Here is a 57,671-nt window from a genome sequence, read left to right as displayed (position 1 = left end):
GCCACGGCCACCCGCGATTCCACCATGGGCAAGTCGCTTGCCGAAAGGGAAGCGACGATCACCTCTTCCAAGGCTGTCGAAGACGCTCGATTGGCACAGATCAATGCGGACGTCGCCGTCGCCAAGGCGGAGAAGGACAAGAGCATTCAGCTCGAACGGTTCAACGCCGAGGTTGCCCTGGAGCAGGCGCAAAAGGACCTGGCCTATGACCTTCAGAAGGCCAAGACCCAGCAGGCCCTGACCGAAGAGGCGATGGGGGTGAGCCTCATCGAGAAGCGCAAGCTGATCGAGCTTGAGCAATCGGAAATCGAGCGCCGAGAGCTGGAGCTGATGCACACCGTGCGCAAGCCGGCGGAGGCCGAAGCCAAGAAGATTCAGATGCTCGCCGATGCCGAGCGGGAGCGAAGAATGGCCATGGCGGAAGCCGAGGCGCAGGCCACGCGCAAGATGGGTCTTGCCGACGCGGAGGTGATCCGGGCCAAGGGCGAAGCCGAAGCGGAAGCTATCCGCCAGAAGGCGCTCGCCGAGGCCGAGGGCCAGCGCGCCAAGTTCCTCGCCGAAGCCGAAGGCATGCAGCAGAAAGCCAAAGCCTGGCAGGAGTACAACGAGGCGGCGCTCTCCCAGCTCCTCATCGAGAAGCTCCCGGAGATCGCCGGCGCGGTGGCCCAGCCGCTGTCGAAGATCGACCGGATTACGATGGTCCAGAACGGCGGCTCCAGCGATGGTACGGGGATCGAGAAAGTGACCAAGGGCGTTTCGGAAGTGCTGATGCAGCTTCCGGGCGTCGTGGAGACCATGAGCGGCCTCAACCTTCCGGAGATGCTCGCCAAGGTGCCCGCGCTTTCGGGCAAGACGGCCAAGAACGGCGCCGCCGCGAAACCGGCCAAGGCAGTGACAAGCGCCAAAGAGTAGCCGGCATTCAGGCTTGGCCCGGAGAGTGCCCAGCCTCCCTGCACCCCATGTTGCGGCGCAGGGAGGCTGGGCTTTGGTTCAGGGTCTTGTGGGCTTGCCGAAAAGTGTCCAGGCAACGACGTCAATCTATAAGGGCTACAGATTCCCAGTTGCCATCCGTTGGCGTCTTTGCGGGGAGTCCTAAGGAGCCTCCGGGCGCAGTTGCTGAGCCTTGACGGCGATCAAGGTCACCTTGGGTAGCTTGAACGTGATCGTGTTCCCTTTGATCCGGATAGCCAGCGCCGTTTTGAGCGCTTCATCGGCGCCCTCGAACCGCTCTCGCAACTCATCTGCCTCTTTTTCCGGTGTCCCGATCCTCTTGCACCAGTCTTCGAGTTCGATCTCAACGGCGTGCTTGGGGTTCTGAACCTCTTCCCACAGGAGTTTGAGGCCGGCTTTGCTGAACTGGCTTCGAAGCTCCGCAAGCGTCCAGGTTCGGTGGTGCGTCCAATCCCTCAGCCTTTCGATCTCCTCAATCTGGCGTGCGGTTTCAGCGGGCTCAGGGCCGTAGTTGTCCACGAACGCCAGCTTTCCTCCCAGCTTGAGCACCCTCGCCGCCTCCCGAAAAAACCGGGGCTGGTCGGGGAAGTGGTGTGCCGCGATCCGGCAGGTGACGACTTCGAAGGACCCGTCCTCGAAAGGAAGCGCCTCGGCATCGCCCAACTGGGCTGAAACGTTCGTCAGCCCTCGCTTCGATGCCGTCTTCAGCGTCTGATCCAGCATCCCCTGGCTCAAGTCGAAGGCGATCACCTCGCGGACGTGGGGAGCAAACGCCAGCGCCGTGTGGCCGGCGCCTGTGGCGACGTCGAGCAAGCGGTCGGAAGGAGAGGGGCCAACCCAGTGGACCAGTTCTTCCAGAGACCGGGCGTCGGAGTGGCCCCTGCTGACGGCATACTTGGCTGCGTTTTCGCCGAATCGGTCTGCTGTGCTTTCTTTGACGCCCTTTTGCCTCTGCATCAAGCTCTGCCCATTTTGATGCCAAGGGAGTTCGCAACTTTGCGCAAATCGCTCATCATTTCACCGAACCGATCCGGCGTCAGAGCTTGCGAACCATCGCTCAGCGCCTTTTTGGGGTTCGGGTGCATTTCCACCATGATGCCTTCGGCCCCGATGGCCAACGCCGCACGCGACATCATCGGCACATAGCGCGCCACGCCCGTGCCATGCGAGGGGTCCACGACCACCGGCAGGTGGCTATGCTCTTTGAGCACCATCACCGCTGCGAGGTCGAGCGTGTTTCGAGTGTAAGAGCGATCCAAAGGAACGATTCCCCGCTCGCACAGCACCACATTCGGGTTGTCCTGGTTCAAAACGTATTCGGCGGCGAGCAGAAACTCGTCAATGGTAGCGGAGGGACCCCGCTTCAAGAAAACCGGTTTGCCGCTTTTTCCCGCTTCGATGAGCAGGGGAAAGTTCTGCATCGAGCGCGCGCCGATCTGGAGCATGTCGACATGCTCGGCGACGACGCCCACCATGTCGGCGGACATCACTTCGGTGATCGTGGGAAGGCCCGTTTCCTGGCCCACCTGCTTCATGATCTTCAGGCCTTCGACTGCGAGGCCCTGGAACGCATAAGGCGAGGTCCTGGGCTTGAACGCGCCCCCGCGCAGCATCTCGGCTCCCGCGTCCTTCACGATCTTCGCGGATTCCAGGAGCTGCTCGTACGATTCGATGGAGCATGGCCCGCCGATGACCGCAAACCGGCCGGGTCCAAACGTTGCGGAGCCCACCTTGACGACCGTCGACTCTTTCTGCCACTCGCGGCTGGCCCTCTTGAATGGGCGGCTGACGTCGGCGACCTTGCTGACTCCGACGAGGCCGCCAAGCTCGCCGTGGAGCGTGTCCCTAAGTTCCGGCGGGATGGCGCTGGGGATTCCAATGGCGGTGAGAGCGCCGGGCATGACGAGGGATTTCAGCTCGGGGTGGGCTTCGATGGCCTCGCACACCGCGCGAATCTGCTCCTCCGTCGCTCCCTGCTGCATCAAGATGATCATGAGTTCGGGTGAGAGGATACCTTTTGGGGGCGAAGGGCGAAGGGCGAAGGGCGAGAGGCGAGAGGCGAATCACGCATCGCGGCCTCAAGGAGAGGGGCATAATCGCGGGATGGGTACAGAGTTCGAGATCGTCGAGGTGCCGGAGCGGCCTTGCGTGTTCATTCGGCGAACGGTAAAGAGAAGCGGAACCGGCGAAGCCTACATGGAGGGCCTGCCGAAGGTGTTCGACTATGTCGGCAAACACGGGAAGCACGTCAACGGCCCCCTCGGGAGGTACACCGCATGCAGCCCGGACGAGCTAACGGTTGAGATCGGCGTCATGACCGAGACTCCTCTTGACGGCGAAGGCGAGATCGAGTCCGGCACGTTTGGCGGATTTCGCGGGCTCAAGGGCGTGCACGTTGGGTCCTATGACCGGCTCCACGAACCCTCTTTGCAAACGAACGAATATCTGGAGACGCAGGGAAACGTCCTCGCCCAAGCACTATCCCCGAACTCCTACATATTCAGGACCCACTTGATAGCTAAGGGCCAAAATCATCTGCCCACATCTCTTGAACCGCCACCTTGCCGTTCGCAACGTCATCAATTCTGGAAGCAGTCAGCACTGTCCGTGTACTGATATCTCCGATCCTGCTGACTCCAGTCGCTCTCATGGTTGAAGACAAAAACCTCAACTGTTCAGAAGGTTCTCCCGGTGTCATCCATGCCAGCGCGACCGGCCAACTTCCAAGGTCAAAGCGCCACTTACCTTCTTCTCGCCTAGCAAAAAGGAACGGGTAAGTCCGCTTGACTTCTGGCGACGAAACTGCCTTCGAGTCGTGCATTTCTATCCGAAATGCAACGCGGCTTTCTTGCTCGGAACCAGGCGAGCAGCAGACAATTTCAATCCTGCGAGCGTCCGGCCCAATCCTCGCAGCCAACGCCGCCATCAACTGGCAAAACTCCCTTTCCGACATGCATGAGCGGCGCTGTTGAGTTAATGAAGCCATACGGAAAACGCGCACCCACTCTCCTTGTCGGGCGAAAGACTGCAATTCGAGTGCGCGGTCGTCAGGCGGCGGCAAGCCTCCACCAAAGAGCAGCCATCCCGCTCCGCAGGTGAAAGTAACCGACACTGCTACCCAATACTGAAATTTCATATTGGCTACCCGAAGCCATCCTGATGACCGTGCTTCGCTTATGGGGGAGAAAAGCCTAGACAATAGCCGTTCGCCTGGCAAGTGGATGTGTTGTACTCGTAGATAAAGTATCTATCAAGGACATAATCTGGACAGCCTCCACCTGAACACAGCCACTTGTAATAGTGGTATTGGCAGCATTTGCCGCTATGAATGGAGCAGGCGTAAAAGTCCACGTCGATGATGGGAAGGCAACCGCCAGGGCAGTCGTTTTCTTCATTGCCCGGGCATGCTGCAAACACTTGCGAGAATAGCACTAAGCACACTCAAAGTGCTGCTAGATTCAGCAGACGAAACGGAGTGATAAGTCTTGTTAGCTTCATAGTAGTTGTCTCCTGTGTTCTGCGTACTTAGCGATTTGCGGCCTTTCTCCTCAATACACTAATCAACTCCAATCTCCTATAGGGCATCCGTCCCTTGTAAACTGAACCATTAGCTCGCAATTCGATAACAAGTGGATTTGCCAATTCAGGGTCGACGGCAGGTTGGCTAGGCATGAAAAAGAGCTCGTCATGCGTATGACAGATGAGAAGTGCGTAGCTGCCTGCGAGGCGTGCGTATTCCGCCTCGCGAGCAGCGTCCTGCCTCTCAATGAACCTGTCAAGTTCCTTATATTCTGGGTTTGGCTTCGTTGTCCAAACGAACCGCCACTGATAGTTGGAAGCCACCATCGACCTAAGGGCAACCGGAAAATCTGGGCAAAAGAAGATGTCGGCACCTTTGCAATAGGGCACCAACGATCCAGGCGTTGCTCGTACCCTCGCAATGTCGGTTTCGTCGCTATCGGTCGCGTATTGTGAGATCGCAGCGTATAGCTGCCTAAGGTTCGACATGCAAGCTACCTGCCTCCCTCCTTCCTTCGAGCGAACAAAGGTGGGAAAGACCAATGCAGCGACGATTGCGATGATTAGTATGACGACTATTGTCTCGAGTAGACTGAATCCTCGGGTTTTGTGCAACAAGGCGCACCTCCAGGAGCGGAGCGCTGGCTCGCGGCAGAGCGTGATGGGTGAAAAAGCATCCAAGTGCGGTAGGACACGTCTTCTTGTATGACGGGATCCGAGAGAATGGCTCTAGTCCAGCAGATGAGAGCTAGCCAGGCGAGCACGGTGACACCCATTCGAGAGGATGTGCCCTTCCAGATTATGCTTGCAACGGCCATGTTTCTCATTGAAACTACACTACAGGAGCACGATAGCGCGATTCGTACCCACATTGCCTCGTCCTTTGTCAAGTCTCGTCAAAGAACAAGTAAAAATACTGTCCCAAGCGATTGCGGTCTGAAATCGAAAGTGCTGCTTGCTGCCTACCATCGCGTATGACTTGCGCTCGGATAGAATCCAAACACCGATGACGGCGATGTCCAAAGCGCTTCGCTTCCTGCTCGCAGGCCTCTGCTTGAACGTGGTCCCCTGCGCCTTCGCCCAAACCAAGACCTCCCAACCCTTGGAGCTCACCGTCTGGGGCATATCCTATGGCCCCGACTCCAAAGGGATCGAGGCGGTGGTTCGCGAGTTCGAGCGGCGAAACCCCGACATCCGCGTCCGGGTCTTCAGCATGGGCGCGGGCGCCATGGATCCCCAGAAGCTCATGACGAGCATCGTCGGCAACGTTGCGCCGGACGTCATCAACCAGGACCGCTTCACGATCGGCGATTGGGCCTCGCGCGGCGCCTTTCTGCCGCTCGACGACTTCATCACGAGGGACAAAGCCAAAGACCCTCTCTGCCCGGTCAAAGAGCAGTACTACCCTGCCACCTGGCAGGAGGCGATGTTCGATGGGAAGCTCTATGCGATCCCGACCGGCGCGGACGACCGCGTGCTCTACTGGAACCGGGCCATCTTCAGGCGCCATGCCGAGGGACTGCGCAAAGCGGGGCTCGACCCGGAACGTGCCCCGCGTAATTGGACCGAACTCCTGGCCTACTCGAAGGTGTTGACGGAGCGGGACAAGGCCGGCAACCTCAAGGTCGCGGGCTTCCTGCCGAACTTCGGCAACTCATGGCTCTATATGTACGCGTTCATGACCGGTGCGAGCTTCCTGAGCGCCGACGGACGCACCTGCACGCTCGACACCCCCGAGGCCGAAGAAGCGCTGCAATTCATGGTCGACGGCTACGAGATCGTCGGCGGCTACGAGAAGGCGATGGCCTTCCAATCAGGCTTCCTGCAAAACCTGAACGACCCGTTCATCGTGGGCAAGGTCGCCATGAAGATCGACGGCGACTGGATCCTGAACGCCCTCTCACGCTACGGCCCCGACCTGGAATTCGACACCGCCCCGGCCCCGATCCCCGACGCGCGCCTGGCGAAGACCGGCCGCTACGCGAAGGAAAAGGACACTTTCATCACTTGGACCGGAGGCTTCTCGTACGCGATCCCGCGCGGCGCGAAGCACCCCGAGGCAGCCTGGAAGTTCATCAAGTGGGCGACCAGCGTCGAGGGCCGCCTCACCGAAGTCCGCGCCCAGGCCGACTGGGAGCGAAAGCGGGGCCGCGAATTCATCCCCAGGCTCTCGGCGCATAAGGTTGCGCTCGAGGAGATCTACCGTGCCTTCAAGCCCGCCGACCCCAAGTTTGCCAAGGCTCTGCGCCAGCACGTCGACCTGATGCCCGTCGGACGTTTTCGGCCGGTCACCTTCATCGGGCAGCCCCTCTGGGATGAGCATGTAAGGGCCTTGGAGCGCGCCTGCCTGAAAACGATGACCCCAAAGGAGTCGCTGCTCTCCAGCCAGCGGGTCGTTCAGGTCGAGCTGGACAACTACTTCCGGACGGACCAGTACCCCATCGTCGACCTTCGCTATCCGGCCGCCATCGGCTTGGCGGGGTTGGGCGGGCTGGCGGTGTACCTGTGGGTTCGGTACCGCCGCCTCAGGTTAGGGGCGCTGGGGAGACACGAGGCGCGGTGGGGGTTCTTCTTGGTCTCCCCTTGGGTGGCGGGGTTCCTGGTGTTCACCCTCGGCCCGATGCTGGCCTCGATCTTCTTCAGCTTCACGCAGTACAACGTGTTGAGTCCGGCGCGGTGGGTGGGGTTGCGAAACTATCAGGACCTCGCCGGCGCCGACTCGACGAACGTCACCAAAGCGCTCGCCAACGCCGCCTATCTTGCCGGAATCGGCGTTCCCTTGTCACTCTTCACGGGCTTGGCGGTGGCGTTGCTGCTCAACGCAGCGGTGCGGGGGATGCGCTACTACCGCACCTTCTTCTATATGCCGGCGATTGTGCCGACGACGGCTTCGGCGGTGCTCTGGGCGTGGCTGCTCTCCGGCGACCCCAACAAGGGCCTAATCAACGCCGGATGGAACGCCACGATCACGCAGTGGGTCTCCGTCGCGCCCCCTGGATGGCTCGCGGCAGAAGCTTGGTCCAAGCCCGGGCTCGTCCTGATGGGGGTGTGGGGCGCCGGCAGCGGCATGATCCTGTGGCTCGCAGGGCTCAAGGGTGTTCCGACGACGCTCTACGAGGCGGCCTCGATCGACGGTGCGACGCCGACACGCCAGTTCTGGTCGATCACCTTCCCTCAGCTCACGCCGATCCTCTTCTTCAACTCGGTCATGGGGTTCATCGGGGCGATCCAGGAGTTCGATCGCGTCTACATGATGCGCACGCCCGAGGGCAACCCCGGCCCGGCGGATTCGCTCCTGATGCCGGTCTATCACCTTTTCCGCAACGGCTTCAACTACTTCAAGATGGGCTACGCCAGCGCCCTGGCCTGGCTGATTTTCGCGATCATCCTGGCGCTCACTTTGGCTCAGCTCAAGCTCAGTCCCAAGTGGGTTCATTACGACAACTGAGCTGCGGTAACGCTCGCTGTTGGGTTGTCAGTTCTCAAGACCGATAATCACGGCAGTGGATCGAGCCATTTCAATCGAAATGCTGGGCCGGCCACGCATTCTCAGGCACGGCACGGAGCTGCAGTTTCGCACGCAGAGAGCTCGGGACATCGTGCTTTACATCGCTCTTGAGGGGCCAGTATCACGCGCGGCCATTGGGCAGGAATTCTGGACAGACCTTGCGCCTGAGACACAGCGTAAGCGGGTCCGGCAGGAGCTTGTCTATGCCCGCAAGAGCCTGAAGACGGCGATCACGGAAGCAGGTGGCCGCTTGTCCGTCGTCGGCGCGCGTATAAGCGGCGGATGGGATCAAATCGAGCCTGCAAAGATGCCGGAGGCCATCGACCATGGCTTTCTGGCTGGGCTGGACTATCCGTGGGCCAGAGCGCTCCGACAGCAATGGGAACAGAAGCTGATGGAGCGTGGAATTCAGTTGGCGGTTCGTCTGGTTAAGGAATCCCCTGGGCAGGCGCTTACGTTTCTCGAAGCACTGGGGCGCCTGGATCCGTATCTGGAGCGGATTCCATTGCTAAAGGCTGAAGCCTGGAAGGCCCAGTGTTCGCCCGTCCGAGCGAGGGCAGCCATCGTCCAATATGCGGACTTCATCAAGAAGGAACTGAACCTCGATGTCGCGTGCGAGCTCCTCGAGCTGTGTGGGTGGACTTCCGATACGAAGTCCGATGAATCCGATTACGATTACGGGGCGCTGAGCCCTGTCCAGCGCGCCAAACTTGTGCTGGCCGAAGCGCCGGGGTGGCTCTCGAGGTCTCAGTCCCAAGTGGGACGCACGAGGCTGAGGCTGACCCTCGATCAGCCGCACCTGACCCCATTCCTCAGGTCCGAACTGCTGTACTGGCTCAGCAGGCTCGCTTCGGAAGCCGGCGACCTTTCCGATGCCCTTGAGCATGCCCAGGCGCTCACCAAGGCTGCCCGCAACCGGCGTCATGTTGCTCTGAGCCGACTCGCAATGGCTCGCGCCTTGTTCGGCGGAGTGCCGTTCGGCGAGATTCGGGCGCACTGCCTCGCTGTGTTTGCAATGGGCCGGCTTCTCGAACCTGAGTTCGTCGCCGAAGCGCACGCCTTGCTGGGGTCTGCCCTCTACTTTGAGAACGCGCTCGAAGATGCGGGCCGGGAGGCCAAACTGGCCCTTCGTATCAGCGTCCATGCCTGCCTGCCCTTCCAAGAGCTGCTTGCCGTGTCTCTGCAGGGAAGCATATTGTTCAAAGCTGGGAAGTTCGAGCGCGCCCAATCGTGTTTCGAGAGAGCTTGTGACTTGGGAAAGAAACACGGCATCGGTGTTCGCACTGGGCTTGCGCTGGCAAACCTCGGCAGAGCCCACGAGGCCACAGGCAATGCGCGGGAAGCAGAGCGATGCTATCTGGACGCACAGACGTTCTTTGAGGGCCGAGAAGCACGGGCGATGAAACCGATCGTGCTGACCTATCTGGGAGATCTTCGGTTCGGGGCAGGGAACGCACAAGCGGCCCTGCTTGCGCACTCTCAGGCCCTGGCTGAGCGAAGACTGTGCGGCGACTCGCGCGGGATCGCGACCTCCGCGCGCTGCCTGGCGCGGTGCCACATTGCCCTGGGCCGGTACCCCGATGCAGAGCGAAGGCTGCAACAAAGCCTCGCATTGGCTGCCGCGTGCGCCGACGAGTTCGGCATCGTCATGAACGAAGCGGTCATGGCACACCTTCGGCGGGCACAAGGCCGAATCCCTGAGGCGGCGGCGTACGCAAATCGGGCCCTCGCGACACTGGCGGCCAAGCCCGAGATGGCGCCAATTCCAGGAACGGAGAACCCCATCTACACGCTCAACGGTATTCGGACGCTCGCGCGAGACCTGGAGGGTCTGCTGAAAACGGGGTCCTCGGGGCGATCCCGGAACCAATGATGAACCTGGCCGGCGCAGACAAGACGCCAGAACTCCTGCTTCCGCCGCGGCTCTTTGTCCTCTAGCAGGAATTCCTGCCTTTTGCCCCCGTGACGTGCATTTCGGGCTAGCGCTAGCTGTTTGCTAGCGCCGCCTCTGATATCGTGTGTCGCCGTAAGCCTCCGAAGGGAGAGCCAAGGAGACCACTATGAAACCTATGATTCGTTTGGCAGCCGTGCTGGCCGGCATTGGCTGTGCGTTGAGCGCCTATGCGTCACTTTACGACTATCAAGCCGACTTTTCGATCGCCGGCGGAAACCCGAACGGGGCCTGGACCTACGGGTGGCAGGGTTCGCTCGGCGGCGCACTGACCAACTTCACAACCAGTGCCGACACCGGCGCGCATCTCGTTTGGTACACGCCCGGCATGGGCGCCGACACGCCGGCCGCGTTCCTGAACCACTCTGGTTCGACCATCAATGGCATTCTGAGCGGGGAGGCGGCACTCCATAGCGGCCTCAACGGTGAGCTTGGCGTTGCCCGCCTGACGGTGGCAAACGCAGGTACCGCGACCGTCAATGGCGCCTTTGGCGCGGGCGACATCGGAGCGGTGGACGTCCATGTAATGCACAACGGCGCGAGCTTGATGTCAGCCTATGGCACCTACTCTCAAGAGAGCTTCGCCCTCAGCTTTGCGGTTGCAGCAGGCGACACCATCGACTTCGTCGTCGGCCCAAACAACGGCTTCCACTACGACTCCACGCCCCTGGCCGCCACCATCGAGGTGGTGCCCGAACCCGCTACGCTCGCGGTGATTGGCCTTGGGCTTGCGGCGCTGCTTCGTCGGCGCGTCTCGGGCTGAGCCCAACCAGCCCTCGACCTGGCTGCTCGGGCCAAAACACCTTGCCCATGGCCCGGCAGCCGGTACACTTCGCCCTCGCTTATGCTGAGAGCAGCGTTCACCACGCTTGGATGCAAGGTTAACCAGTATGAGACCCAACGCATCCTGGAGAGCTTTGAAGGGGCCGGATTTCAGGTTGTTCCCTTTGAAGGGCAGGCCGACGTGTACGTCATCAACTCGTGCAGCGTGACCTCGGTCGCGGAATCCAAGAGCCGCTACACGGTGCGCAGGGCGACACGGTACAACCCGGCGGCAAAAGTGGTGGTTACGGGTTGCGCGGCACAGATGTCGGTGAACAAGGGCGAGGCATTCGCAGGCGCCGACGTGCTGGTTCCCAACCCCGAAAAGCTGGAGACTCTGAGCTGGCTGTTCCGAGCGTTTCCGGAGCTGGAGCGCGAATTGGCTCTTGGAGTGCGCGGGCAAGCCCGCGCTTTGGCCCCTCTCGACTCGATGGCCAGCGGAGCTCCCATTTCGGAGCACACGGAAAGCGCGGGCAAGCCCGCGCACTCCCAAAAGGCCTCCCAAAGCGTTCATGCCGCGCCTCAGGGGCGCAGCCGGGCGACCGTCAAGATTCAGGACGGTTGCAGCGTGTTCTGCAGCTACTGCTCGATCCCGTTCACCCGCCCGGGCATGCGCTCAAGGCCCGCTATGGAAGTCCTCGATGAAGTCGCTCGCCTGGCGGAATTGGGCTATCGGGAGGTGGTCCTGACGGGCGTGCTGATCGGTTCCTACGGACCGGAATCGGGCAGTGACGGACCCGCTTTCGAGGACCTCGTCGAGAAGATCGCCAGGATCGAGGGGATGAGTCGCGTTCGAATCAGCAGCATCGAGGCGCCCCAGGTTTCCGATCGGCTCGTCGCCTTGATGCAGGGCGGCCTGGCCGTCCCGCACCTGCACATCCCCCTGCAAAGCGGCGACACGGGAGTCCTGAAGGACATGAACCGCCGCTACGCGCAGGACGACTATATTCGGCTCTGCCACAAGCTCTACGAGGCAGTGCCGGACCTGTCGATCACCACCGACATCATGGTCGGCTTCCCGACCGAAGACGAGGAGCGGTTCGCCTCGACCCTGCATGTTTGCGAGGAGGTTCGCTACCTCAAGGGACATGTGTTTCGGTTTAGCCCGAGGTGGGGCACGCCCGCCGACCAATGGGGCGATCCCGTATCGCCCGAGGAGAAGCAGCGCCGGAGCGTGCTCGTGCAGCAAGCGACCCAGCGCACCGGCGAAGCGCATGCGAGGCGGTTCCTGGGACGGACCATGCGCGTGCTCGCCGAGGGCAAGGAGAACCGCGACGGCCTGATGCACGGTTTGACGGACAACTACCTCGAGGTCGCTTTCGCAGCGCCGCCATCGATCGCCCGAACGTGCGTCTGGGTTCGGCTCGACGAAGCGCGAAACGGGACCCTTTACGGCGAACTCGCGCCGGAGCCAACCCAAGCCAACGGACGCCTTGTCCTAAGGCAGTAGCGGTGACATCCGCCGAAAAGGGAAAGCCAAGGGCAACGTCGAAGGGTGATAGAGCACGCTTCAAGGGGCACTGCAGCCATGGCGACTCTCTTCACCCGAATCATCGAGCGGGACATCCCGGCAGACATCGTCTATGAGGACGAGCACTGCGTCGCCTTCCGCGACATCAACCCGCAGGCCCCGGTCCACGTCCTCATCGTCCCGCGACAAGAGATCTCGGGTGTTGCCGAGGTACCGGAGGAAGGCGACCATTGCCGGCTCTTGAATGCCGCCCGGAAGGTCGCCGAGAAACTGGGCTGTAGCGCGAGCTATCGGCTTGTGATCAACCAGGGCCCCGAGGCCGGCCAGACGGTGGACCACCTTCACATCCACTTGCTGGCTGGGCGGCCGTTCGATTGGCCTCCGGGATAGGAAGCCCCATCCCCTTGGAGCGAAGTCGAAGACCCCGCGCCTTACGGGGCGAGAGGGGGAACGGGTTGGGGATGGAGATTTCCCCACCTCGCCCCCTTTGGGGGAGAGGCCGGTGAGCTCCGGCGAACCGGGTGAGGGGGCTTGGGACGCTAACCAGGTATGGCGAACGGGTTGGGGATGGAGGTTCACCAAGGGCCGGCGGGGTTCGCTGCCCCATTCCCCGGGTACAACTCTGCTCCATGAGCCAGCCGTACGATCGCGTCTTCAACTTCTCCGCGGGCCCCTGCACGCTGCCCGTTTCCGTTCTCGAAGAGGTCCGAGACGACCTTCTGAACTGGAAGGGTTCGGGCATGAGCGTCATGGAGATGAGCCATCGCGGAAAGCACTTCGAGGGAATTGTCGCCGCTGCCGAAGCGCGTCTGCGCGCGCTGATGGGCATCCCGAACGCCTACAAGGTGCTGTTTTTGCAGGGCGGCGCGAGCCTCCAGAACACGATGGCGCCGATGAACCTATTGGCGGGCGGCAGCGCCGACTACGTTGTGACGGGCGCATGGAGCAAGAAGAGCTTCGAGATGGGGAGCCTGGTCGGCGGGGCGAAGTGCGTGTGGGACGGCAAGGCAAACAACTACTCAAGCCTGCCGGACCTTGGCAGCCTTGAGTATTCAGCAGGAGCGGCGTACGTCCACTTCACGACCAACGAGACCATCCACGGCGTCCAATTCCACGGCGACCCTAAACTCAGGGCGACTGTGGTCTGTGACATGTCGTCGGACATCGTGTCTCGGCCGGTGGATGTGTCCAGATACGCGATGATCTATGCCGGCGCACAGAAAAACATGGGGCCCGCCGGCGCGACGGTGGTGATCATCCACGAAGACTTGCTTGCCCGCACGCCGGAGAAGTTCCACCCGATGCTGGATTACCGGCTTCAGGCGGAGAACGGCTCGCTCTACAACACGCCGCCGTGCTTCTCAATCTATGTGTGCGGCCTGGTCTACAAGTGGATCCAGGACCTGGGAGGGCTCTCGGCGATCCAGGCCATCAATGAACGAAAAGCCAAGGCGATTTATGATGCCGTCGACGCGAACTCGGGCTTCTATCAGGCCCACGCCCAGCCCGAGGCGCGCTCCCAAATGAACGTGACGTTCCGCCTCCCGAGCGACGAACTCACTGACGCCTTCGTGAAGGAAGCCAAGGCCTTGAAGCTGGACGGCCTCAAAGGACACCGGTCGGTGGGCGGGATCCGCGCCAGTATCTACAACGCCTTTCCTGAGGAAGGCTGCAAGGTTCTGGCCGCGTTCATGAAGGAGTTCGCGGCGAAGAACGGGTAGCTCCAATCAAGCATCGGACCTATAGGTCGTATTTGTCTTATAGGTCCTAGCGGCCCCATAGGCCCCCTCATTCCGGCACTTCGGTATCCATAAGACGCCACATGTAGAAGGCGGCCACCGACCGGTACGGCCGCCAAACCTCGCCCATCGCCAGCGCTTCCTTGGGCTTGGGGTTCTTCTCGAGGCCGTGGAGTCGCCGTAGCCCTGCACGCACGCCGAGATCGTCGATCGGCCACACATCCATCCTCCCCAGTCGGAACATCAGGAGCATTTCGACGGTCCACCGCCCGATGCCTTTGACCTTCGTGAGCTCGGCGACGACGGATTCATCGTCCATTGCGCTCAGCTCTTCGATCGATGCGAGGCCTTCGACGCAGAGTTCCGCGAGGCCCTGGATATAACTCGCCTTTTGGCGCGAGAGCCCCGCCGAGCGCAGCGTATCGAGGTCCGTTCCTGCCACTTCATTGGGCTCCGGATGGCGAAGTCCCCACCCGTGCTTCTGAGGATCAGGCTCGGCGCCGGGGTTGTAAAGAAGCAGGAACCGTCTGTGGATGGCGGAGGCCACCCTTCCCGAAAGCTGCTGAAACACGATGACCCGAGTCAGGTACTGAAAGGTGTCCTCGGGCCTTTCCTCCGGCTTCAGATCACAGGGCCCAAGCCGAGCAATGACCTCAGCCAACTTCGGATCGGCCTGGCAAAGGTGGTCGGTGGCTTTGGCATAAGGCATGGATTCGGATCTTCCTGAGATTTTTGGAATTCAGAAAATGAAGTCGGAACGGAACCCGTGGCGAGCGCCGACCGGTTGTAGCGAACAGGTGTACCGCATTTCGCGCCGCCGGAGGTGACCATGTCCGCGCCCGCCCTCGAACTTCCCGCAAAGCCCATCGCCAACATCCGCGCCTTAAGCATCCTGGGGGCTTCCATCGGCCTTGGGATCGCCGCCGATCTATTGCTTCGCGGCGTCACTTGGGGTCTCGGGTTTCCGGTTTGGGTCGGCCTATGCCTGCTTGCCGGCTGGCGGCTCTGGCGAAAACCCGTCCAGGCGCAAGAGAGCTCGGTGGCCTGGCTGGCGGTACCTTTGCTCGTGTTTTCGGCCTGCCTCGCGCTGCGCGATTCCGGGGCCATGCGGGCGATGAACCTGTTCGCTTTCTTCATGGCGCTGGCGATCCTTTCCAGCCGGATTCGAATCGGAGGCGTCGGCAAAATCAGCGTCGGGGACCTGGTGGGCGGTTGGCTGGCCCATTGGGCGCTCATGCTGGCGGACGCTTGGAACCTCGTCTTCGCCGACATCTCCTGGAGGGGCTTCGGCACGGCCCACGGCCGAGAGCGCATGGCAGTTGTGGGCCGGGGAATGCTCATCGCCGTGCCCATCTTGATCGTGTTTGGCGCGCTTCTGACCTCCGCCGACCCCGTGTTTTCGAGCTACCTTGCCAATCTCACCGATTGGAACCTGGAGGCAGCTGTCGGGCACACGTTCGGCATTTTCCTGGGCACTTGGGCGGTGGCGTCGCTGTTCCGGCGTCTCTTTCTTGCTCCCGAGGCCGTCGCCGACCCCAGAATCTGGCACTCCGCGCTTGGCGCTCCACCCAATGGCCAGGTTCCGCTGCTCGTGGGGCAGCCACCCGCCTTCCAAATCGGCGAGCCCGCGGGGCCGCCGAAACCCAAGGCGCAACCCGGCATAGGCAACGCCGAGGCGGGCATCGCCCTGGGTTCGCTCATCCTTCTTCTCGGCGCCTTTTCCGCAGTGCAGATTCGCTTCCTCTTCGGCGGCGCCGCGGCGCTGCCCGAGGGCATGAACTGGTCCCAATACGCCCGAGGCGGCTTCTTTCAGTTGCTCGCGGTGCTGATGCTGGCGGTGCCGGTGCTCCGGCTGGTCCACCATGGCCTGAAGCTCCGAGGCGCGAACGGCCCCACCTATCCGACTCTGGTCGGCATCACCGTGGGCCTGCTCGGGATCGTGGTCGCTTCGGCGATGCGGCGGCTGGACCTTTGCGTCGAGCAGTACAACTGGAGCGAGCTTCGGCTCTATGGCGGGGCGGCGATGGTCTGGATCGCCGGGTGCCTGGTTTGGCTGCTCGCGACGGTGGTGGCGCGAAAATCGAACCACTTCGTCATTGGCGCAGTCACTCTGGGCTTTCTTGCCATCTTTGGCCTCAACCTGATCAACCCGGACGCCATGATCGCGCGCTCGATGCTTCTGTCGGCGGTACAGAAGGGCCGCATGGATTCGGCCTACCTTTCTCGCCTCAGTTTGGATTCCCTGCCGGAGGTCGCCGCCGCAATGGAAGGACTGCCTCTGCACGTTCAGACTGATTTGCGGGACCGTCTCACCGAGCGCTGGTCGGAGCTAGAGCCTGCCGACTGGCGTTCTTGGAGTCTGGGAGATCAGGAGGGGCGGAAGGCGCTGGGCGAGTTGAAGCTGTACGAATTGCAGCGGTAGTTCGAGGCAACACGAAGCCAAACCTGCCTCGTTCAGGGACTCGGAGGTTCCACCTTTTCGCCGCGAGCTACCTTCGCCACGTACTCCATGAAGTCCGCCTGCTCCCGCTCCCTTTCAGCTTGCTCAACCCTCATCCGGTCGGCTTCCCTGCTCTTCTCGTTCAAGTGCCGTTGGCCCCTGATCTCGGAGTTCTGAAGGCTGTCGGCCCATCCCCGAATCTGCCTCGATATTCCCTCCGCCATTGATTTGAGATTTGAAATGTCAGATTTGAAATTCCGGAAGGAGGGCAGGCGTTCCATCAGGCATAGCATGGAACGGACTTCCCCAGCAGAGCCACGGGCGATGTAGAGGAAGGAGAGCCGCTCGTTCGTCGTGCCTCGCTCAAACCCCTCGGCGATGTTGTTGGACACGGAGAGGCCGCTCGCTCGAGTTGGGACTTGAGGGAGGAACGCTTTCGAAAGCCAGCCTCATTTGCGTCGATGAAGTCGAATAAGGCGAGTGCCAGGTCCACTGCTTGGTTCCAGACCGGAAGGTCTTCGAAGCGTTTGTAGGTCATGAGTGCTCTCCTCCACTCTGCCGCATCACCCGGAATCTCAAATCTGAAATCTCAAATCTCAAATCAAGAAACCGGTTGATATGTAGGTTGATGTCGAGGATTCTGGATGCGGAAAAGGACCTCCTCCTGTAGATCAACGTCCACAAGCCTTCACGTCCCTCTGTCCTTTCGTCCCTCCCCCCTACTTCCCCAACACCCACCCCGCCAGCGAGTAGTCGAACTCGTCGGTGTGTTTGGTCGTGATCCAGAGGTTTTTCTCAGCCTTCAGCAGACCATAGGCCGAGCGCGTGAACCAGAATGGCTCGCGAGCGCCGTTGATCCAGAGCTTCCTCGGAGCGGCGAGCGCCGCGATCTGGGGCAGGTCGGCATAGCGGAGAAGGCCAGGGAGGTCCGGAGTCTCGCGTCCGGCGGTGTAGGTGAGGCCAATGTCGTCCACGGCTGCGCCCACTCCATACGAGTCAATCGCATTGGCAAAGAGGGCCGCGACCCCAAGATCCCCCAAACCGATGATGTAGACCTTGCCGTGGCCGAGTTCCGGCAGGGCGGTCATGTCGAAGCGCACAATTTGCATGTCCTCGGCGGCCGTGCCAGCTTCCGAGGATCCCCAAATCATGCTGTTCCAGCGCCAGTCTCGCTTGATCTCTCCTCGGTAATGGACGTCAATCGCCATGACGCCGATCCCCTTTTCCAGCAGACTCCTGACTAGCCAAGGCCGCTCGACGAGAAGGGCGCGTTTTCCCTGCGGGTGGGCGATGACGACGCCAGGCCCGTTTCTCTTGCGGCCCTTTGGCGGGAAGTACCAACAGGGAATGTGGTCGTCCGAGTGGGTCCACATGAGCCACTTTTCAGCCTTGAGACCCGCAATCTCAAACTCGCCGACTCTTCTGGATTTTCCCTGGTAGCCCATGTGAAGGCCAAAGACCCAGGAGAGGCTTTGTTGTCGATCCCTGACACCGAAAAAGACGTCCTGGCGCCAGGATTCAAGCTCGACGGCGCTCTTTAGCACCGGCTCTTTGAACCTGGTCGTCTTCCGGTAATACACCACAGCCCCCTCATGCCCTGAGGCTCCTGAAGGCGGACCGCCGAGAGCCCTTAACGTGTTCGGGTCCTCGGTCTTCAGCTTCGGCTCTTTCGCGTGAGCCGAATCGTCGTCGCCCTTCAGGTACTTGTTGAACCAGGCGTACATCTGCTCGCGGCTGTCCTGATCGAAGTTGTGCGGCTTGTCGAACTGAACGACTTTCGTGTCGCCGCCGGTGAGGTCCCAGATGTGCTTCATATCGGGGAACTCCTCCTTCGGCACGGTGAGCGTCCAGTCGCCGGTCGCACAGATGAACAGGGTGGGCCGTGGCGCGAACATCGCCGCCATCTCGGTCTGGTCGGCCAGCGCCGCGATGCCGGGCACGTGGTTGCAGAAATGGTGCGCGTCTTCGGTCTCGAAGAGGATGCGCTTGAAGTAGCACACCATCACCGCCGGCACGAGCACCTTCACGCGGTCGTCCACCGCGCCCAGATACATCGTCTGCTGCCCTCCGCCCGAGGCGCCCGTGCAACCGAGCTTGTTCCTGTCCACGTAGGGCAGCGACTCCAGGTAGTCCAGCCCGCGGATGTTGTCCCAGGTCATCTGCCCGACCGGGTTCAGCCCCGTGGGGAAATCGAACACGTGCGTGGAGTCCGGGCACAGCGACACGTAGCCCATCTTGGCCATCGCGATGCAGCGCGCCTGCACCACGGGGTCGGCCGCGCCCTCGGGCCAGTGGCCGTGCGGGTGCAGGATCGCGGGGAGCTTCGCGCCGGGCTGTTTGGCCGCATCGGGGATGTAGAGGTAGGCGCTCGCATACACCTTCGGGAACACCTGGTACCAGACCCGCTCGACCGTGTAGCCGTCCCTAACGAGCTTCTTGGAGTTGTGCGGATCGAGCGCGACCTTCTTTGGCAGCGGCCATAGCCCCAATGCGTTCAGGATCTTGGGGCGCAGGGCCCTGGCATGAGCCTCCCATTCCGCCTTGGTCTTGAAGCGATCGAGCGGCTTGACGGCGGTCATGCGCTCGTAGATGGCGTGAAAGAAGTCGTTGCGCTCCTTGGCGGTGAGCAGGTCGCCGCCATCATCGTTGTTCGTGTTCACGTTTCCCTCCTGTTTCGCCACGACCAGCCGCGCGACCTTCGCGCCCTCCTCTCTGTTGCGGAGGATGAGCGTGTGCTTTCCGGCTTTCAGGTCGAAGGCAGGCGAGACCACCCAGTGCCAGTTCCCGAAGCTGTCGTCGTTGCCGAGCACGGGCGGGAGCGGCGTCGGGCGGTAGGGTTGGTCGAACTCGATGAAGAACGAGTTGCCGGCGGTGTCGGGCCAGTTGACGTAGGCGTGGACGACGTACTTGCCGGCGTCCTTAATCTCGACGGGGAACTCGGCGCGCCCGTTGTCCTTCAGCTTGTTGGTGGCGAGGTCGAGGCCCCGCCCGGAGCCTTTGGGGATGTGGAGGTAAGTGTCGACCGCTGTGCCTTTGGTAAGGACCATCGGCGCGGTGACTTTGGAAGCGTCCTTGGCGGAGAGGTCGGCGACTGGGGTACGCCAGGGCATCGGTTCTGCTGCGAAAGTCAACGACAGCGGACTTGAGTAGGGGAATCTCGTGATCGTCAAATCGTTCCGGCCACTCTTCAGTTGACATTCGTATGTCAAGAGTTCAGAGTCGCCGCGTGAAATGCGGTGGACCTGCTTTCCAGTCACCGTAAGGAATAGTAGGCGTCCTGGATTGGGTACGCCAGGCGTGCGTATCGTAATCCGCCATGTCGAGTCGGTTCCAGCAAGCAGCCCTGTGCTGTAGTTGCCTAGTGTCATTACGGAGGAGGGCGAACCAGGGAAGTGAAGGACGTTCGCTACGGGCAGGGAGCTCAGATATTGGAGCCAGGGGGCGATTTCTTTTCGCGAAGAGCTGTCGAAGCGTCGCATCGCGACGGTGGGAAGCCGCTTCCTTCCTTCCGACCCAAGCCACGTTGTCTCCGTCGAGGGTATCGGCATCGCGTTCTTCACGATCTCCACGTCCCGCTCGGCGTCAGCCGTGTACTTGCCCCACGAGAACTGCCCCTGCAGCCAGATCTCGTGCTCGATGTAGTGCGCGTCGGCGATGGCGGCGAGCTTCTTCCAGTGCGCCAGCGCCCGGGTGATGTGCCTGAGCGCGTTGGTTCGGGACGCCTCGTCGCCGGTCAGCAGGAACCGGCAGTACGACGTCGCCCCAAGGATCTTGGCTGAGTAGTAGTGCCCAAGCTCGGACACCGCCCGAAGGTCTTGCATCGTACAGACCCATTCTTTGTCGTTCGCATGGCCGGCATCGAAGAAGTTATTGGGGCGAAGTTTGTCGAAGGCGCTGGCCCAAGATTCCAGTTTGTTTGCCACTTCGATGGGGCTGAGGGCGCCCCCTCTCTTGAGGGAGGGGGTCGGGGGGTGGGTGAGCGCCATGCGCCTGCTGTTATTCGCTGACAGCGACTGCGCGGGGGCAGCTACTGCTCCAAGTCTCCGGCTCCGTGACATCCCCACCCCGACCCTCCCCTTCAAAAGGGAGGGAGTTCCGGAGAGACCCCGCATCACATATGTCGGAATATCCTCATAGCTCCCGTCGATCGCGTTGTTCCAGACCCACTCCTCCACCGAGTGGAAGATCCTGTTGTCGCGGAAGTTCTGGCGCGGGACCTCATAGCTGGTGTTCCAGGGGCCGACGTTGCCTTCCGGATACCAGTCGCCGTTCATGTAGTTCCAGTGAAAGGCGGTCACGGTGGGCAGGATCTTGCTGGCGGACTTCATCACCGCGAAGACCTTGGGCCCGGCCTCGTCGCCAAAGCGCTCTTGGTAGGTCCTGATCCAGGTGCTCTCGGGTTCCTTCAGGTTGTAGCCGAGACGGCCCCAAAGCGCCCACTTGAACCATTGCTTCTCGAACTCGTACTTCCAGTCTTTGTGCTTCGCCGCCTTGGGCGTGTGGATGTAGTCCTCGCCGGGGATCTCGATCTCGGAGCCCATGACGAAGCCGGCGGACGTGGCATGACCGTCCCGGTCATGCGTCCCAGGGGCGTCTCGACCCTGGATCGGTGAGCCAACCACATTCCCCAGCATCTCGCGCGCGAAGTCCGGGTCGCCCCAGCGCAAGGTGAAAAGGTCGTCGTTGCGCAGGTGCCAGAGGAGCTTGTAGCGCTTGCCCGCCATCTGCTCCCACTTTTTGTTCTGCACGTGGGGCCGCGTCGACGAGTACATGTGCTCGCCGTTGAACTTGATGTCGAGGTACACGGGCCCCGGGTACTTGGCTTCGGCGAGCATCTTGTCGGTGGATTCGGGAGTGCCGCCCCAATAGCGCAAGATGAAGGGAGGGTATGGGCGGGGCGGGGTGTTCGGGTTTTCAGGTGTTGGGTGATCAGGTGTTCGGTGTTCAGGAAGGGGATGGGAGGCCAGGTGGGAGGTGCTCAGTTGGTCAGGAGTCAGGTCTCTTTGATCTCCCTCCCGAACACCTGAATACCTGAGCACCTGAACACCCTTTCCTCCCTCCACAGCCTCCCTGATCCCCTCGAAATAGGTCTCGCGGATAAACGCCATGCGCTGGTCCGCGTTCAGATTTCCCATCGCCTCGCCAGGGCAGGTGCCGAATCCCGTAATCTCGGGATACTGCGTCAGCAGCTCGCGCACGCACTCCTTGGTGTAATCCCGCACGAGAGGAGAATCCGCCCCATTGACGGCGACCTTGTGCGCGGCCGCGAACGCCGGCGAGACGTGGGTGTTCCAGGTCATCAGGTACACATCGACGCCGTGATCCTTGGCCATCTGGAACAGCGTGTGGAAGAACTTCTGGTTCTTGGCGAGCTCTTCGTCGGTCAGGGCGCAGGCTTCGGGGTACTTGGAGAGGCGGAGCATGCGGTCGTAGGGGTGCGCCGACCAGAGCGATAGGGCGTTGTAGCGGTTCCGCGCCATCATCTCGAGATACTTGCGCCAGTAGTTCAGGTCATAGAACCAGCCGTTCTTCCTCAGCGACTCCTCGCTGGCGTAGCCCACACCCGGCAGGGGGATGTTGAACTTGATCATTCGAAGGGGCATGGAGGGGGAACCCCCTTTGGGCTTGACCTTGTCTGGCCCGTTGAGCCGGATTTGCTCTGCTAAGTCCAAGCCGCCGTACATGGCGCCTCGCTCGTCCGAGCCGGCAATCAGCCATTCGTCCGCGACTCGATCGATGTGAAAGCCCTCATTGGGCCCATCATCAAGCCGGATGCTGCACCACGCGGGCGCCTTGGAGTCGTTGATGACGACGGCTTTCTTCCCTCGCGCCGCCAGGGCGCTTACAACTTCTCGGGCGGCAAATGCGATAGGCGCCGAACCTTTCCGGGCGTAGATCGAGAGCACTTGGGGGTTCGCGGGAGCCGCGAGCACTCCGGCGACGAGCAGGGCGCAGAGAAGCATGGCTTCGGGTTCGATGCGGCCACGCCCGATTCCTATGCATATTTGATGTGGAATCTTGACGAATCTATCCCGGGTTGACGGGCCTTTGTAGGCAATCCCAGAAGATTGCGTACACTCTCCCCCACACATGGCGTACCGCGACTATCAGCAGTTCCTGAAGACGCTCGAAGAGAAGGGCGAGCTCAAGCGCATCAAAGAGCCCGTGAGCCCGTATCTGGAGATCACCGAGATCGCGGATCGGGTGATGAAGGGGAAGGCGGGTAGCCAGGTTTTCAGGTTGTCAGGTGGCCAGGTCTCTGACCCAAAACCCGACAACCAGATAACCCGAAAACCTGAAAACCATTCTCCCGCCCTCCTCTTCGAAAACGTCGTCGGACCCCCTCACCGACTGGGCACACCGAACCCGAAAAGCGCGGTGATGGGGCAGCCATCAATTCATGGCGAGAAGCGAGAAGCGAAAAGCGAAAGCGAGGAGGAACCGAATCGCCTCTCGCCTCTCGCCTATCGCATTCCCGTCGCCATCAACGCTTTCGGCTCCCGCCGCCGCATGTCGCTGGCGCTGGGGGCCGAGGACTTCGAGGAACACGCCGAGCGGATCGAGCACCTCCTCAAACCCGAGCTTCCCAAAGGTCCTCTCGACGCCCTAAAGATGCTTCCCAAGCTCTTCGGCGAGCTCAAGAACGTCCCACCCAAGACCGTCGGGAGCGGCATCTGCCAAGAGGTCGTCATGCAGGGCGACGACGTCGACCTCACCAAGCTGCCGATCCTCACCTGCTGGCCCGAGGACGGCGGTCCGTTCATCACGCTGCCGATGGTGTTCACCTATGATCCGGAGGTCCGAGGTGCGAGGTCCGAGGTGCGAGGTCCGGGCCCTCAGACCTCAGACCTCAGACCTCAGACCATTTCTGCTGCGGGCAAGCGCAACGTCGGCATGTACCGGATTCAGCTTTACGACAAGAACACCTGCGGCATGCACTGGCAGATGCACAAGACCGGCATGCGCCACATGGAAGCCGCCGCCGCGCAGGGCAAGAAGATCGAGGTCGCGGTGGCGCTGGGAGGCGATCCGGCCTACACGTTCTCGGCCATCGCGCCGCTGCCGCCGGGCATCGACGAAATGATGTTCGCCGGGTTCCTTCGCAAGGAGAACGCCCAGCTCGTCAAATGCAAGACCGTCGACATCCATGTTCCCGCCGACGCCGAGTTCGTCATCGAGGGCTATGTGGACCCCAGCGAGCGACGGCTGGAGGGGCCGTTCGGCGACCACACCGGCTACTACTCGCTGGCCGAGGACTTCCCGGTGCTGCACGTCACGTGCGTCACGCATCGCACGAGCCCGGTGTATCCGGCAACCATCGTGGGCGTGCCGCCGATGGAGGACGGCTGGATGGGCAAGGCGGTCGAGCGCATCTTCCTGCCGATGATCCGCCTTTCGGTGCCCGAAATCGTGGACATGAACCTGCCGGTCGAGGCGTGCTTCCACAACGTGGCGTTCGTTTCGATCAAGAAGAAGTACCCGGGGCACGCGTTCAAGGTGATGAACGCCATCTGGGGCCTCGGCGGACTGGCGTTCACGAAGTACGTTTTCGTGTTCGACGAGGACTGCGACGTGCAGAACCTGGACGAGGTGCTGTTCCGCTTCGGGGCGAACACCGACCCCGCGCGGGACGCGCTGTTCAGCCGGGGTCCCGTGGATCAGCTCGACCACGCATCGCTCGCCGAGGGCTTCGGCGGCAAGCTGGGGTTCGACTGCACCCACAAGTGGCCCGGCGAAAACGGATTCACCCGCGACTTCCCGAAGCTGATCAAGATGAGCGAGGATGTCAAGAAGCGGGTGGATGAGATGTGGGGGAGGTTGGGGTTGTAACGGTGCGCTACCTCGCACTCGGCGATTCCATCAGCATCGACGATTACACGGGCGCTCCAAGTGGTGGGGCGGCGAGCCAGCTCGCCAAGCTCGTCGGCGCCGAAAGCTTCCAAATGCTGGCCTATGACGGCTGTACAACGACCGGCGTGCTTGAGGCTGCGGAAAGGGTCGATGGCAATCCCGACCTAATCACCCTTACGGCAGGTGGAAACGATCTTCTTGAAGCCTGCTGGTGGCGGGTACTGGAAAAGCCTGGAGACCCTCCAGCCCTGGCCGGACTCGATAAGCGCGTTAGTGGATTGCTTCGAGCGGTTCTGCTCAAGCTGGGCCACTATCGGTGTCCGATTCTCGTTAGCACCATCTACGATCCAACGGATGGCAGGCTTGACCTTGCTTCCGAACTTGGTCTGCCGGTGGAGGCTTTCGACGTCTTCCGAGCGCTCAACGATGAGATACGGTCTCTCTCACGGATCCAAAACGTGCACATTGCCAACCTCGAAGTCCTGTTCAGCGGCCACGGATTCTGGTCTGAAGACCCGTGGCTTGTCAGCTACATCGAACCTAACTTGGCTGGCGCAACGGCCATCGCGGAGCTCTGGCACAGGACTTACATAGATGCCGTCTCTTGTCGCAACGAATAGGGCGCGACTCAGATCTCAACGCGAACACTTGTGATGCTCGGTGAAAACCGGTGGAAGTTCGGCACGCCTCGCGTGAACGGTGAATCGCCCTCGAAGATGCCGCGTCGGCCCTCGACTGAGAAGTGGAGATGATGGGATGAGGAAGTGATGGGATGATGAGATCCCGGACCTCGGACCTCGGACCCCGGACCCACCCCCTTCGCCCTTCGTCCTTCGCCCTTCGCCTCCCAGGGCGCCGTCCCCTGGTCCCTTTGTCCCTTCGTCCCCATGTCCCCAATCTCCACAAACGCAAACAGGCTCCGGTCGTAGTCCGCCATGCGGCCGTATTTCTCCCCGACCCAGGCGTAGCTGGCGCTGTTCACCCGCCAATAGAGGATGCCGTTGCGCGTTTCGCTGGCGTCCTGGTGGTTGTGCCCTTGCAGGACGGCGACGACCTTGCCGCTCTCTTCCAGCACCTTGCGGACCTCGACGCGGTTGGGCACCGACCCGCCTTCCCAGATGTCGTCGAGCGGTTGGTGGACGAAAACGACGGTGGGCTTGCGGGTCGCCTTCAGATCGGAGGCCAGCCATTCGATCTGCTCGGGGTCGATCCAGCTTGCCGTGATGCCGCCGCGGTACCAATTGCCGTTTTCGTAAGGGACAAGCCCGGAAGGAACGCGAGTCTCCAGACTCGCATAGGGTCCGCGACTCTCTGAGTCGCCATCCGATTCCACGCCGCAAGGCCGGGGATGGCTTTCGCGAGTCTGGAGACTCGCACTCCATGAGCGAGACTGGAGTCTCGCGTTCCCTTGCTCCACTCGGAAGAAATTCGCGTCCAGCACGACGAAGTGCAAAAAACCTGAATCGAAGCTGTAATAGCGGCTCTTGAGCTGCCAGTTATCCAGGGCTTGCTTCTTGGAGCCCATGTCCATATCGTGGTTGCCGAGCACTCCCCATCGCTGACCCTTGTGCGAGTGCCAGAGCTTGAGAAAGCCCTGTGCCTCGGGGACCGGGTGGTTGAAGTCGCCCATCTGGATGATGAAATCGAGCTCTCGCTTTTCACAGGCGATCAGGAACTCCTCCAGACGCGCCTCGGTCCGGTTGGCCAGGCCATGGTGGACGTCGGTGATAACGCCAAAACGAACCCTTGAACCCTCGAGGATGGGGGCGTTGTGGCGTCGGCCGGAACTCAGCACCCGACCCCCCAAAGCCAAACTGCCCAGCAGAATGGACCGCCGCGTGGGCACGTAGTGCTCCATGCCCATCATCTTACATCGCGCCTGTCGAGGAGCCACAAGTGAAGTGAAAGGAGCGCCCCTTCAGGTTCCAAGCAAATCTACTGATAATCGAAAGTGTGGTACGCCAGTCTGGGTTTGCCTGCGATTTGCGCTGTTTTCCCAACGGGGAATCGCAGATTTGCTTGCAAATGCCCCTAAAGGCGGTCCATAATCTCCAGAGGGCAGGTTATGCCTGTCCTAAGGAAAGGCGCGGGAAGCGCGGCCCAAGCGAAGGCGCAAAGGCAGGTCTCGAAAGGAAACGAGGAAAGCTTCGATGGCCCGTCCGAGCGAACAAGCTCCGGCAAGCTCCCCAAGCCCAAAAAAAACACAAGGAGCAGTGACGGATAAATGAAGCGAATGCTTACGCTCTCACTCGGCGCAGCCATGGTTGCGTCGGTGACACCTGCCCTCGGGCAGGCTTTCCCGGACACTCCGGAAAACCACTGGGCCTACCAGGCCGTTCTCGGCGCGAAAGCTGCCGGATTCCTGGTGGGTTACCCGGACGGTATGTTCCGAGGTCCCCGACCCGCAAGCCGCTATGAGATGGCTGCGGCTCTCTATGCGCTGTACATGAACCTCAAGGGCGTCTCCGACGGTCTTGCCGCTCAGTACAACGCTCTCAACGAAAAAATCGGCAAGATGGGCGGAGGTTCCACCGAAGGCTTGGCCACCAAGGCTGAAGTCAAAGCGGTGATGGACGCTCTGGACGCTCTCAAGCGGCAGATGCCCGGACAAGGTAAGGACTTTACCGCCGACATCGACGCCCTGAAGAAGATGACCTCCACCTTTGAGAAGGAACTCGCTTCCCAGGGTGTGGACGTCGAAGCCACCAAGAAGGGTATCGAAGATCTCAGCAAGCGCGTGAAGGCTCTTGAAGAGAGAAAGATGCCGGTCGACATTCATGGCGACCTCAACTTCTGGATGGGCAGCGGCTACGGCACCGACGACGAGACGGGCATCACCTTTGATGGCCGCCCGACGACTGGCGCCGAGAACGGCTTTGCGAAGAACCTTCGCATGGGCCACGAAGCCTCTATGACCATCTCGGGCAACAACGACAACGGACCCAAGTGGTGGGCCACCTTCGTGACGGGCAACCTCACGGAGTTCGATGGCAGCGCCATCTTCGGGAACCAGTCGCACGTGCTCGATGGCGAGGGTTGGAGCGAGCCCAAGACGGACTTCTACGTTCAGAACGCCGGGATTCAGTTCAATACCAGCCTGTTCGGCCAGGACTTCAATGCGACCGTCGGCCGCGTTGGCTTCAAGGCCGGTCCGTACTTCTTCCAGAGGCCGGACAACACGCCGTACTTCTCCAACGAGCGTTGGGACAACGGCCAGTGGATCTTCGACGGCGCGATCTTCGACTTCCACTTCGGAAGCTCGACCTTCACGCTGTTCGGCGGCCGCGATGGCGGAGACTGGGACAACCTCCAGACGTCCAATGGCGTTCCGATCAACACGATGATGGCCGGCAGCGCCGGGCACATCTTCGATCCGACGACCACGGGTCTCGATGAGCGACCTCGCGGATACGGCAACCACAACGGCATCATGGTCGACGAGCACCTCGGCGCTCGCTTCAGCATCCCGCTGGGCGAGAAGGGCAAGGCGAACTTCAACTACATGATCTTCGATCAGAATGGTACGACGTTCATCGGCTCGTCTACCACGGTCAACCGAGCCATCGTGTTCGGCGGTGACTTCAACTACATGTTCGGTGAGAACCTGAGCATCGACGGCGGCTATTCGCAGAGCAATCTCAATAGCGACAGCACGAACGTCATCGACGGCGACAACGCTGCCTACTGGGCCAACCTCGGCTACAAGGGCAACAAGTTCTCGGTCAAGGCCGGTTACAAGAGCATCGACCCGCAGTTCTATGCGCCGGGCTCTTGGGGACGCATCGGCATCTGGTGGAACCCCACCGACATCAAGGGCTTCTATGGCTCGGTGATGTTCGACCTGAGCGAGAAGCTCAGCCTGGGTGTCTACGGCGCCATGTATGAGGGATCCGAAACGACGATCAACGGCGTGACGGGTCTCACCGGCGACGACACCATCAACCACTACAAAGCTCACCTGAACTATAAGGTCAACGACGCTTGGAACCTCATGATTGGCGGCGAGTTCGTCAATTGGGACCTCGCGGCTCGCGGCTCGTTCGATGGTGGCAAGCCTGAGGAGCGATGGTACAACATCGGCCTCAAGTACAACATGGGCGAGAACGCCTGGTTGAGCTTCCTGTGGCAGATCAGCGACTACGACAGCAAGGGAACCTCGGGCTTCAACCCGTTCTTCTCGAGCGCCACGAAGGCCAAGGGTGGGTTCCTCACCTCTCAGGCCTCGATCAAGTACTAAGCTTGATCGGCGAATGATCGCTGAACACGAATCGCCCTCCCATAACGGGAGGGCGATTCTCTTTTTGCTTGAGGGTGAATGAGGGTGTGTGAGGATGAGTGAGGATGAGAGAGGGTGAGACGGTGGGCGGGTGAGTCGGGGAACTTGCTCGCCCCTTGTGGGAGTGGGTCCGTGCTTGCCCCGGTTCCATCGGGGAACGCAGTGAACGGGGGTGAGGGGGCTCAAGACGCGTGAGGATGAATGAGGGTGAGTGAGGATGCGTGAGGGTGGGCGGGAAGCGCCTGAAGCCAGGGACCACGCAACTCCACTGGTCCCCCAGCCGTCAAACTAAGTACCGGAGAGAACCCATGAAACGATTTGCCACCAAGAAAGTAGCCCTGATCGCCGCCGCGACCCTCGCCCTTGCCGCTGTCGGAGCGCCTCAGCTGAAGCAGCTTATCAAAGCCGGCGGCGCGCTCGTCGTCGTGAACACCTTTGGCAAAGACATCAACAAGGGCATCAACAAGCTTTGGGATCGCGAAGATACGCCGCGCCTCAAGACCAAAGTCGTGCCGATTCTCACGGTTGGCGTCGGTACCCCTTCAGCCGTCGGCGCTGCCCAGGTGATGGGTCCGCCAGATGCCGTCGATCGGGTCGCCGCAGTGGCCTCACCTGAAGTGAAGTTCCTCGGCGAGCTGAGGCTCCGAGCCCTCATCCCAGTCTCCACCAAGAATCCCGACAAGTCCAGCCTCAAGGCCGTCGAAAACGTCGGCGTGAGCGGAATCGTCGACATCAAGCTGTAGGGATCCCACCAATGGCGATCGGGCGGCTGCCGTTCGGCAGCCGCCCGATCTGCTCGTGCTCATCGAGCGACGTTACTCGTCCTCGACCGCCGTCACCGTGATCCCTTTGATCTTGCCGCCATCAAGGTAAACGCCCATGTTCATTCCGGGGTAGTAGAGCCACTTTTCGATCTTGCCACCCTTGGCCAGGTCGAGCGAAGCCCCACCTTTGACGTTCAGAATCTTCCCGAACTCCTCTTCGGTCATCCCAACCTTGATCTGGAAGACCCCCTGGATGGTCCGCTCTTTCGGGCGGAGATACAGGTAGTCTCCGTCCGTGTAGGAAGTGAGCCTCAGCGCTTTGCCCCGCTCGGTGAACACCGCAAAGTCGCCGCTCGACCAGCGGATCTCCATGAGGTCGGGGTAACGCTCGTCGAAGGAAAGCGCCAAGTCCGCCTTGCCGAACAGGGTGAAGAGATCATCTTGCGGCATGAACATGCCGACTTCTTTGCCGCTGTGGAAGATCGAAACGACCTTGCACAGATAGATCGGCGTCGTTTCCAGCTTCGGAACGTCGATGCTCAGTTCCTTGCAGACCTCGTCGAGGTTCTTCTTTACGGACTGCCAATAGGGGCTGGCCTGAGGCGTCCGAGCAAGCCAGGTCGCCATCACGTCCACCGCCAGCGATGCGGTCTCTTTGGCACGGTTGGTCACCTTGATGCGCCCGATGCTCTCGGCAAGCGCGGCATTGTAGAAGTCACTTTGCTTCTGAGCGACGATCATTACGTCGTAGGCTTTTTGCAGGTCGCCCCCCCTTTGGAATCCGACACCTGCATTGGCGGCATAGCGGAGCTTCGCGGCCTTGTCCGACGTCTTGTTGGCCATGTCCTCAAAGGCCCGCGCACCCTCGAGCATTTGGGCAGAGTGCCCCGCTTCGGGGTCCAAGACCTTGGCGAGCGCTTCGAGCTCGGCCACCATCGGATGCGAGGGCGCCTTGATCTTGGCGATGCCGATCGTCAAAACGGCAAGCTTGTAGCGGGCAAGATCTTCCACACCGATCTCGACGCCGCGAACGCCTGAAGTGATTTCCGTTAGCACCGGCCCAAAGTCGGGCGTGAACCAGGTGGTCCTCACGTCCCTGGGCACGTAGTCGTAGTAGTTGTAGAGTCGGCAATAAGCCTCGTTGACATAGGCCTCGGTAAGCTTGGGTTCGAGCTCCGAGGCTTTGGCGAAAAAGTCGGCGGCCAGCTTGTAGCGTCGGCAATCCATGTAGGCCAAGCCGACGTCGAACATCAGCAGCGAGCGCATGACGTCCTTGTTGTCGGCGATCTCGGCGGCTCGGGCTTTGGGATCCGCGTGGTCTGCGGTGAGCCTTCCCAGCCAATCGCCCTTGCGGGCCCGCATCTTGTCCAGCATCATGAGCATGTCGACCATGTGCTGCTTCTTGTAGCCGGCCTTTTGAAGCAGGATGGCGCCTTGGATGTCGGCCGCGTGCTCCTGCTGGCGCGTCCATAGATTGGAGAGGTCCCTGGCCGCTGGAGACAAAGACCGGCAGTGTCCGAGCTCCAAGTGAGCGACCTCATGGGCCACGACCGCCCGAATCAGGTTCAGGTCGCCCTTGGCGAGGTCCACCAGCCCGGTAAACACCACCATCGTGGCCTGCGGCTTCTTGCCGTCCTTCTTGTCGATCGCCGTGGCATAGGCGTTGACCTGGTCGTTCTTCTCGACCCTGCATTCGATCGGCCAGTTGTAGTCGCCTGGATGGCCGGCGACGGCCTCCAGCTCGCGGACCATCTTTTGCAGGTCCTCGTTGGTAAAGTCGGCGCCCATTGCTGCCACCGAGGCGGCGAAAAGCGCAAGGTTTAGGAAAAGTCGCTTCGTTTGGTTTTTGATCCTCAAGGTTATGCCCTCCGGAGTCGATCCGTCACGTTGCATACCGACGACTGGCCAGAAGCCGTGTTTCAAACGGTCCCATACCAGGTCCCGGTTCGAACCAGGATGCTTCCTGAATTGGAGTCCATTATAGCGGCATCCGCAGCCGTCGCCCCTGCAAACTTGCGAGCAACGCTCTGCATCACGAATCTATACATCGTTGTCGCATGACCGCCGTCATAGTCCACTTCGCGGCCCGGTCAGGAACACTTGGAAGAGGAACGGCACAGCCCCCATTCGTTGTCGGCTTGCTCGTTCGAGGACAACAGTCATGCAAACAAAGATTCGTGGGTTTGCCGGACTGGCGGCACACTCTTGGCCCGGGGCCTTCGCGCTGATGCTTGGAGCGCTTGTGATCGGCTCGCTCTCGGGCGAAAGACCCGCCTATGCCATCGGCCAAACACCGGACGCATCCGCCAGATTTCGATCCACCCTAGGCTCATCCGACAACACCAAGTGGTCGTACAAGACGAACCAATACCAGTCTTGGCTCGCCACCAAGGGTTCGGCCATCAACACCCGCTATGGGGGCTCCGGGTTTCGCGACTACCTGGAGTCTGACCCCAAACTTGTGATCCTCTTCGCCGGATACCCGTTTTCGCTTGAGTTCAATCAAGCTCGCGGGCACGCCAACGCCGTGGAAGACGTGAAAGGCACCAAGCGCCGAAACGACAAGACCCCGGCCACGTGCTGGTCCTGCAAGAGCCCCGATGTTCCGCGCTTGATGGTGCGCGACACCGTGTCGGCGTTCTACGCGGGCAAGTTCGACCACTACGATTCCGAGGTCAAGAACTCGATCGGATGCGCCGACTGCCACAACCCGAAGACGTTCGCGCTGCAGATCTCGCGGCCCGCGCTGATCGAAGCCTTCGAGCGGCAGGGCAAGGACATCGCCAAGGCCACCAAAGCCGAGATGAAGACCCTCGTCTGTGCCCAGTGCCATGTCGAGTACTACTTCAAGGGAACCGGCAAATACCTCACCTTCCCCTGGGACGACGGGGTCAAGCCGGACAGCTTCGAGAAGTACTACGCGGGCAACGGGCACTCGGACTGGACCCACCCGATCAGCGGTGCGAAGATGGTCAAGATGCAGCACCCGGACTATGAGCTCTATCAAGAGAGCGTCCACGCCTATGCGGGGGTGAGCTGCGCCGACTGCCACATGCCGAGGGTCTCGAACGGCAAGGCGGAGTACACGACGCACCAGGTCCGCAGCCCGCTCTACAACATCGACAAGGTCTGCGCGAACTGCCACGGGTGGACGGAGAAGCAGATCAAGGACCGGGTCTACGCGATTCAGGACAAGAACCGGGAATTGCTGGACCGCGCCGAGACCGCGCTGGTGTCGGCTCATCTAGAGATCGGCGACGCGATTAAGCTGGGAGCGAAGGACTCCGAGCTCGATGAGGCGCGCAAGACCGTCTCAAAGGCGCAGATGTATTGGGACTACATCGCGGCGAGCAACGGGATGGGTTTCCACGCTCCTCAGGAGGCGGCGCGAATCCTGGCCAAGGCCGTCGACCTGGCCCAAGAGTCCCGGCTTCAGGCGTCGAGAATCCGGAGCCGATATGGTGCGAATACGCCTCTGGCCTGGCCAACGGAGTTCTCCGCCAAGACGACGGCTCAGGCCTACATCAAGCCGTTTGTCGAGGCACAGAAGGCCAAAGAAGCGGCTGCAGCTGCCGCAAAGCCGCCAAGATAGGCGCTTGCGGCTCGCTTCGGCGCTCGCGACTGGTGCAAGATAGAGGCATAGCGTGAGCGCCGAAGCTTCATTCGTTTTTGGGACCTTGGCCGCCTGGGCCGGATGGCTCTTTGCGGTCCGGACCCTGTATGCCGCGCTCCTGTTCGTTTTCAGGCCCGCCGGTCTTGATTCGGGCCGTGCAGCGCGCGTTGCCGGCTTCTCGGCCGCGGCCTCTGGGGCGCTCCTTCTCGTCGGCTATCGCCTGGCTCCTCCGCCGGTTCGGGGCGCCCAGTTCCACCTGCCCGCCGCCTGGCTGGTGATGCCGTTTCTGGGCTGGATGGCCGTAGTGCTTTTGGCCGCCGCGCTCCTGTCCTTGATCAAGGGTTTGCTCTCGATCCATCCGGACGCACGCAAAAAGGCGCTGAGCTCGGCGGCGATCGAGGCGGGACTCGCCGGTCTGGCATGGGTGCTTTTCAAGCGCACTGGCGACCCGGTGACTCTGCTCAGGGGGAGCATTGGCCTGCAGCCGGTGTCTGCGGGGGCGCTCGCTCTGCTGGCAGTCGGCGCCGTGCTGGGGATGGTGCTGTCGCAGCGGGCGGTGAGGCTTCACATGGCTTTCAAGGCCGCCGCGGCGCAGATCGCGCTGATCGTCGGGTCGTGCGTTTTCGGCCTTCCTTTTGCGTGGCTCCTGATCACCAGCTTCAAAGAGGACCGAGACATGTCCTCACCCACTGGGCTTGTATGGATTCCTAGGGTCCAGCAGACCGTCCCCTATCAAGACCCCGATGACCCCCTGATCGAGAGCGAGTATCGGGGGACCGGCGTTCAGGGCACGATCGTCGAGCGTTACCCTGACGGCTCCGCCAAACTCGACATTCTGCGCCCGATGTCCATGCGCGGCATGACGTTTGTCGCCAAGCCTCCGCTCAAGGAAGTCCCCAAGGACATCCCATTGGTGACGGGCAGACTCGAGGGCCAAGCCATCAATGGCAGGGTCCTGAAGGAGCTTGAGGACGGCCGGAGACGGGTGGAGGTGATGGAGCCTGCCGCCCTGAAAGGCAGGTCCTATGTGGCGCTGCCCTCGGAGGTCCAGCCGATCCGAAATGTCGGGCTCAAGTGGACCAACTATCCCGAAGCGCTGGAGTACCTGCCCAGGGAGGCCAACAAGGGTCTGACCTACCTGAAGAACACGCTCATGATCGTGATCCTGAGCGTGCTTGGGACGCTCCTGAGCTCGTCGGTGGTGGCCTACGGGTTTTCGCGTCTGCGCTTTCCGGGCAAGAACACGCTGTTTCTGGTGCTCCTCAGCACGATGATGCTGCCCGCGGCGGTCACGCTCCTTCCTACGTTTCTGATCTTTCGCTCGCTCGGGTGGATCGACACGCTGAAGCCGATCTGGGTGCCGGCTTTCTTCGGCTCGGCGTTCAACATCTTCCTGCTGCGCCAGTTCTTCATGACCATCCCAATGGAGCTCGAGGACGCGGCGAAGATGGACGGCTGCGGCTACCTAAGGACCTTTTGGCAGGTCATGCTGCCCCAGGTGAAGCCCGCGCTCGCCGTGGTCGCGATTTGGACGTTCGTGGGCGCTTGGAACAACTTCATGGGGCCGCTGGTCTACGTCACCTCGCCGGAGAATCTGCCCGTAAGCTACGCCGTCCAGCTCTTCCAGTCGGAGCGGACCGCCGAGCCGGGCTACATGATGGCGTTCGCTACGATGGCGATGACCCCCGTTTTGCTTCTGTTTTTCTTCGCGCAGCGCTACTTTATCGAGGGTGTGACCCTGAGCGGGCTTGGTGGAAAGTAAGCCTGATCTCCCACTTCGGCCGCAGCCTGGGGATCTTTATGTTTAGGCATAGATGCAAGGTTGGGCATCATCCTGTATGATTGAGTCGGGGGAACGAAGCATGACGATCCAGTGTCCATCTTGCGGGCAAACGTTGCCTGCACAATTCACGCATTGCCAGTTTTGCGGCGCCGACGTCTCAAAGGTACCGCGCCCGGTGCCGGCGCCGACCCAGAAGCGGCGGGCCCTTGTTGCTCCGGCGCGCTGGGTTCCCATTGCCTATTACGGCGTCGCTGTCTGGTACATCGTTGGGGCGCTGGTCACTGTGGTGCAGTCCGCCGTTTTGAAGGACTTCGGCCCCGAACTCGCCTATGCACTCTTCAAGGTCGCGGTTGGTCTTGGCCTCATCTTCAAGGTCGAGCTCGTCCGGGGCATCATGAACATCCTCTGCTGGATCCAGATCGTGTTCTCGGGGCTTGGACTTCTGACTACCGTCCTGGCGGCTCCCTTCATAGGGCCGATCGCGTTCCTTTTCATGATCCTTTACATCATCGACATCTGCGCGAACGCCCTCATGATCTTCCTCATCGGCGAAACGGACGATTTCATGTGATGCCATGATCATCAAGCGGGACGGCGCAAACCCCTACGACGACCTCGACGACGGCGCCTACTATGATCGCGCGGTCGGCGTCACGATCGCAATCCTGACATTTGCCAGCCTGTTCGTCAATCTCTTGCCGGTGGTGCTTTTTGCGCTGCTGGCCCACCAACCGTTCGTCACCGACCTGGTCAAGCCTGAGGAGATCGAGAAGGTGCGCCAGATGCTTCTGATCTATGCGGCGGCGGCTTGCGGAACCTCGGCGCTGAACATCGCGGCGGGGATCGGCATCGCCTATGGAAAGGTCTGGGCGCATTGGCTAGGGATCATCGCCAGCCTTGCGCTTGCCGCGAACGAGTTCACGCACATTGCTTTTGTGTCGGAGTTACGCGTCACGATTGCGCTTGGCGCTCTGGTCTATCTATTGCTTCGGCAGAGCGGCAAGATCGGCCGCAAGCCGGGCAGCCCGCCCCTTCGCAGGCCTCAACCAACCGGCCCTCCTCCAGACCCAAGGACCCACTTCTGAACATCTGATGGCCGTAACGCCGTCCTCAAAACGGAGGCAAACCCATGAAGCTCCTGGCCTTCCTCGGCCTTCTTCTCCCCTCAGCAGCACAAGCCTGCCTTTGGGACACCGACACGCTGGAGGCCGAAACCCAGGGAAAACTTGACCTCGTCGACGCGATCACGGGGCGTTTCCCTAGGAACCCGCCGCTCTACTATCAGATGAGGTTGGCGAGGGTCACGGCGGAATTGGCCAAGAACCCGAATGACCTTGATGCTTACGACGACGCTGCAGTCGCCTGCGAGCGCCTCGAAAAGAGCCTCGAAGCCATCGCTTGGATGGCACAGAAGCGTCAGGTCCTCGACACCCTCCCCAAGAGCCTGAACAAAGAAGCCTGGTACCGGTACTACGCGAACCTCGGCACCTTCAAGATTCATCACTGGTTCCGCAGCGGCGCAAAGGTGGAGGCCATCGGAGAGGCGCAGGAGGCAAGGGACCTCATCGCCAAGGCTCTGGAGATCAACCCCAACGCCCACTTCGGCCGGGAGAGGGCACAGCTTCGGACCATGGAGTGGGTGATCGACGTAAAGCTCCGGCCACCCGGCAGCATGCTTGCGAGTTACCTTGACAAGGCGCGGACGCCAGGCGAGAAGCCAGGCGACACGATCAAAGGGCTCGCCGGATTGGTGGTGCTGGGCAACGCATGGGGCAGCCCGGACCTCTTTCACGCCTTGGCAATAGCGCTGTCCATGAAGAAGGACTCTCACCTTGCCACCCTCGCGAAGCTGAGGGCCGAGGAGCTCTTGAAGGGAGGAGCAGTGTCGCTTTCAAAAGAGCTTGCTGCTGAATGGGAGTCTGGGAGGCTGATGGTGTGGTCCTGGCAGCCGTACGACGCTGAGCTGCCTTATCTTGAGAAGTCGTTTCGCAGCCTCCGTCGGGCATCAGACGAATATCACGCCCACCGGACCGAGTTCATGCTTGAGCGCCTCAAGGCGGGAAGGCATCCGGACACGGACTTGTCGTTTTGGAATGGCTATCAGGAAGTGCCGAGGGGACACATACTCGATCTCCCCAGGACACAGCGGCTCTTGCAGGAATATGGCCTTCAGTTTCTGGCTGTGGGTGTTGTGGTCGTGTCCGTCGTGGGGGTGATCCTGATTCGAAGGTGGCGCAGAAGAGCGAGGGCGAAACGCCAGCCTGGCCCTTGATGGGGAGTGTTTGGAAATCCGCGGCTCAGCTTCTGACACCCCTCCAGGGTGCGGATGATTGGGTGGGCGCAACCCCGGGGTCTCGCTACGCTCGACCACCGGCTAGCGTTCTTTGACCTCTCCGAGGTCGTTTCCCAGCGGCCCCCAATCGGGTAGCCACGCGGCAATCTTGAAAGGCGTGATGATCGGGCAAAAAGCGCCCGGAGCAACTCTGCGGGACTCAATGCTCGAGCTAGAGCGCCCTAAGCACCTCTTCCGCGTGGCCTTCGGGTTTCACCTTTCGCCAGACCCGCGCCACCACCCCTTTCTCGTCCAGGAGGAAGGTCGTTCGGTCGACGCCCATGTACTTGCGCCCGTAGAGCGTTTTCTCCACCCACAGCCCACAGGCCTCGATCAGCTTCTTTTCGGGGTCGGCCAAGAGGGGAAAGCCCAGCCCAAACTTGTCGGCAAACTTCTTGTGTTTCTTGGCGGGGTCGGGGCTGACGCCGAAAACCTGGGCGCCCTTGAGGTTCGCGGCTCGATCTCGGAACTCGCAAGCCTCCGTCGTGCAGCCTGGCGTATCGTCCTTGGGATAGAAATAGATGACGGCCTTCGATCCTTTCAGGTCGTCGAGTCGGACCACCCTGCCGTTTTGGTCCTCGAGCTCAAAATCCGGGAAGTGTTGGCCAGCGTCGATCATCGGCGAGATTGCACCCCAATTTGGGCAGGAATCGCTCGGGGCCATACTTGGGCCATGTCCCGAGTGCTCATTTCCTCCGGCAGCCCGTTCGAACCCCAGATCGGCTTTTCGCGCGCTGTCCGTGTCGGCAACTGGGTGTCCGTTTCCGGCACCGCCCCAATCTTGCCGGATGGGAGTGCGCCTCCTGGCGGCGCGGGACCCCAGGCCCGCCGCTGCCTTGAGATCATCGAGGGCGCTTTGTCGGAGGCAGGGCTTTCGAAGACCGACGTCGTGCGAACGCGGGTGTACTTGCGCAACGCCTGCGACTGGATCGCTGTGGCGCAGGTTCACGGCGAGGTGTTTGGGGAGATCCGCCCGGCGAGCACCTTTGTGGCGGTGGCAGGATTCATCGACCCCAATTGGCTTGTGGAGATCGAAGCGGACGCCATGGCGCCGTAGGGAGTTTTGGGGTACAAGCCGTTAGCGCTACCGGATTGTTGCGCGGCCAGGTACGGAATAGCTTGAACGGAGGCCCGGAAGGCGCCGGGCTGGATTTAAGGAGAGGTTGGCGAGTCAATGAAGATTCTGTTCGTTTCTGCAGAGGTGTCTCCGCTTGCCAAAGTCGGCGGGCTGGCCGACGTGGCGGGTTCCTTGCCCAAGGCTCTGGCGGAGCTTGGCCACGACGTCCGCGTGATTATGCCCTGCTACGGCATGATCGAGGCGCAGCACGCGCTGAAGCTTGATCCCCTCAACGGGACCTTTACCGTCGGGACGGGCTGGCACTGGGAGCGGACCGTCCACCTCAGCGAGCTGAACTTGGGCACGGTCCCGATCTGGCTGGTCGGTGGGCACGAGCGGTTTGCTTCTGCCGCATCGAGCCAAGAGGTTTATCAGAGCGGCTTTGAGCAATACGCCTTCTTCTCGATGGCGGTCCTCGCGGCGTGCAAGCGCACGGGCTGGATGCCCGATGTGGTCCATTGCAACGACTGGCACACATCCCTGGTGCCAGTGCTCATGCGCGAGGGCGCCGATGCTTCCTGGGATTCGGTCGCCAGCATCTACACGATTCACAACCTCGCCTACCAGGGGATCTATGGGCACGACGTTCTGGATTTCGTGGGCCTGCCGCAGTCGCTATTCACTTGGGACAAGCTCGAAACCTTTGGGGCGTTCAATTTTCTCAAGGCAGGCGTGGTGTATTCCGACCAGGTCAACACGGTTTCCCCGACCTACGCTGAGGAGATTCTGACGCCGGAATACGGCTGCGGGCTCTGGGGCCTCATGCGGCATCTCAAGGAGAGGGGGCGGCTTTCCGGCATCCTTAACGGCATCGACCGTCACGAGTTCAACCCCGCTTCCGATCCCGCTTTGCCGGCCAACTACAGCGCTGCCAACCGTGAAGGCAAGGCCATCTGCCGTGCAGAGCTGCTGCGGGAGATCGGCATGGAACCGATCCCCGGTGTGCCGCTCGCGGGGATTGTGAGCCGGCTCAGCAACCAGAAGGGCATGGACCTGCTTTTGGCGGCGCTGGATGAGGTGGTCGCCCTGCCCATGCAGCTTTTCGTTCAGGGAGTGGGAGATCCTTGGCTTGCGGACCAATTCGATCAGGCCGCGAGGCGGTACCCCAACCATGTTCGCTTTGCCGAACGCTTCGACATTGTCCTGGGCCAGCGAGCCTATGCCGGGTGCGATCTGTTTTTGATGCCCAGCGCTTTTGAGCCTTGCGGGCTGGGGCAGATGATCGCCATGCGCTACGGCACGCTGCCGGTGGTGCGCAAGACTGGGGGACTTGCAGACTCGGTCACCGACGGTGTGAACGGCTTTGTGTTCGAGGATTCCAGCCCTGCAGCGCTGGCGCAAGCCCTCGCCAGAGCTGGTGCCGCTTACCGCAAAAAGGCTCGATGGAACGAGATGCAGCGTGCAGCCTTTGGAGCGGACTACGGTTGGGGAGAGAGTGCCAGGAAATACGAAACCCTCTACGAGCGCGCCGTCGCGTCGAGAAATGTAGCCGTGCGGGCGCTCGGACGCCCCGGGCGAACCGCGCCTCGAAGCGCCTGACTCTCAATGCTTGTCGAGATGACGGGGCACATTTGTGGCCTAAACAGTACGGTGGGCGGCGCATAATAGCCGCATGAGATCATGCCTCGCTCTGATGTTGTTGGCGTCGGCTTGTGTGCTGGCGGGCTGCGGAAGCGACGGTACCGCCAACGCCGCCAAACCTGCGGACAAGCCCTCGGCCGGGGCCACCGAGACGACCCTCGAGGCCGCCGACGGCGTCAAGGTCTTTGGCCAATTTTTCGAGGCCAAGTCGGGCGGGCACAAGAAAGTGGTCCTGTGTTTCCACCAGGCTGGCTCGAGTTCGTGGGAATACGCCAAGATCGCTCCCAAGTTCGTCGAGAAGGGCTTCGACGTTCTGGCGATCGACCAGCGTTCGGGCGGCGACCTCTTTGGCTATCAGAACAGGACTGCTGCTGGAGCAAAGGGTGGAAAGGGATACATGGACGCCTATCCCGATCTGGAGGCCGCCTTGGCCTGGGCAAAGCAAAAGAAGTATGAGACCATCCTCGCCTGCGGCAGCAGCTATTCGGCGAGTCTGGTGATCAGATTAGCGCTGGATCACGGAAACGACTTGGCCGGCATCCTGGCTTTCTCTCCGGGGGAGTACTTCGAGGACAAACGCACGCCTTATATCTGGACTCAGCGCATCGACGTGCCGCACCTTTACGCCGGTACTGCGGAAGAAGCCGAAGAGTCGCTGAAAAAGCTGTTTTTCGCGACCGAGGAACATGGGGACGGCAAAGCCAAGATCGTGTGGATCGAAGGGGGAGTCCACGGCGCCTCAGCGCTGATTCCGGAAAAGTGCAAACAGTCGGCCTTCTATTGGAAGAACGTGGATGAGTGGCTGGCGGCAGTCGCTCCTTGAGTTTTGAAGCTCGGGGCCCAAGACGCAAGCACGAGGGCTGCGGATAGCCGCAGCCCTCGTGCATTTGGATTCGGGGCGATTTGCCTGACTGGAAGGTCTAGGCCTTCTGGGCTTTGATCGGCGTCCAGATCTTGTTGGAGATCTTCTGGATCTGGCCAACCTTCATGCCCTGGTCGGAATAGTTGTTGAAGGCCTCGATCGCCACATTCTTGTTAGCGTAGAACTCGTAGCCCTTGCCGGGTACGAAGATCTTGAAGCTCATGTGAGCTTTGCCCCACGGGTCCACGGCCGTCCATTTGGCGGCTTTCGCGCCGTCCTTGCAGGCGCACGGCTGGCAGCACATGGCGTCCTTCTTGGTCATCGACTTGTCGCCGTCGACATGGGCGCCGGGCTTGGCGTGGCTGGCTTCAGCCTTCTTGGTGTTGCTGCCCTGCCAGACCGTGCCTGGCTCGCTCTTGAGGGCGGCAGCTTTGGTGGTGGCCTTCTGCGCAAAGGCTGCGTTGACGAGAAGCGCGCTCAGCGCACAGATCGATAGAAACTGTTTCATCCTGGTGTCCCTCCTGGAATCCAAGGTTAATAGTCGGCGCGTATTCCTACGGTTCTTTAGGAAGCCCGCAAAAACCTGTCAAAACAACTTGGTCCCGTTCGGGACAGGGCGCTCGGGGCCCGCAAGAATCACCGCGCCACCTTCATCGGCGAACCCGGTGACGAGCACCTGAGACTCAAATCCGGCAATGCGTTTGGGGGCGAAATTCAGAACGCCGAGAACCTGTCTGCCGACGAGGCTTTCGGGCGTGTAGTGCACCGTGATCTGGGCGCTCGATTGCTTAATGCCGAACTCGCCGAAGTCGACCCACAGCTTAATGGCTGGCTTTCGTGCCTCGGGGAAGGGCTCCGCGCGGATGATCGTGCCGACCCTCAATTCGACCTGTTCGAAGTGGTCCCAGGAGATCGGCTCCATGGTCAGGGATTGAGGATCATGTCCGTTCCGATATAGCCGCGCAGAGGCTCTGGAATCTCGATAGCGCCGTCGGGCTTCTGATAGGTTTCGGCGATCGCGATAAACAGCCGGGGGCACGCCAGACCGCTGCCATTGAGTGTGTGCACAAACTCCGGCTTCTCACCGGCGCCCCGGCGAAACCGGATGTTGGCTCGCCGTGCCTGATAATCCACGAAATTGCTGCAGGAGGAGACCTCCAGATAGGTCCCAATCCCTGGCGCCCAGACTTCGAGATCGTACTGTTTGGCGTTGGTCGCGCTCATCTCGCCGCCGCAACAGAGCACCACTCGGTAGTGGAGCCCCATCGCCTGTAGGATGGCTTCGGCGTCGGCTGTCAGCGCCTCGTGCTCGTCATAGCTCGATTCGGGGGTCGTGTATTTGACCAGCTCCACCTTATCGAACTCGTGCACGCGCTGGATGCCCCGCGTGTCCTTGCCTGCAGCGCCCGCCTCCCGGCGGAAGCACCCGGAGAAGGCGGCAAACTTCATCGGAAGCTGCCACGGCTCCAAGATCTCATCTCGGTAGAGGTTCGTCACCGGCACTTCCGCCGTGGGGATCATCCAAAGGTCGTCGTCGGCCCGATAGAGCTCCGACCCGAACTTGGGAAGCTGCCCCGTTCCCATCAGGCTCGCGGAATTCACCATGTAGGGCGGGTAGATCTCCTCGTACCCCTGCCTCAAGGTCTGCTCATCCACCATGTAGTTGAAGAGGGATCGCTGAAGCCTTGCTCCCCAGCCGCGATAAACCACGAACCCGCTGCCTGAGATTTTTGCGCCGCGTTCCAGGTCGATCATGCCGAGCGCCGTGCAGAGGTCCCAGTGGGCCTTTGGCTCGAATTCAAAGGACGGCTTTTCGCCCCAGGCGCGCACCACCACGTTGCGGTCTGCGGTTAGGCCCTCGGGGACGGACTCGTGGGGCATGTTTGGAAAGTCGAGCTCAAGGTCCCGCAGGCGCTGCTCAAGGTCGCGCTCCTCGCCTTCCCCTTCTTTTATGGAGTCGCTCAGCGCCTTAGCGTGAGCCTTCTCAGCTTCCGCGGCCTCCTTCTTGCCCTGGCCCATGAGCTGCCCGATGGCCTTGCTGGCGGTGTTCAGTTCCGAACGTTGCAGGTCGAGGCGGGCCCGGAGGGCGCGAAAGTCGGCGTCAACCTTCAAAAAGGCGTCGATCGGGACGTCGATGCCCTTTTTTCGTGCGCCGGCCTTGACGGCGTCGGGGTTGTTGCGGATGAACTGACGGTCCAGCATGGGTCTTTTTGTACCTTTATTGGCCCGTTCCGGGCAGACCTGCGGCGATAATGACGGGAGGGCGGCGGAGGCCGGCGCGATCCAGTGAGGCCGATCGGCGCCTCAATTCAGCAGTCAAATTGGGGTCCTCGTGGGGTGGCCGCCTCGGGTGTCTGAACGCTTGCTTGAACAACGGCCACATCGGCTCGATGTCGTGTGAGAGGTCGAAGACCATCACCCCTGTGGTGTTGACGCAGGCGCCCTGGAGCGCTTGCGCAAGGCCCACCGGGTTGCCCTTGAAGTCGCTTAGGGAGAGCCCGGCATAGGTCCAGGTTTGGTCTCGTGCGACCTGGGAACTGAGGTAACCGGCGTACTCCACCGTTGCGCCAAGCGAAGTGCTGCGCTGCATTGCCTCGAAGATTGTCGCCGTTGCGTAGTAACAGCCGGTAATCAAGAAGTCCAGTTCCCCTGCGAAACCAAACTTGCGGTAGCGGTCGGTCAGATACCAGAAACCCGCCTCATTCTCCGGAGAACCGTAATTCGAACCCAAGTTCGCGTACTCGCCGAACCAGGAACCGGCATACACGCCAAACAGGGCGCTCGGGCGCGCCGCTTTGACGGCTTCTCTAGCGCTGCGAACGTAGTCGCGGAGCGTCGAGGCGCGCCACTCCAGCCAGGCCTGAAAGAAGGGTCCAGGCGTGATGCCGCGCGTCCAGTTGAAGGTATAGTGATAGGTATAGATGTCGCCTGGCCACGCCAGCTTCTTTCCGACAAACTTCTCGAAGGACACCCTTGAGGCAGCGCTGAAGTCGGCATTGAGGCCCGCATATCGGAGCCGGTCGTCGTAGATGATCCCGTCGATCGGGTAGTTCGTTGCGACCTCTTTCAGAATGGCGCGCGCGCGCTCCTGGACGCGAGGGTCGTTGGGGTTCATCATCAGTGGAATCTGCTGTTCGGGCCTCGCCGAAGTGGGCACGAAGAGCGGCTTGACCTCGATTGCGGCATAGGCGCCGGGCGTCGCATGCTGACGGAGAAACTCGCTTCCGCTTCCTTCGCCGATGACGATGCTTCCGCCGGCCGGCATCGTGATCGTGGAGCCTGGAACGCCACCGCCCGCGTAGCCGTCGACAATCCTCCCCTCCTTCGTGAGAGCGATCGCGAAGCGGCCGGGTTTCGGCGCCGGGAGCAGAACACTTGTCGTGTAGGCGTTGAGCATCTCGGCCGAGGCGGGCGGCTCATTGACTCTTGGCCAGACCGGAAAGGAAGCGTCGCCGATCAACAGCGTTGGCAGAGGCTCATAGAGCACGGATTGCAGTTCTGGAGTGGCGTAGCCAGGTCCGGTCTTGGTAATCCGGTGGCCCTCGCTGAAGGCGTTCAGGCTCACCAGAAACGAAAGGCCCGCCGCTTTCGCCTCGCGGCACATGACTTCGAGCGCATCGTAGTCTTCGGCCAGCTTGAAGCTGCGCCATTCTCTGAGTTTGGGAGCGAGGCTGCTCTTGTAGATCACCTCGCCGCTGATCGGTTTGATGTCGAGCACCAGGGTGTTGAACCCGGCGTCCTTCACCTTTGCGATTAGCGTACGCACCTTCTCCTCGGTGTTGTAGCGGTCGATGTTTGCAGTGCAGTCCACCCAAAGGACCCGCGCCTGGCGCCCCTGCGAGCGGGCAAAGGAGGCTGCGAGGCCCTGGCGGTACAGCACCTGGTCGGCCATCACGCCGCTGAGCCCTGGCAGCGGATAGACCCTATCAAACCGCGGCGCGTTGGAAGGCCCTTGTGGCGTCAGATCTGGACCTGCGAGCAGTAAGAGCGCCAAGTGTGAAACCAAGAGCATGGCTCTGAATTCGAGACAGGGAAGCCCCCTCCCTTCCCGATCAGAGCTTCCAGTTCACGGGAAACACCGCCTTCACGATGATCCGCTGCTGGAATTTCTCGGCGTTCGGGTCCCCGAGGATCAAGTAATACTCCGCGCCCAGGTTCCCCGACTTGCGATAGGCCATGTACCAGTTCACATGCTTGTCGCGGATGACCGCGCGGCCCCCGATCGACTGGTGCTGGTCGATCTCGTAAGAGACGCCCAGGATGTGCTGCTCCTGGAGCGTCGACCCGAAGCGCTCGAACTGCAGGGCCGGGGTGAAGGTGATCTTGGAGTTGGTGCGGTAGTTCGCACGAGCAGTCCACAGGCTGTAGGGCGTGGTCCCAACCGAGCCGGAAGTGTAGCTCAGCCGGTAACTGTGGTAGGGATCGTTGTCGGGATACTTCGCCTCCAAGGTTCCAAAGCGCGCTTCCTCTCCGAGGTAGTTCTCGTAATTGAACTCAAGCTGAAGGTTGAGGTCTGACCGCGTGACGCCCTCGATAGACGTCCACAACGAGCGAAGGTACACGTCGTTGCTCTTTTCCTTGGAGAAGTCCTGCCAGAAGGTCTGGACCTGGAGCTCGTTCCAAGCGCCCTTCTGCATCGCCTTCTGGTACTGGAAGAACGCGTTGAGGCCCTCGTAGCCCGTTCGAGGCGCAAAGCCGATGCGGGGAAGGAAGTCCTCGGAGATCGCCTGATAGCCAAAGCTAGCGAAGGAGTTGTTGTTCCGATAGAGCAGGTCGACGTCCATCCTTCGGCCCTTTCCGCGGTCTCGATCTTGCGTTTCGTCGTAGACGAAGTCCCAACCCCAATTCTTTCCCTGTTGGACCACCAGCGCTTCGGAAGCCTGATTGCGGACACCGCCGTCGGGGTCGTCCCAATAGACGGTGCCAAGCGTCACGCCGCCTTGGTCTCCCCAGGCTCGGTGAAACCGGGCGACACCCGACGACTCGTGCCCGATTCGCCCCGTGAAGAGGGTGCCGAACGAGTCCTTGTCGTTCAGCTTGCCGAAGGCCTTTGCGCCCACATCGATGGATCGAATGCGCTGCGGCGAGAACAGGGAAGCCGACATGCCTCCGAGCTGGAACTCGTTCTTTCCTTCCACAAAGAACGGCCGCTTCTCATCGGCAAGGCGTTCAAAGCGAGAAAACGCGAGTCCGAGCACCTGCCCCTCGACGTTGCGGAAATCCGGGTTGATCGTGCCGAGCCCTGTGATCTGGGAGTTGAACTGGTGCCGCAGGTCGAGGCCGGCATTGATGATCTCCGATTGGCCGTCTTTGTCGTATCCGCCAATCACATACGGGAGCATCAGGACCTCCCTTGCCTCGGCGATGGCTGGAATCTCGACCCCAGCCCAACTGCCGTTGTAGTCCATGCGCTCGTTGTCGCCGATATCGCACCACGAGATCCCAAGCTGCGCCCGCGGAATGACTCGGGCGAAATTGATCTCGATGTCGCGCCGTCCGCCAGCCGGAAGCCTCAGGATCTTCCACGGGATGCGGACCTCGCACTCCCATCCGCGCTCGGTGATGCGCGATTTGGCGTCCCATTCTCCTTCCCACTCGCGCTTGGCAGCACGGCCCCCAGCGAATTGAGCGGCCATGCCGCCTCCGGCGCCAACGTTGAACTGTGAAACGTCACGCCCCTGGTGCGTCCCAAACGGGTTGATGAGGATGATGTTGTAGTCGTTTCCGTCGAGGCTGGCGCTGCGCCGGTATTCGGTGGCGCGGATTTGGCTGGGTTGAGGGTCGGGGTTGGTGAACGCGAAATAGAGGTTCTCCGAATCGTAGCAGGCGTAGATGGTGCAATCCCAGGGCGTCTTCTGCCCGCTCTGCACATGCACAAACTCGCTTGAGGCGGCCGCACTCTCCCATTCCTTGGCGTCCACCACACCATCGACCCTGGGGGGAACGGCGATCCGCTTGCCAGGCAGGATCCGGTTGTGGTCGGCCGACGCAAGGGCATGCAGGGCCAAACAGGCCCCCAGAATGGACAGGGAACGACGCATAGTGTTAATTCGCAGGGCGCAGTGCCAGAAGTTTCAGGCCAGCGACAAAGGTCCCAAAAAGGAGCCGTTGCATTATGCCGGATGGGAGCCTGAGACTCCATTTCTTGAGCGTGAGCGACCCGGGCGGGGCATGGCCCAGGCCTTTCTCAATGGTCCCGCTACGGACTAAGGCTCGGTTCCCGGTTGCTTGCCTGTTGAGTCCGGCGCCGCGGCATCAGAGCCGGTTGCGTCCGGGCTGCCATTTGTGGGCGGGGCGGTGGGCCAAGTTTCCGTGAGCGTGGTGCCTCCTTCGCCTCCCCTAAAGACGAAGTACGCCGCAAGCTTTCCATCCCTGATTAGGCGGACGCCGATGGAGCCCAAATCTTGCATGGCGCCGAACGCTGCCTCGGCGCACACCTTTGCCAACGCCTCCGGCTCGCCATCCGACACAAGTTCGGCGGTGAGGACCGCGGACTCTCGATCTTTCGGCTTTCGCGGATCGAGGCGCATATCGATGAGGCGGAATTGGGTCGCCTCGGCGGGCAGCCGCTGGACGACCTCCTGGAGGGCTTGATGCTCTTCTTCGGTCATCGTCGAAGCGAAGCTTGAAGCGGATGGGACTGGCGCCGAGGTCTCGCCTTTGCCGTTCTCACCGCTCGATGGTTTCGGCTCGATTACGAGGGGAGCGTCGATCGTTGCCGGCCCGCGCCGGGGATTCATGGCGGACTTGGTCCCGATGACATACGCCGAGGCGCTGATGAGTACGATGGCGAGAAGCACGGTCGCGACGTACAGGCCGATCTTCGGGCGCGACGTCGGCAATCCGAGATGCTTGGCTGTGGAGAGCGCCTCTTGGTCCGTCAGCCGGGTCTGGGCTTGGGCGAGCTTCTGCCTGACGCCCTCGTCCTCCGGCGTGAGGTCAAGAGCCAACTCGTACCATTCGATGGCGCTCTGGAGTTCGCCCCGTTCCAGGTTAATGTCGCCGAGGAGGCCGTTCGCGGTGGCATTGTTGGGGTAGCGCCGGAGGATGCTTAGGCATATCTGCTCTGCGTTTGGGTAGTCGCCACGCATGCGAAGCAGGTTCACGCGGGCAAGCTCGGGGTAGATGAGGGCGTCGCTGGCGTTCGTCGAGCCGGTATCGGCGATCGGAGCGCCGCATTCCGGGCAATACTCCGCGCCAGACGCCAGGTCGGCAAAGCACCTGGGGCAAACCGCAGACCTAGTGCTTTCCGGTACTCCCAAAACCTCCTGCTCCTCGTTCCGTTTCATCCAAATACTCAACAACGGCGATTTCCGCTCTGACGACGGGACAGATCACCAACTGCGCGATTCGCTCGCCCTTTTCGAGTTGGACGATGGAATCGCCCAAATTGATCAAGAGCACCTTGATTTCGCCTCGATAGTCGGAGTCGATCGTGCCCGGCGTGTTCACCATCGAGATGCCGTGCCGAACCGCCAGCCCCGAGCGTGGGCGCACCTGCCCCTCATATCCTTCCGGAATCGCCACGCGCAAACCGGTCGGGACGAGCCGGCGCTCAAGCGGCTTGAGCACCACTTCTTCGACCGACCGAAGGTCCATGCCCGCAGCGCCAGGGGTCATGTATTCGGGCGCCGAAGCTCCAGAAGCAACGGAAAACTCAAGGCGAACGCGAGAACGAGACTCAATCACTGCCGCTTCCACCAGAGGTTGTTGGCGTTGGCGTGGGGCGCCATCTCCTTGGCGAAGGCCGCCTTTTCATCTGCGGACATCGGCTTGAAGGCGAGCGCCGCAGCGACGTTCTTTGCGGCTTCCGGAAGTTGACGGACCCCGACCGTCAGCGTCGAGACATCCAGCGACCAGACATAGCGCATGAACCGGGCGTAGTCGAAGGACCGATCCACGCGCTCGATTCCCTTCAGCGCCTTCATCCCGACAACCCCGATTCCCAGCTTCTTGGCTTTGGGGACGACCTCGGCGGCAAAGTCGTTCAGGCTCGCGTCCAGGGCACTGAGGGCCACAAGGATGGACTCAAACGGATACCGGTCCAGCGCCTTCGAGATGACTTCGGGGCGCGTGTGGCCCGTGATGCCGATGTGGCGGATGAGGCCCTCCTTCTTGGCGCGTTCCAGTCCCTCCACACCCCCGCCCTTGCTGAGGACCTGGTCGAGCGTGCCCATGTCGTTGATCGAGTGGATCTGAAGAAGGTCGATGTGGCCGGTCTGGAGCCGCTTGAGGCTCTCATGGACCTCGCGATAGGCCGCGTCGGCGTTTCGGCCCAGGGTCTTGGTAGCCAGAAAGACCTGTTCTCGCCGGGTCTTGAGCACCTGTCCTATGGTGATCTCGCTGTTGCCCCCCTGGTAACTCGGCGCGGTGTCGAAGTAGTTCACACCGGCGTCGATCATCTCGTTGAGGGCCTTGACCGTGGCCTCGCCGCTCGGGAGCTCTGCCGACCCAAGAGCGAGAATAGACACCTTTCGGCCCGTCTTGCCGAAACTTCGGGTCGGCATTTTGGAGCGCTGTGAGGGTGCGGATTGCTCCTTTGCGGGGATGACGGCAGTGAGCGCCAAGCCCGCAGCGGCCGCGCTTCCCTTCTGCAAAACGTCTCGCCTGGAAACAGCCATGCTCTATCCTATCACTTCATACTGGTTTTCGTGCGGATCAGCCCAATGGGAGAATGGGGTTGGCGCGTGACGGACCTGCCAAGAGGCGCGGCTGGTGCGGTCGCTGCGGGCCTTCGCCAGGCAGGGATCGAGTCGCTGGAGGACGTAGTGGCCTCCTATGAGTCGGTTGGGCTCAGCTTTGGCACCCCGCCACCGCCGGCCGAGGTGATTCAGCAGGGGGTCGAAAGGGCTCTTTCTGCTCCGCGGAGCGTGCCGAGGGAGCACAAGGTTCCGGTGTGCTACGAGCTAGGGCCAGATTTGAAAGAGGTATCCGATCGTTTGGGGCTCTCAAGCGAGGAAATCGCTGACTTGCATTCGGGCGGGACCTACGAGTGCTTTGCCGTAGGATTCTGCCCCGGCTTTGCCTATCTGGGGGACCTTCCCGTCGCTCTTCAAGGCCTTCCCAGGTTGTCCAGCCCGCGAAAGCGGGTGGAAGCGGGGTCGATTGGGATCACGGGGAGCCAAACGGCGGCCTATCCCTTGCCCACCCCCGGCGGCTGGTGGCTGATCGGGCAGACGCCGCTCGAACTTGTCTGCGTCGAGGAGGACTACTTCCCGATTGAGGCAGGAGATCGGGTCCGGTTTTCGCGGATCAGCCGTGTGGAGTTTGGAGAGCGAGAGGGGGAGCGCCTTTGAGGAAGGTGGACCTCAACGTGGACATCGGCGAGGGGTTTCCTTACGATGAGGCGCTGCTTGAATTTGCGTCGAGTGCCAACGTTTGTTGCGGCGAGCACGCGGGCTCGTGGGACCTGACGCTTGAGACGATCGAGCTTTGCAGGCGCAAGGGGGTGCGAATAGGAATGCACCCGGGGTTCCCGGATCGGGAAAGCATGGGTCGGCGGATGCCGGAGGAAGACGAGTTAAAGAACTGGAATCTCAGTTTGCTTCGACAGATCGCCCGCTTCCTGGTTACTGGCGCCGCTCAGTACGTCAAGCCGCATGGCGCTTGGTACAACCTTTTGGCAATGTCTGAAGCTGAACTGTCCGCAAGCAGAGAACAAGCTGTTCACGCTCGAACAGTGGTACTGGCAGATGTTTCCGGTCTGCCCTTCGTACTTCTCGGAGCGTCTGAACTTGTCGGGGCCCTTCGGATGACTGGCCGGAAGGTTATTGAAGAGGGCTTCGCCGACCGCGCCTATTTGCCCAACGGCACCCTGATGCCGCGTTCGGAGCCCGGAGCAGTGCTCCATGATCCAAAGGAGATCGCGGCCCAGGTGTTGAGGCTGGCGCCGGAGGTGGACTCCATCTGTCTTCACGGCGACACGCCCGGGTGTCTTGAGTTCGCCGAGATGGTGCACAGGACTCTGGAGGACTCCGGATACGAGGTCGGCTATTGAGCCTGAAAGTGCTCAAGATCGGCGGCAGTGCGACGCTGCAAGGAGCGCCCCAACCGGGCAGGCGGCACTTTGGCGTTCCCACCGGCGGCGCGTTCGATCAGGAGTCTCTGGCTCTGGGCAACGCACTGTTGGGGAACGCTCCCGACGCCCTCGCCCTTGAACTCACGCTCATGGGCGGTATGTTTCTTGCCGAAGCGCCGCTGACCCTAAGTCTGGTGGGCGCCGTCGGGCTCGTTTCCGTCGGTGGCCGCAGGTTGGCGCCCCAGTCCCGGTTTGGCTTGGAGACGGGTGAGCGGCTGGAGGTTGGGGCGTTCGAGGCGGGGGTTCGCGCCTATCTGTGCGTTCAGGGTGGATGGGGGGGCCATGCCGGCGAGGCGGTCTTTTATGGATCAGAGCTTCAGTCTCCGCGTCGGGCAAATCTGGATTTGAGTCCTGCAGTGCTCGCGACGACTCTTGTTTCGCTGAAATCTGCTCCTCTCCGGTACGTCCCTGAGCCCGACCTTCCCTCTGGCGTCGTTGCCCAGGCAGAGTCGCATGTCGGCAGTGTTGAGCTCGACAGCGACCGGCGAGGTGTGCGGCTAGCGGGGTTTCCGCCGCCCCAACTTGAGGAACGCGCCAGCGAGCCGGTCGTCCCTGGCACGATACAGTGGACCCCCGGCGGCGGTCTGCTGATTCTGGGACCGGACGGCCCCACCATCGGGGGTTACCGGCGCCTGGGGTTCCTGTGCGGAGCCGATATGGGCCGGGTGGGGCAGCTGGGGGTTGGGGAGCATGTCGCTATTGCGGCGATCTCTCTGGATGAAGCCCGAGCCATCACACAAGGGTGGCGTGATCGCCTGGAAGCTCGATGCCGGATGCTGCGTCTTAGCGCGAGGGCGTGAACCCCAGAGCCGAACGTAGCAAGGCTGCAGCTTTCATCTCCAGACTGCGGCCTCTCATTGAACCCCAACAGCAGTCGTAGGGCAGGCGTCTCGCCTGCTCCTCTCAGCGCTGATTGCGACCTTTCCAGGCACCGAACAACCGGATGGGGCGCAATCGTCACGCCTGCGTTGCCTAACCACAGCCTTTCGGCCGCATCCGTGCGGCCTCGAACCCTTGAGGTAGCTTAGGACGATGCTGCCGCTTCTCGCGTTCGCCTCGCTGTTGCCGCTCCAGGTCGCCAGCCCCAAGGCGTTCAGCGCTGATCTCGTCAAGCTCCTTTCAGCCGAATGGCCGGCAAACCGGACTGTGACAATAGTCTGTCACGGCCACAGCGTGCCTGCGGGCTATTTCAAGACCCCCGAGGTACGCAGCTTCGACGCCTATCCGCATTTGCTGCACCGCGCCATAAAAGAGAAGTTTCCGAAGGCGGTTGTGAACGTGATCGTGACGGCGATCGGGGGTGAGAACTCCGAACAGGGAGCGGCTCGATTCGACAGGGACGTTTTGGCGCTCAGACCGGATGTGGTCACGATGGACTACGGGCTCAACGACCGCCGCATCGGTCTTGATCGGGCCAAGGCCTCCTGGACCTCCATGGCTGAGGCCGCCTTGAAAACGGGCGCGAAGGTTATCTTCTTGACCCCAACCTGGGACCTCGGAGTGGACCCCCAAAACTCCCAAGACCCGCTCTTTCAGCACGCATCCCAGATTCGGGACCTGGCGTCGCAGCTTCGCGTGGGCGTCGCGGATTCATTGGCCGGATTCCTAAGAGCGCACGACGGCGGCGCTTCATGGGAATCACTGATGTCGCAATCCAACCATCCCAACCGAGAAGGCCATAAAATCGTCCTAAGTGCCTTAATGCCGTTCTTTGGCATTCATGATCCAGAGTAGAAGGTTGACGCCAAAGCAAAACTCCTCCTAAACTGTCTTGACCGACATGGCTAAGCCCAAGCGCAGTCAGCCGTCCGCGAAGCAGGCGCCACAACGCGCATCGCTGACCGTAGGTTTTGTGCTGGCCGTTGACATCGTCGAATACAGTCTCCGTCCAACGATTGAGCAAGCAGATGTCGTGGCCCGCCTGACATCTCTCGCAGGCAAGTGCCCCACGTACGCGTCCGCCCTATCTGCGGGACAAGTGACGGCGGTTCCTGCGGGTGACGGCTTCGTGTTCTCCTTTTCCAAGGATCCCCTGAGCCCCTTGCGCTGCGCGCTCGAACTGAGGACCTTGGTCGGCAGGCAGGGCGGCTTCAAGGTCCGAATGGCCGTTCATATCGGGGCTCTCGACGAGGTTGATCCAGACATTGCGGGAGGTAGGAACATGGCCGGGGAAGGCATCAATAACGCTGCTCGCGCCTTGACTGGATGCGCCCCGGGTGAGATTGTGCTCACACAACGGGCGGTTGAGTTCCTTCGGGAGGCTCCCGAGTTTTCGGCCAAGTTTGGCTCGATTGGCGAAGTGGCCGTCAAGCACGGCGAAGTGCTCCATTTGTACCGCTACTCCGACAAGCCAAACGAAACCGACCCCCTCGCCAGGTATCAGAGGCGTGCTGTTGCGCTGCACGCCCGGGCGCTCACGTTGTCCAAAGTCCCTGTGGCCTCCGTCCGAGTCATCGCGCATCGGCTGAGGGACCTGCGTTACGAGACCTTGGCGGGCCTGGCGCTGATTCCCGTGGCGCTGGCGCTCCATGCCCTGATGGAGCACACGGACTTCGGCAGAAAAATGAGGCTTAGCGGCTATGAACGCCTCGTGGCTAGCGTCACAGACGGAAATCGAAGCTTGCCGGTGACGTTTGTGGACATCGAGAAGCGGTTTGACAAGCCGGACGGGGCTACAGATTTGAACAACCTAAAGTCGTTGCTCCTGGAGGTTGCCGACCTTGAGCCTGCCGCGGTCGCCATAGACATTGATTTTGGCGCCCACAGCGTAGAGAATGCGCCTGCAAGCTCAGACGGCGCGCGCGAACTGCGCTACCTGGACGAGGCCGAAATCGTGCTCAAGACAGCCAAACAGCTTACAGACTCGGGCATCCCGGTCTACCTGGCGGTGCGGGAGCACCTTGAGTTCCAGAACAAGGATGACTTCCTGGGGCCCGGCTACTCTGACCTGGTCGTTCACCCGCTTAGGCCCGATGACGCGCTAAACGGCCAGGTCTTGGCAATCGGGGACATCACCATCCCAGGCCCGGAAAGTGGTGCCATTGGAACGAAGTCTGAATCTGAAACGGGAATGCGCATCCCCTCACTGTCCCACGCATTGGCCAACGCCTATCTGGCTCAATTCGGAGAGACCCGGCCAGTGGGAAGCCCATTCTTGGAACGATACAGCGAATTTGGGGATGCAATTCGCCCTCTTCGAACTGAGGACGGGCCGTCGGATGCATTGAAGGGGAAGGTGCTGGAAGGCCGTGAGTTTCTCTTGAATACGGCGTGCCTGTCCAGAATCAAAGCCGACCGAATTGAGGCACAGGCAACCGCGCCGATGCTTAGGGGAGACCGGCTGCGTGAGAAGATCAAAGGAAAGTCGGTCTTGATCGGTTCGAGCAAAGACGAGTTCGACCAGTTCACCATGCCGGTCACAGGCGAGCGGGAGTACGGCCCGTATTTCCATGCCATGGCTGTGGTGACGGAGACGAACTCGCCCCTGTACGAGTTTAGGCCTTGGTTTGCCAGTTTGCTCGCCATATTGGCCGGCGCCTTCGTTCTCCTGGTGTCACAGGTTTCCCTTAGGCGCACGATCGCCCATTCAAGGCAGGTTTCCGGTTCCCTTGCTTCGAACCTGGCAACGGCCGGCGCCGTCGCTATTCTACTAGTTGGAGGCGGGATGCTGGCGGCAAGGTGGCAGATTCTGTGGACCGAGTACTTGCTTGTCGCATTCTTGCTGGCGTTCCATCCAACACTTCATCAACGCGTACTGGTCCTGATTGAGCGCTGGGCATTTCGTAGCGCGCCTGGAGGGCCACGCGTTTAGTACCTGATCGGGGAGCAAACCATGCCGAACCTCAATCGAGCCATCATAGCCGCTCTCCTGTTGGCGCTTGGATGCCTTAGCCAGGGAGCTCGCTTCAAAGCGGGAACGATTGCTGAAATCAAGGGTGGAGTTGAGCTGAAGCGGCCTGGGGGCGCGGTTGTCCGACTCAAACAGAGCAACCGCGGCATGCTCCTCTTTTCAGGCGATCTTGTGCGGTGTGCTTTGGGAGGAAAGCTGGTCGTGACATGCCGAACCGGCAAGAAGAAGACCTTCCTGCCTCAACCTATATGGCAGAAGGTGCCTGTCTTGCTCACTTCGGCTGAAGAAGATCTTTGGGTCCTGTTGACCGGTGGCAATGATCCGGCAAAAGCAGCCGTTAAGGCGGCGGTCAAAAGGAAAGGCGGCCGAGCCCCGGAAGCGCTGGATGCCTCCCAAGCCTCCTGCGGCTACTTCACGATCCTGCCCCCCGAGTGGGCCGTGGGCACTTATTCTTTGAGGATTCTTGCGGTCTTCGATGGATCGGCAAAGAGCGGCGAAGCAGTCTTTTCCGATACAGTCTCGGCCAAGGGCCCCTTCATGTCCGCAGCCCTCTCAAAACGCCTGGAAGGCTTGAGGGCTGCCTATCCTGACATAGCCTTGCTTCTCGAAGCGAAGCTCCTGAACGGAGAACGCGCCATCAGCAGACCGGTTGCTTTGATGGCGAAGTCCTCTGAGGACGCCATGCTTGCCGACTTCCGCCGCCGCACCTCACGAGGCAACGATCTTCTTGCTGAGTTGGAGCTAATTCGCTCGCTTGAATCGAATGGGCTCAAGGAAACGGCCGCCCACAAGTTGAAGGAGCTCAAGGGCGTCTTCGGTAGCTGATACTTCAGAGACACCCATGAGACTAAGCCAATGACGACCACGATCCTCAGCCTCATCGCCATCGCAGCACAACCTCAGGGAGCCCCTCGCCGCCTGACCGACTTTCTGCAGGTGCTGGAATCCGGCCCGACCGCAAGCCGCCTAGCCAAGGGCCAGGGCGTGCCCTCAAAAGCGGTCGAGATTGACTCCCGGGTGGCGCTCAAGTGGGACGCGCAGGGCCTCTATGGACACATCGCCGAGCTGGTTCAGCCCGCGTCGAAAGGGCAGGTCAGGAGCTTTGCGGACGAAGTGGAGGCGCTGCGTACGACGGCGGAGATCTTGGTCGGCGCGCAAAAGCAAGAGGTTCAACTCCGGCTCTCGGAGATCAACGCCGCGACGGTTGACCCGTTGAAGGAGTCAACAGTAGGCCTTGCCGGCGCGGGCGGGGACACTCAGGACGAGCAAGCCAAGGCTATGGCTGCAAAGCAGAGCATGGCCGAGTTTCGCCGCATGGCCGTTTCCCGGCTCAAGGGTGGTAAGGGACTGGCGGCCGCCATGCTGGCCGACATCGCAGCGAGCTTGGACGGCGATCCGAGCGAAGGTCTGGGAGCATTCGAAGTTGCCGCTAAGGACACGGCACATGAGATTCGCGAATTGCTGGAAGGCGCGGTGGCCAACGCTCCAAACGTGATGCTGACGATGAGCGCCCACCTCGTGACACCGTTTGGAGTGGCGCAACAGGTTCACCTGGAGGGCTATGACAAGCTCGTTGCGGGCGAGCGAAAGCCATTTGCCCGTAATCGCCTGGTGATGGATCCCCGCACGGTACAGGAACTCCTGGCGGCGCAAGAGATCTTCGATTCGCTCAACGCCTACAAAGCGGCGGATTTGGCCAAGACTGCCAGCCAAGCCCACCAGTCCGTGGCGACAGCCTTTGAACGGGTCTCCAGGAGGCTGAACATCGGTGTCTTGGACCAAGAGTGCGAGAAGCTGCTGAAGCAACTCAAGGTCTCGGGTGAAGAGGGTGTCGGGCCGCTGCTCAAGGACGTTCGCATGCTCCAGGCGCTGCTGCAGCCTCTGCGGGCCTCCGAAATTGGTCAGGCGCCGAGCCAGGCCGAGGCGATCCAGCTTTTCGCAGGACTACTCAATGGGCTTACCAAAAACCTCTGGGCTTTTGTCAAGGAGTCGCCAAGCCTGCTGGGGCGCATTGCCGCGAACCTCGGGAGCTTCTCGCAGGCCGCGCCCGGTACGGTCCAGCAGGACTCGATCGCCTTCTTCCGGAGAATGGCGCAGGATTTTCTGCAGCAGTTTGCCCAGATGAACAGCACGGCCCAGGGCCTTGATGCCGCAATCGGCAAGCTGGTCGCGGCACTCCTGCTTTCAGAGCGGTTCTCATTGGAAGGCAAGGACCTGGTTGCGAAGACGCTGAAGGCAGACGAGCCGATTGACACCGAACTCGACATGCAAGAGCTCTCAGGGTCACGACGTCCCGGCGACAAGCTGGTGCTGAGGGCTACGCTCAGCGAGCCGGAGATCAAGGACGGCAAGCCGACGGGAGAACCCGGCAAGGAGATCGAATCGGGCATACAGACGCTCGCTGTGGAGGCCTATGGGGGCTACTGGATGGCGAGCGGCGGGATGCTCTTGGTGGACCCGCGTTCCAAGATAGAAAGGAGCTTGAATTGGGAGCCGACGGTGGGGCTAGGCTATCACTACCATGTGGGGATGAAGGGCAACGACTTCTGGAATAGCTCGTTCAACCCGGGGATCGGGCTTTCGTTCTCGATGCTGGATTTCAACGACGATCAGCGGTTTGAGCTCGGGATTGCGGCCAGCATGACGCTGCTGAACGACCAGATCTGGATCGGCTACGGCCGCAATCTGAACGCCGGCGCAAACTACTTCTATCTGGGCTTCAACCCGTACACGATCACGAAGCTGTTCGGGAGGAGATGAGGAGAATTGTTGGCTGTAGCACTTCTCGTTTCGTTTCTGGGCGCACCCAATCCCGGCCACGGCCTTAGCTTCGGGGTTCAGTCGCCATACGGCGCGGAGCTCCACTTGGTCCCACAAACAGGTCATGCGTTTTCGGTAAGTTCCGCTGTTTATTCGGCTGACGGAAGGCGAATCCTGACATCGTCCGACGACAAAACCGCCCGAGTCTGGGATGCAGGGACGGGCAGAGAGCTGATGAAGCTAGAGGGCCACTCCCACGTTGTCAATTCCGCTGTGTATTCGGCCGACGGAAGGCGAATCCTGACTTCGTCCTATGACAAAACCGCCCGAGTCTGGGATGCAGAGACGGGCAGAGAGCTGATGAAGCTAGAGGGCCACTCCGACGTTGTCAATTCCGCTGTCT

Annotated in this window: 46 protein-coding genes and 2 pseudogenes (1 of these 48 running past the window's edge); 31 read left to right on the top strand and 17 right to left on the bottom strand. The window is 61.3% G+C overall.

The genetic code is table 11. The features are described from left to right. Window positions 1-912, top strand: the 3' portion of a protein-coding gene (locus HZC36_15320) for a flotillin family protein (protein MBI5708351.1). The gene continues 657 nt to the left of window position 1, outside the view; 912 of the gene's 1,569 nt are visible here — the last part of the coding sequence; the start codon falls outside the window, past its left edge; the stop codon is at window positions 910-912. 180 nt (window positions 913-1,092) lie between these two features. Here the strand turns inward: HZC36_15320 and HZC36_15315 are convergent, their stop codons facing one another. Together HZC36_15315 and aroF are read right to left on the bottom strand one after the other, a co-directional pair. Continuing rightward, a complete protein-coding gene (locus HZC36_15315) occupies window positions 1,093-1,908 on the bottom strand; it encodes a methyltransferase domain-containing protein (protein ID MBI5708350.1) in 816 nt (271 codons plus the stop codon). Further along, window positions 1,908-2,945 carry a 3-deoxy-7-phosphoheptulonate synthase gene (aroF, locus tag HZC36_15310; GenBank protein MBI5708349.1) on the bottom strand — a complete coding sequence of 346 codons (1,038 nt, stop codon included), beginning with the start codon at window positions 2,943-2,945 and terminating at the stop codon, window positions 1,908-1,910. Before aroF ends, HZC36_15315 begins: the two co-directional genes overlap by 1 nt. Window positions 2,946-3,054: 109 nt before the next feature. Here aroF and HZC36_15305 point away from each other — a divergent pair, with 109 nt between their 5' ends. Then, window positions 3,055-3,567, top strand: a complete 513-nt coding sequence (locus tag HZC36_15305) for a GyrI-like domain-containing protein (GenBank protein MBI5708348.1) — start codon at window positions 3,055-3,057, stop codon at window positions 3,565-3,567. Between the two features lie 909 nt (window positions 3,568-4,476). On the opposite strand, the gene HZC36_15300 is transcribed toward HZC36_15305, so the two are convergent. Continuing rightward, window positions 4,477-5,085, bottom strand: a complete 609-nt coding sequence (locus tag HZC36_15300) for a prepilin-type N-terminal cleavage/methylation domain-containing protein (GenBank protein MBI5708347.1) — start codon at window positions 5,083-5,085, stop codon at window positions 4,477-4,479. Window positions 5,086-5,476: 391 nt separating this feature from the next. Between HZC36_15300 and HZC36_15295 the strand changes: the two genes are divergently transcribed. From HZC36_15295 to serC, 6 genes are all read left to right on the top strand, one after another. Next, window positions 5,477-7,918 (top strand): extracellular solute-binding protein, encoded by a 2,442-nt coding sequence (locus HZC36_15295; GenBank protein ID MBI5708346.1) that lies wholly within the window; start codon window positions 5,477-5,479, stop codon window positions 7,916-7,918. A gap of 55 nt (window positions 7,919-7,973) precedes the next feature. Beyond that, window positions 7,974-9,851, top strand: a complete 1,878-nt coding sequence (locus HZC36_15290; protein ID MBI5708345.1) for a tetratricopeptide repeat protein — start codon at window positions 7,974-7,976, stop codon at window positions 9,849-9,851. A 187-nt stretch (window positions 9,852-10,038) separates the two neighbouring features. Further along, on the top strand, window positions 10,039-10,692 hold the full coding sequence (locus tag HZC36_15285; GenBank protein MBI5708344.1) for a PEP-CTERM sorting domain-containing protein: 654 nt from the start codon (window positions 10,039-10,041) through the stop codon (window positions 10,690-10,692). Between the two features lie 81 nt (window positions 10,693-10,773). After that, window positions 10,774-12,201, top strand: coding sequence for a tRNA (N(6)-L-threonylcarbamoyladenosine(37)-C(2))-methylthiotransferase MtaB (mtaB, locus tag HZC36_15280; protein ID MBI5708343.1), 1,428 nt, complete (start codon window positions 10,774-10,776; stop codon window positions 12,199-12,201). Window positions 12,202-12,279: 78 nt separating this feature from the next. Beyond that, entirely contained in the window at window positions 12,280-12,612 is a 333-nt protein-coding gene (locus HZC36_15275; protein MBI5708342.1) for a histidine triad nucleotide-binding protein, read from the top strand. A 239-nt stretch (window positions 12,613-12,851) separates the two neighbouring features. Continuing rightward, window positions 12,852-13,943 (top strand): 3-phosphoserine/phosphohydroxythreonine transaminase, encoded by a 1,092-nt coding sequence (gene serC, locus HZC36_15270; GenBank protein ID MBI5708341.1) that lies wholly within the window; start codon window positions 12,852-12,854, stop codon window positions 13,941-13,943. A 67-nt stretch (window positions 13,944-14,010) separates the two neighbouring features. On the opposite strand, the gene HZC36_15265 is transcribed toward serC, so the two are convergent. Further along, window positions 14,011-14,670 carry a DNA-3-methyladenine glycosylase 2 family protein gene (locus HZC36_15265; protein ID MBI5708340.1) on the bottom strand — a complete coding sequence of 220 codons (660 nt, stop codon included), beginning with the start codon at window positions 14,668-14,670 and terminating at the stop codon, window positions 14,011-14,013. A 120-nt stretch (window positions 14,671-14,790) separates the two neighbouring features. Here HZC36_15265 and HZC36_15260 point away from each other — a divergent pair, with 120 nt between their 5' ends. After that, the gene (locus HZC36_15260) at window positions 14,791-16,383 is read left to right on the top strand and encodes a DUF4173 domain-containing protein (protein MBI5708339.1); all 1,593 of its coding nucleotides are present in this window, start codon (window positions 14,791-14,793) and stop codon (window positions 16,381-16,383) included. A gap of 32 nt (window positions 16,384-16,415) precedes the next feature. On the opposite strand, the gene HZC36_15255 is transcribed toward HZC36_15260, so the two are convergent. After that, window positions 16,416-16,793 (bottom strand): four helix bundle protein, encoded by a 378-nt coding sequence (locus HZC36_15255; GenBank protein MBI5708338.1) that lies wholly within the window; start codon window positions 16,791-16,793, stop codon window positions 16,416-16,418. Window positions 16,794-17,120: 327 nt separating this feature from the next. After that, window positions 17,121-22,364: an acetylxylan esterase gene (locus HZC36_15250; GenBank protein ID MBI5708337.1), complete on the bottom strand. Its 5,244-nt coding sequence runs from the start codon at window positions 22,362-22,364 to the stop codon at window positions 17,121-17,123. A gap of 127 nt (window positions 22,365-22,491) precedes the next feature. Here HZC36_15250 and HZC36_15245 point away from each other — a divergent pair. The 4 genes and pseudogenes from HZC36_15245 (at window position 22,492) to HZC36_15230 (ending at window position 24,872) form a co-directional block, all read left to right on the top strand. Then, window positions 22,492-22,614 (top strand): annotated as a pseudogene (locus HZC36_15245) (UbiD family decarboxylase). Further along, window positions 22,609-22,737 (top strand): annotated as a pseudogene (locus HZC36_15240) (hypothetical protein). The pseudogenes HZC36_15245 and HZC36_15240 overlap by 6 nt, the downstream one beginning before the upstream one ends. A 45-nt stretch (window positions 22,738-22,782) precedes the next feature. Further along, complete coding sequence (locus tag HZC36_15235; protein MBI5708336.1) at window positions 22,783-24,231, top strand: UbiD family decarboxylase; 1,449 nt, start codon at window positions 22,783-22,785, stop codon at window positions 24,229-24,231. Window positions 24,232-24,233: 2 nt separating this feature from the next. After that, window positions 24,234-24,872 carry a hypothetical protein gene (locus HZC36_15230; protein MBI5708335.1) on the top strand — a complete coding sequence of 213 codons (639 nt, stop codon included), beginning with the start codon at window positions 24,234-24,236 and terminating at the stop codon, window positions 24,870-24,872. A gap of 8 nt (window positions 24,873-24,880) precedes the next feature. On the opposite strand, the gene HZC36_15225 is transcribed toward HZC36_15230, so the two are convergent. Continuing rightward, window positions 24,881-26,110, bottom strand: a complete 1,230-nt coding sequence (locus HZC36_15225) for a metallophosphoesterase (protein MBI5708334.1) — start codon at window positions 26,108-26,110, stop codon at window positions 24,881-24,883. A 366-nt stretch (window positions 26,111-26,476) separates the two neighbouring features. Between HZC36_15225 and HZC36_15220 the strand changes: the two genes are divergently transcribed. Further along, complete coding sequence (locus HZC36_15220) at window positions 26,477-28,489, top strand: S-layer homology domain-containing protein (protein MBI5708333.1); 2,013 nt, start codon at window positions 26,477-26,479, stop codon at window positions 28,487-28,489. Window positions 28,490-28,836: 347 nt separating this feature from the next. After that, window positions 28,837-29,271 carry a hypothetical protein gene (locus HZC36_15215; GenBank protein MBI5708332.1) on the top strand — a complete coding sequence of 145 codons (435 nt, stop codon included), beginning with the start codon at window positions 28,837-28,839 and terminating at the stop codon, window positions 29,269-29,271. Between the two features lie 72 nt (window positions 29,272-29,343). Here the strand turns inward: HZC36_15215 and HZC36_15210 are convergent, their stop codons facing one another. Further along, window positions 29,344-31,149 (bottom strand): M48 family metallopeptidase, encoded by a 1,806-nt coding sequence (locus tag HZC36_15210; GenBank protein ID MBI5708331.1) that lies wholly within the window; start codon window positions 31,147-31,149, stop codon window positions 29,344-29,346. A 304-nt stretch (window positions 31,150-31,453) separates the two neighbouring features. Here HZC36_15210 and HZC36_15205 point away from each other — a divergent pair, with 304 nt between their 5' ends. The 5 genes from HZC36_15205 to HZC36_15185 all read left to right on the top strand — a co-directional run bounded on the left by HZC36_15205 (window position 31,454) and on the right by HZC36_15185 (window position 36,960). After that, the gene (locus HZC36_15205) at window positions 31,454-32,884 is read left to right on the top strand and encodes an ammonia-forming cytochrome c nitrite reductase subunit c552 (GenBank protein ID MBI5708330.1); all 1,431 of its coding nucleotides are present in this window, start codon (window positions 31,454-31,456) and stop codon (window positions 32,882-32,884) included. Window positions 32,885-32,936: 52 nt separating this feature from the next. Next, complete coding sequence (locus tag HZC36_15200) at window positions 32,937-34,667, top strand: carbohydrate ABC transporter permease (protein MBI5708329.1); 1,731 nt, start codon at window positions 32,937-32,939, stop codon at window positions 34,665-34,667. A gap of 196 nt (window positions 34,668-34,863) precedes the next feature. After that, a complete protein-coding gene (locus HZC36_15195) occupies window positions 34,864-35,259 on the top strand; it encodes a hypothetical protein (protein MBI5708328.1) in 396 nt (131 codons plus the stop codon). Window positions 35,260-35,263: 4 nt separating this feature from the next. After that, on the top strand, window positions 35,264-35,773 hold the full coding sequence (locus HZC36_15190) for a hypothetical protein (protein MBI5708327.1): 510 nt from the start codon (window positions 35,264-35,266) through the stop codon (window positions 35,771-35,773). Window positions 35,774-35,817: 44 nt separating this feature from the next. Further along, the gene (locus HZC36_15185) at window positions 35,818-36,960 is read left to right on the top strand and encodes a hypothetical protein (protein ID MBI5708326.1); all 1,143 of its coding nucleotides are present in this window, start codon (window positions 35,818-35,820) and stop codon (window positions 36,958-36,960) included. Between the two features lie 232 nt (window positions 36,961-37,192). On the opposite strand, the gene bcp is transcribed toward HZC36_15185, so the two are convergent. After that, on the bottom strand, window positions 37,193-37,639 hold the full coding sequence (gene bcp / locus HZC36_15180) for a thioredoxin-dependent thiol peroxidase (protein MBI5708325.1): 447 nt from the start codon (window positions 37,637-37,639) through the stop codon (window positions 37,193-37,195). 54 nt (window positions 37,640-37,693) lie between these two features. On the opposite strand from bcp, the gene HZC36_15175 reads away from it, so the two are divergent. The 3 genes from HZC36_15175 to HZC36_15165 all read left to right on the top strand — a co-directional run bounded on the left by HZC36_15175 (window position 37,694) and on the right by HZC36_15165 (window position 40,541). Then, window positions 37,694-38,077 (top strand): RidA family protein, encoded by a 384-nt coding sequence (locus HZC36_15175; protein ID MBI5708324.1) that lies wholly within the window; start codon window positions 37,694-37,696, stop codon window positions 38,075-38,077. A 117-nt stretch (window positions 38,078-38,194) separates the two neighbouring features. Continuing rightward, a complete protein-coding gene (locus tag HZC36_15170) occupies window positions 38,195-39,676 on the top strand; it encodes a glycogen synthase (GenBank protein MBI5708323.1) in 1,482 nt (493 codons plus the stop codon). Between the two features lie 73 nt (window positions 39,677-39,749). After that, complete coding sequence (locus tag HZC36_15165; protein MBI5708322.1) at window positions 39,750-40,541, top strand: alpha/beta hydrolase; 792 nt, start codon at window positions 39,750-39,752, stop codon at window positions 40,539-40,541. Window positions 40,542-40,638: 97 nt separating this feature from the next. On the opposite strand, the gene HZC36_15160 is transcribed toward HZC36_15165, so the two are convergent. The 8 genes from HZC36_15160 to HZC36_15125 form a co-directional block, all read right to left on the bottom strand. Beyond that, window positions 40,639-41,088, bottom strand: a complete 450-nt coding sequence (locus HZC36_15160; GenBank protein MBI5708321.1) for a hypothetical protein — start codon at window positions 41,086-41,088, stop codon at window positions 40,639-40,641. A gap of 78 nt (window positions 41,089-41,166) precedes the next feature. Continuing rightward, complete coding sequence (locus HZC36_15155; GenBank protein MBI5708320.1) at window positions 41,167-41,502, bottom strand: tRNA-binding protein; 336 nt, start codon at window positions 41,500-41,502, stop codon at window positions 41,167-41,169. A gap of 2 nt (window positions 41,503-41,504) precedes the next feature. Continuing rightward, window positions 41,505-42,782 carry a serine--tRNA ligase gene (gene serS, locus HZC36_15150; protein MBI5708319.1) on the bottom strand — a complete coding sequence of 426 codons (1,278 nt, stop codon included), beginning with the start codon at window positions 42,780-42,782 and terminating at the stop codon, window positions 41,505-41,507. Window positions 42,783-42,798: 16 nt separating this feature from the next. Continuing rightward, window positions 42,799-44,592, bottom strand: coding sequence for a family 10 glycosylhydrolase (locus tag HZC36_15145; GenBank protein ID MBI5708318.1), 1,794 nt, complete (start codon window positions 44,590-44,592; stop codon window positions 42,799-42,801). Between the two features lie 40 nt (window positions 44,593-44,632). Next, entirely contained in the window at window positions 44,633-46,621 is a 1,989-nt protein-coding gene (locus HZC36_15140) for a hypothetical protein (GenBank protein MBI5708317.1), read from the bottom strand. A gap of 165 nt (window positions 46,622-46,786) precedes the next feature. Then, window positions 46,787-47,869, bottom strand: a complete 1,083-nt coding sequence (locus HZC36_15135) for a tetratricopeptide repeat protein (protein ID MBI5708316.1) — start codon at window positions 47,867-47,869, stop codon at window positions 46,787-46,789. Further along, window positions 47,820-48,200: a dUTP diphosphatase gene (gene dut, locus HZC36_15130; protein MBI5708315.1), complete on the bottom strand. Its 381-nt coding sequence runs from the start codon at window positions 48,198-48,200 to the stop codon at window positions 47,820-47,822. Before dut ends, HZC36_15135 begins: the two co-directional genes overlap by 50 nt. A gap of 65 nt (window positions 48,201-48,265) precedes the next feature. Next, the gene (locus HZC36_15125) at window positions 48,266-49,201 is read right to left on the bottom strand and encodes an aldo/keto reductase (protein ID MBI5708314.1); all 936 of its coding nucleotides are present in this window, start codon (window positions 49,199-49,201) and stop codon (window positions 48,266-48,268) included. 30 nt (window positions 49,202-49,231) lie between these two features. Here HZC36_15125 and HZC36_15120 point away from each other — a divergent pair, with 30 nt between their 5' ends. The 8 genes from HZC36_15120 to HZC36_15085 all read left to right on the top strand — a co-directional run. Beyond that, window positions 49,232-49,876, top strand: coding sequence for a carboxyltransferase domain-containing protein (locus HZC36_15120; GenBank protein ID MBI5708313.1), 645 nt, complete (start codon window positions 49,232-49,234; stop codon window positions 49,874-49,876). After that, the gene (locus tag HZC36_15115; GenBank protein MBI5708312.1) at window positions 49,873-50,577 is read left to right on the top strand and encodes a LamB/YcsF family protein; all 705 of its coding nucleotides are present in this window, start codon (window positions 49,873-49,875) and stop codon (window positions 50,575-50,577) included. The genes HZC36_15120 and HZC36_15115 overlap by 4 nt, the downstream gene beginning before the upstream one ends. Continuing rightward, window positions 50,574-51,458: a hypothetical protein gene (locus HZC36_15110; GenBank protein ID MBI5708311.1), complete on the top strand. Its 885-nt coding sequence runs from the start codon at window positions 50,574-50,576 to the stop codon at window positions 51,456-51,458. The genes HZC36_15115 and HZC36_15110 overlap by 4 nt, the downstream gene beginning before the upstream one ends. Window positions 51,459-51,690: 232 nt before the next feature. After that, on the top strand, window positions 51,691-52,392 hold the full coding sequence (locus tag HZC36_15105; protein ID MBI5708310.1) for an SGNH/GDSL hydrolase family protein: 702 nt from the start codon (window positions 51,691-51,693) through the stop codon (window positions 52,390-52,392). 46 nt (window positions 52,393-52,438) lie between these two features. Then, window positions 52,439-54,469 carry a CHASE2 domain-containing protein gene (locus HZC36_15100; GenBank protein MBI5708309.1) on the top strand — a complete coding sequence of 677 codons (2,031 nt, stop codon included), beginning with the start codon at window positions 52,439-52,441 and terminating at the stop codon, window positions 54,467-54,469. Between the two features lie 21 nt (window positions 54,470-54,490). Further along, a complete protein-coding gene (locus HZC36_15095) occupies window positions 54,491-55,333 on the top strand; it encodes a hypothetical protein (protein MBI5708308.1) in 843 nt (280 codons plus the stop codon). A gap of 30 nt (window positions 55,334-55,363) precedes the next feature. Further along, on the top strand, window positions 55,364-57,268 hold the full coding sequence (locus tag HZC36_15090; GenBank protein ID MBI5708307.1) for a hypothetical protein: 1,905 nt from the start codon (window positions 55,364-55,366) through the stop codon (window positions 57,266-57,268). Window positions 57,269-57,274: 6 nt separating this feature from the next. After that, window positions 57,275-57,671 (top strand): hypothetical protein (locus HZC36_15085; GenBank protein MBI5708306.1); only part of this gene is annotated, 397 nt, incomplete at its 3' end.

It is taken from the genome of Armatimonadota bacterium (assembly GCA_016223145.1).
Lineage (GTDB): Bacteria > Armatimonadota > Fimbriimonadia > Fimbriimonadales > Fimbriimonadaceae > Nitrosymbiomonas.
The sequence above is the reverse complement of the archived record's forward strand: the minus strand, read 5'-3'. Positions and strand labels throughout refer to the sequence as shown.

Coding starts and splice junctions, on each gene's coding strand:
- HZC36_15095 (MBI5708308.1), top strand. CDS start 54,491: ATGCCGAACCTCAATCGAGCCATCATAGCCGCTCTCCTGTTGGCGCTT.
- HZC36_15125 (MBI5708314.1), bottom strand. CDS start 49,201: ATGGCTGTTTCCAGGCGAGACGTTTTGCAGAAGGGAAGCGCGGCCGCT.
- HZC36_15220 (MBI5708333.1), top strand. CDS start 26,477: ATGAAGCGAATGCTTACGCTCTCACTCGGCGCAGCCATGGTTGCGTCG.
- HZC36_15170 (MBI5708323.1), top strand. CDS start 38,195: ATGAAGATTCTGTTCGTTTCTGCAGAGGTGTCTCCGCTTGCCAAAGTC.
- HZC36_15155 (MBI5708320.1), bottom strand. CDS start 41,502: ATGGAGCCGATCTCCTGGGACCACTTCGAACAGGTCGAATTGAGGGTC.
- aroF (MBI5708349.1), bottom strand. CDS start 2,945: ATGATCATCTTGATGCAGCAGGGAGCGACGGAGGAGCAGATTCGCGCG.
- HZC36_15135 (MBI5708316.1), bottom strand. CDS start 47,869: ATGAAACGGAACGAGGAGCAGGAGGTTTTGGGAGTACCGGAAAGCACT.
- HZC36_15225 (MBI5708334.1), bottom strand. CDS start 26,110: ATGGAGCACTACGTGCCCACGCGGCGGTCCATTCTGCTGGGCAGTTTG.
- HZC36_15145 (MBI5708318.1), bottom strand. CDS start 44,592: ATGCTCTTGGTTTCACACTTGGCGCTCTTACTGCTCGCAGGTCCAGAT.
- HZC36_15105 (MBI5708310.1), top strand. CDS start 51,691: ATGCTGCCGCTTCTCGCGTTCGCCTCGCTGTTGCCGCTCCAGGTCGCC.
- HZC36_15265 (MBI5708340.1), bottom strand. CDS start 14,670: ATGCCTTATGCCAAAGCCACCGACCACCTTTGCCAGGCCGATCCGAAG.
- serS (MBI5708319.1), bottom strand. CDS start 42,782: ATGCTGGACCGTCAGTTCATCCGCAACAACCCCGACGCCGTCAAGGCC.
- HZC36_15090 (MBI5708307.1), top strand. CDS start 55,364: ATGACGACCACGATCCTCAGCCTCATCGCCATCGCAGCACAACCTCAG.
- HZC36_15215 (MBI5708332.1), top strand. CDS start 28,837: ATGAAACGATTTGCCACCAAGAAAGTAGCCCTGATCGCCGCCGCGACC.
- mtaB (MBI5708343.1), top strand. CDS start 10,774: ATGCTGAGAGCAGCGTTCACCACGCTTGGATGCAAGGTTAACCAGTAT.
- HZC36_15185 (MBI5708326.1), top strand. CDS start 35,818: ATGAAGCTCCTGGCCTTCCTCGGCCTTCTTCTCCCCTCAGCAGCACAA.
- HZC36_15260 (MBI5708339.1), top strand. CDS start 14,791: ATGTCCGCGCCCGCCCTCGAACTTCCCGCAAAGCCCATCGCCAACATC.
- serC (MBI5708341.1), top strand. CDS start 12,852: ATGAGCCAGCCGTACGATCGCGTCTTCAACTTCTCCGCGGGCCCCTGC.
- HZC36_15165 (MBI5708322.1), top strand. CDS start 39,750: ATGAGATCATGCCTCGCTCTGATGTTGTTGGCGTCGGCTTGTGTGCTG.
- bcp (MBI5708325.1), bottom strand. CDS start 37,639: ATGATCGACGCTGGCCAACACTTCCCGGATTTTGAGCTCGAGGACCAA.
- HZC36_15235 (MBI5708336.1), top strand. CDS start 22,783: ATGGGGCAGCCATCAATTCATGGCGAGAAGCGAGAAGCGAAAAGCGAA.
- HZC36_15250 (MBI5708337.1), bottom strand. CDS start 22,364: ATGCTTCTCTGCGCCCTGCTCGTCGCCGGAGTGCTCGCGGCTCCCGCG.
- HZC36_15315 (MBI5708350.1), bottom strand. CDS start 1,908: ATGCAGAGGCAAAAGGGCGTCAAAGAAAGCACAGCAGACCGATTCGGC.
- HZC36_15100 (MBI5708309.1), top strand. CDS start 52,439: ATGGCTAAGCCCAAGCGCAGTCAGCCGTCCGCGAAGCAGGCGCCACAA.
- HZC36_15160 (MBI5708321.1), bottom strand. CDS start 41,088: ATGAAACAGTTTCTATCGATCTGTGCGCTGAGCGCGCTTCTCGTCAAC.
- HZC36_15190 (MBI5708327.1), top strand. CDS start 35,264: ATGATCATCAAGCGGGACGGCGCAAACCCCTACGACGACCTCGACGAC.
- HZC36_15140 (MBI5708317.1), bottom strand. CDS start 46,621: ATGCGTCGTTCCCTGTCCATTCTGGGGGCCTGTTTGGCCCTGCATGCC.
- HZC36_15305 (MBI5708348.1), top strand. CDS start 3,055: ATGGGTACAGAGTTCGAGATCGTCGAGGTGCCGGAGCGGCCTTGCGTG.
- HZC36_15275 (MBI5708342.1), top strand. CDS start 12,280: ATGGCGACTCTCTTCACCCGAATCATCGAGCGGGACATCCCGGCAGAC.
- HZC36_15175 (MBI5708324.1), top strand. CDS start 37,694: ATGTCCCGAGTGCTCATTTCCTCCGGCAGCCCGTTCGAACCCCAGATC.
- HZC36_15295 (MBI5708346.1), top strand. CDS start 5,477: ATGACGGCGATGTCCAAAGCGCTTCGCTTCCTGCTCGCAGGCCTCTGC.
- HZC36_15205 (MBI5708330.1), top strand. CDS start 31,454: ATGCAAACAAAGATTCGTGGGTTTGCCGGACTGGCGGCACACTCTTGG.
- dut (MBI5708315.1), bottom strand. CDS start 48,200: ATGACCCCTGGCGCTGCGGGCATGGACCTTCGGTCGGTCGAAGAAGTG.
- HZC36_15285 (MBI5708344.1), top strand. CDS start 10,039: ATGAAACCTATGATTCGTTTGGCAGCCGTGCTGGCCGGCATTGGCTGT.